Origin of the sequence: Mycolicibacter sinensis, assembly GCF_001667375.1 — a bacterium.
GTDB classification, from domain to species: domain Bacteria; phylum Actinomycetota; class Actinomycetes; order Mycobacteriales; family Mycobacteriaceae; genus Mycobacterium; species Mycobacterium sinense_A.
Genome location: NZ_LZIN01000036.1, coordinates 1 through 56,127, shown reverse-complemented (window position 1 = coordinate 56,127; position 56,127 = coordinate 1). Strand labels below are relative to the sequence as shown.

At 66.2% G+C, this 56,127-nt stretch carries 56 protein-coding genes and 1 pseudogene (1 of these 57 only partly in view); 17 read left to right on the top strand and 40 right to left on the bottom strand.

Annotated elements, in window-relative coordinates; all coding sequences use genetic code 11:
- A protein-coding gene (locus A5771_RS06990; protein ID WP_064854483.1) for an acyl-CoA dehydrogenase family protein crosses the window boundary here: on the top strand, positions 1-262 show its 3' end. It extends 878 nt beyond the left edge of the window; 262 of the gene's 1,140 nt are visible here — the last part of the coding sequence; its start codon lies off the left edge, out of view; the stop codon is at positions 260-262.
- Between the two features lie 46 nt (positions 263-308).
- On the opposite strand, the gene A5771_RS24285 is transcribed toward A5771_RS06990, so the two are convergent.
- Positions 309-1,727: a PGRS repeat-containing protein gene (locus tag A5771_RS24285; protein ID WP_064924529.1), complete on the bottom strand. Its 1,419-nt coding sequence runs from the start codon at positions 1,725-1,727 to the stop codon at positions 309-311.
- Positions 1,728-2,125: 398 nt separating this feature from the next.
- Between A5771_RS24285 and A5771_RS06980 the strand changes: the two genes are divergently transcribed.
- Both A5771_RS06980 and A5771_RS06975 read left to right on the top strand, forming a co-directional pair.
- Positions 2,126-2,887, top strand: coding sequence for an isocitrate lyase/PEP mutase family protein (locus tag A5771_RS06980; protein ID WP_064854481.1), 762 nt, complete (start codon positions 2,126-2,128; stop codon positions 2,885-2,887).
- A gap of 38 nt (positions 2,888-2,925) precedes the next feature.
- Positions 2,926-3,792: an SDR family oxidoreductase gene (locus tag A5771_RS06975; RefSeq protein ID WP_064854480.1), complete on the top strand. Its 867-nt coding sequence runs from the start codon at positions 2,926-2,928 to the stop codon at positions 3,790-3,792.
- Here the strand turns inward: A5771_RS06975 and A5771_RS06970 are convergent.
- Genes A5771_RS06970 through purT form a run of 3 tightly spaced genes read right to left on the bottom strand, consistent with a single transcriptional unit; the run spans position 3,777 to position 6,705 of the window.
- Positions 3,777-4,997, bottom strand: a complete 1,221-nt coding sequence (locus tag A5771_RS06970; protein ID WP_064854479.1) for an O-succinylhomoserine sulfhydrylase — start codon at positions 4,995-4,997, stop codon at positions 3,777-3,779. The genes A5771_RS06975 and A5771_RS06970 overlap by 16 nt on opposite strands.
- Entirely contained in the window at positions 4,994-5,398 is a 405-nt protein-coding gene (locus A5771_RS06965; protein WP_064854478.1) for a rhodanese-like domain-containing protein, read from the bottom strand. The genes A5771_RS06970 and A5771_RS06965 overlap by 4 nt, the downstream gene beginning before the upstream one ends.
- 47 nt (positions 5,399-5,445) lie before the next feature.
- Positions 5,446-6,705: a formate-dependent phosphoribosylglycinamide formyltransferase gene (gene purT, locus A5771_RS06960; RefSeq protein ID WP_064854477.1), complete on the bottom strand. Its 1,260-nt coding sequence runs from the start codon at positions 6,703-6,705 to the stop codon at positions 5,446-5,448.
- Positions 6,706-6,784: 79 nt separating this feature from the next.
- Between purT and A5771_RS06955 the strand changes: the two genes are divergently transcribed.
- Positions 6,785-8,383, top strand: coding sequence for a Na+/H+ antiporter (locus tag A5771_RS06955; RefSeq protein WP_064854476.1), 1,599 nt, complete (start codon positions 6,785-6,787; stop codon positions 8,381-8,383).
- A gap of 11 nt (positions 8,384-8,394) precedes the next feature.
- Positions 8,395-8,751 (top strand): DoxX family protein, encoded by a 357-nt coding sequence (locus A5771_RS06950; protein WP_064854475.1) that lies wholly within the window; start codon positions 8,395-8,397, stop codon positions 8,749-8,751.
- A gap of 46 nt (positions 8,752-8,797) precedes the next feature.
- Here the strand turns inward: A5771_RS06950 and A5771_RS06945 are convergent, their stop codons facing one another.
- Both A5771_RS06945 and A5771_RS06940 read right to left on the bottom strand, forming a co-directional pair.
- Positions 8,798-9,436 (bottom strand): PaaI family thioesterase, encoded by a 639-nt coding sequence (locus A5771_RS06945; protein ID WP_064854474.1) that lies wholly within the window; start codon positions 9,434-9,436, stop codon positions 8,798-8,800.
- Complete coding sequence (locus tag A5771_RS06940) at positions 9,433-10,731, bottom strand: adenylosuccinate synthase (protein ID WP_064854473.1); 1,299 nt, start codon at positions 10,729-10,731, stop codon at positions 9,433-9,435. The genes A5771_RS06945 and A5771_RS06940 overlap by 4 nt, the downstream gene beginning before the upstream one ends.
- Before the next feature lie 87 nt (positions 10,732-10,818).
- On the opposite strand from A5771_RS06940, the gene A5771_RS06935 reads away from it, so the two are divergent.
- The gene (locus A5771_RS06935; protein WP_064854509.1) at positions 10,819-11,424 is read left to right on the top strand and encodes a hypothetical protein; all 606 of its coding nucleotides are present in this window, start codon (positions 10,819-10,821) and stop codon (positions 11,422-11,424) included.
- A 9-nt stretch (positions 11,425-11,433) separates the two neighbouring features.
- The gene (locus A5771_RS06930; RefSeq protein WP_064854472.1) at positions 11,434-12,219 is read left to right on the top strand and encodes a site-2 protease family protein; all 786 of its coding nucleotides are present in this window, start codon (positions 11,434-11,436) and stop codon (positions 12,217-12,219) included.
- A gap of 7 nt (positions 12,220-12,226) precedes the next feature.
- On the opposite strand, the gene A5771_RS06925 is transcribed toward A5771_RS06930, so the two are convergent.
- Together A5771_RS06925 and A5771_RS06920 are read right to left on the bottom strand one after the other, a co-directional pair.
- A complete protein-coding gene (locus A5771_RS06925; protein ID WP_064854471.1) occupies positions 12,227-13,096 on the bottom strand; it encodes an alpha/beta fold hydrolase in 870 nt (289 codons plus the stop codon).
- Positions 13,097-13,360: 264 nt separating this feature from the next.
- Entirely contained in the window at positions 13,361-15,025 is a 1,665-nt protein-coding gene (locus A5771_RS06920; protein ID WP_064854508.1) for an FAD-binding protein, read from the bottom strand.
- A gap of 158 nt (positions 15,026-15,183) precedes the next feature.
- Between A5771_RS06920 and A5771_RS06915 the strand changes: the two genes are divergently transcribed.
- On the top strand, positions 15,184-15,459 hold the full coding sequence (locus tag A5771_RS06915; protein ID WP_064854470.1) for a hypothetical protein: 276 nt from the start codon (positions 15,184-15,186) through the stop codon (positions 15,457-15,459).
- A 60-nt stretch (positions 15,460-15,519) separates the two neighbouring features.
- Here the strand turns inward: A5771_RS06915 and A5771_RS06910 are convergent, their stop codons facing one another.
- Complete coding sequence (locus A5771_RS06910) at positions 15,520-16,788, bottom strand: phytanoyl-CoA dioxygenase family protein (RefSeq protein ID WP_165606123.1); 1,269 nt, start codon at positions 16,786-16,788, stop codon at positions 15,520-15,522.
- Between the two features lie 42 nt (positions 16,789-16,830).
- On the opposite strand from A5771_RS06910, the gene A5771_RS06905 reads away from it, so the two are divergent.
- Positions 16,831-17,745, top strand: coding sequence for a helix-turn-helix domain-containing protein (locus tag A5771_RS06905; RefSeq protein WP_082947092.1), 915 nt, complete (start codon positions 16,831-16,833; stop codon positions 17,743-17,745).
- 112 nt (positions 17,746-17,857) lie between these two features.
- Positions 17,858-19,108 (top strand): NADH:flavin oxidoreductase, encoded by a 1,251-nt coding sequence (locus tag A5771_RS06900; RefSeq protein WP_064854467.1) that lies wholly within the window; start codon positions 17,858-17,860, stop codon positions 19,106-19,108.
- Between the two features lie 60 nt (positions 19,109-19,168).
- Here the strand turns inward: A5771_RS06900 and A5771_RS06895 are convergent, their stop codons facing one another.
- From A5771_RS06895 to A5771_RS06840, 12 genes are all read right to left on the bottom strand, one after another.
- Entirely contained in the window at positions 19,169-19,354 is a 186-nt protein-coding gene (locus A5771_RS06895) for a hypothetical protein (protein ID WP_064854466.1), read from the bottom strand.
- Positions 19,355-19,611: 257 nt separating this feature from the next.
- Entirely contained in the window at positions 19,612-20,505 is an 894-nt protein-coding gene (locus A5771_RS06890; protein ID WP_064854465.1) for a helix-turn-helix domain-containing protein, read from the bottom strand.
- A 76-nt stretch (positions 20,506-20,581) separates the two neighbouring features.
- A complete protein-coding gene (locus A5771_RS06885) occupies positions 20,582-21,004 on the bottom strand; it encodes a hypothetical protein (RefSeq protein WP_064854507.1) in 423 nt (140 codons plus the stop codon).
- A gap of 95 nt (positions 21,005-21,099) precedes the next feature.
- On the bottom strand, positions 21,100-21,768 hold the full coding sequence (locus A5771_RS06880) for a hypothetical protein (protein ID WP_064854464.1): 669 nt from the start codon (positions 21,766-21,768) through the stop codon (positions 21,100-21,102).
- Positions 21,732-23,177, bottom strand: coding sequence for an MCE family protein (locus tag A5771_RS06875; protein WP_064854463.1), 1,446 nt, complete (start codon positions 23,175-23,177; stop codon positions 21,732-21,734). Before A5771_RS06875 ends, A5771_RS06880 begins: the two co-directional genes overlap by 37 nt.
- Positions 23,178-23,179: 2 nt before the next feature.
- On the bottom strand, positions 23,180-24,319 hold the full coding sequence (locus A5771_RS06870; RefSeq protein WP_064854462.1) for an MCE family protein: 1,140 nt from the start codon (positions 24,317-24,319) through the stop codon (positions 23,180-23,182).
- A complete protein-coding gene (locus A5771_RS06865; protein WP_064854461.1) occupies positions 24,316-25,611 on the bottom strand; it encodes an MCE family protein in 1,296 nt (431 codons plus the stop codon). Before A5771_RS06865 ends, A5771_RS06870 begins: the two co-directional genes overlap by 4 nt.
- The gene (locus A5771_RS06860; protein ID WP_064854460.1) at positions 25,608-26,915 is read right to left on the bottom strand and encodes an MCE family protein; all 1,308 of its coding nucleotides are present in this window, start codon (positions 26,913-26,915) and stop codon (positions 25,608-25,610) included. Before A5771_RS06860 ends, A5771_RS06865 begins: the two co-directional genes overlap by 4 nt.
- Complete coding sequence (locus tag A5771_RS06855; RefSeq protein ID WP_064854506.1) at positions 26,912-27,940, bottom strand: MCE family protein; 1,029 nt, start codon at positions 27,938-27,940, stop codon at positions 26,912-26,914. Before A5771_RS06855 ends, A5771_RS06860 begins: the two co-directional genes overlap by 4 nt.
- Positions 27,941-27,966: 26 nt before the next feature.
- Positions 27,967-29,370, bottom strand: coding sequence for an MCE family protein (locus A5771_RS06850; protein ID WP_082947091.1), 1,404 nt, complete (start codon positions 29,368-29,370; stop codon positions 27,967-27,969).
- A gap of 4 nt (positions 29,371-29,374) precedes the next feature.
- Positions 29,375-30,229 carry an ABC transporter permease gene (locus A5771_RS06845; protein WP_064854458.1) on the bottom strand — a complete coding sequence of 285 codons (855 nt, stop codon included), beginning with the start codon at positions 30,227-30,229 and terminating at the stop codon, positions 29,375-29,377.
- Positions 30,226-30,936, bottom strand: a complete 711-nt coding sequence (locus A5771_RS06840) for an MlaE family ABC transporter permease (protein ID WP_064854457.1) — start codon at positions 30,934-30,936, stop codon at positions 30,226-30,228. Before A5771_RS06840 ends, A5771_RS06845 begins: the two co-directional genes overlap by 4 nt.
- A gap of 384 nt (positions 30,937-31,320) precedes the next feature.
- On the opposite strand from A5771_RS06840, the gene A5771_RS06835 reads away from it, so the two are divergent.
- Both A5771_RS06835 and A5771_RS06830 read left to right on the top strand, forming a co-directional pair.
- A complete protein-coding gene (locus A5771_RS06835; RefSeq protein ID WP_234782979.1) occupies positions 31,321-31,758 on the top strand; it encodes a CAP domain-containing protein in 438 nt (145 codons plus the stop codon).
- Positions 31,759-32,170: 412 nt separating this feature from the next.
- Positions 32,171-32,557 (top strand): DUF732 domain-containing protein, encoded by a 387-nt coding sequence (locus A5771_RS06830; RefSeq protein ID WP_082947089.1) that lies wholly within the window; start codon positions 32,171-32,173, stop codon positions 32,555-32,557.
- 111 nt (positions 32,558-32,668) lie between these two features.
- On the opposite strand, the gene A5771_RS06825 is transcribed toward A5771_RS06830, so the two are convergent.
- The 6 genes from A5771_RS06825 to A5771_RS06800 all read right to left on the bottom strand — a co-directional run bounded on the left by A5771_RS06825 (position 32,669) and on the right by A5771_RS06800 (position 39,451).
- Positions 32,669-33,577, bottom strand: a complete 909-nt coding sequence (locus A5771_RS06825) for an alpha/beta hydrolase-fold protein (protein WP_064854455.1) — start codon at positions 33,575-33,577, stop codon at positions 32,669-32,671.
- A 35-nt stretch (positions 33,578-33,612) separates the two neighbouring features.
- Entirely contained in the window at positions 33,613-35,070 is a 1,458-nt protein-coding gene (locus A5771_RS06820; protein WP_064854504.1) for an FAD-dependent oxidoreductase, read from the bottom strand.
- Between the two features lie 11 nt (positions 35,071-35,081).
- On the bottom strand, positions 35,082-35,987 hold the full coding sequence (locus A5771_RS06815; RefSeq protein ID WP_064854454.1) for a VOC family protein: 906 nt from the start codon (positions 35,985-35,987) through the stop codon (positions 35,082-35,084).
- 3 nt (positions 35,988-35,990) lie between these two features.
- Complete coding sequence (locus A5771_RS06810) at positions 35,991-37,172, bottom strand: acyl-CoA dehydrogenase family protein (RefSeq protein WP_064854453.1); 1,182 nt, start codon at positions 37,170-37,172, stop codon at positions 35,991-35,993.
- A gap of 45 nt (positions 37,173-37,217) precedes the next feature.
- The gene (locus A5771_RS06805; RefSeq protein ID WP_064854452.1) at positions 37,218-38,378 is read right to left on the bottom strand and encodes a Rieske 2Fe-2S domain-containing protein; all 1,161 of its coding nucleotides are present in this window, start codon (positions 38,376-38,378) and stop codon (positions 37,218-37,220) included.
- 212 nt (positions 38,379-38,590) lie between these two features.
- Positions 38,591-39,451: an IclR family transcriptional regulator gene (locus A5771_RS06800; protein ID WP_064854451.1), complete on the bottom strand. Its 861-nt coding sequence runs from the start codon at positions 39,449-39,451 to the stop codon at positions 38,591-38,593.
- Positions 39,452-39,668: 217 nt separating this feature from the next.
- On the opposite strand from A5771_RS06800, the gene A5771_RS21790 reads away from it, so the two are divergent.
- Together A5771_RS21790 and A5771_RS06795 are read left to right on the top strand one after the other, a co-directional pair.
- A complete protein-coding gene (locus tag A5771_RS21790) occupies positions 39,669-40,145 on the top strand; it encodes an SDR family NAD(P)-dependent oxidoreductase (protein ID WP_207545399.1) in 477 nt (158 codons plus the stop codon).
- Positions 40,146-40,348: 203 nt separating this feature from the next.
- Complete coding sequence (locus tag A5771_RS06795) at positions 40,349-41,026, top strand: PadR family transcriptional regulator (protein ID WP_064854450.1); 678 nt, start codon at positions 40,349-40,351, stop codon at positions 41,024-41,026.
- A 143-nt stretch (positions 41,027-41,169) separates the two neighbouring features.
- On the opposite strand, the gene A5771_RS06790 is transcribed toward A5771_RS06795, so the two are convergent.
- Together A5771_RS06790 and A5771_RS06785 are read right to left on the bottom strand one after the other, a co-directional pair.
- A complete protein-coding gene (locus tag A5771_RS06790) occupies positions 41,170-41,364 on the bottom strand; it encodes a ferredoxin (protein ID WP_064854449.1) in 195 nt (64 codons plus the stop codon).
- 19 nt (positions 41,365-41,383) lie between these two features.
- Positions 41,384-42,607: a cytochrome P450 gene (locus tag A5771_RS06785; protein WP_064854503.1), complete on the bottom strand. Its 1,224-nt coding sequence runs from the start codon at positions 42,605-42,607 to the stop codon at positions 41,384-41,386.
- A gap of 185 nt (positions 42,608-42,792) precedes the next feature.
- On the opposite strand from A5771_RS06785, the gene A5771_RS06780 reads away from it, so the two are divergent.
- Positions 42,793-43,665, top strand: coding sequence for a cation diffusion facilitator family transporter (locus A5771_RS06780; RefSeq protein ID WP_064854448.1), 873 nt, complete (start codon positions 42,793-42,795; stop codon positions 43,663-43,665).
- Positions 43,666-43,671: 6 nt separating this feature from the next.
- Here the strand turns inward: A5771_RS06780 and A5771_RS06775 are convergent, their stop codons facing one another.
- The gene (locus tag A5771_RS06775; RefSeq protein WP_207545398.1) at positions 43,672-44,088 is read right to left on the bottom strand and encodes a DUF3151 domain-containing protein; all 417 of its coding nucleotides are present in this window, start codon (positions 44,086-44,088) and stop codon (positions 43,672-43,674) included.
- Positions 44,089-44,196: 108 nt separating this feature from the next.
- Between A5771_RS06775 and A5771_RS06770 the strand changes: the two genes are divergently transcribed.
- Positions 44,197-45,078 (top strand): hypothetical protein, encoded by an 882-nt coding sequence (locus tag A5771_RS06770; protein WP_064854446.1) that lies wholly within the window; start codon positions 44,197-44,199, stop codon positions 45,076-45,078.
- A 104-nt stretch (positions 45,079-45,182) separates the two neighbouring features.
- On the opposite strand, the gene fbaA is transcribed toward A5771_RS06770, so the two are convergent.
- Positions 45,183-46,214, bottom strand: a complete 1,032-nt coding sequence (fbaA, locus tag A5771_RS06765; protein ID WP_064854445.1) for a class II fructose-bisphosphate aldolase — start codon at positions 46,212-46,214, stop codon at positions 45,183-45,185.
- Between the two features lie 86 nt (positions 46,215-46,300).
- Here fbaA and A5771_RS06760 point away from each other — a divergent pair, with 86 nt between their 5' ends.
- The gene (locus A5771_RS06760) at positions 46,301-46,999 is read left to right on the top strand and encodes a DedA family protein (protein WP_064854444.1); all 699 of its coding nucleotides are present in this window, start codon (positions 46,301-46,303) and stop codon (positions 46,997-46,999) included.
- Here A5771_RS06760 and A5771_RS06755 read toward each other — a convergent pair.
- From A5771_RS06755 to A5771_RS06715, 9 genes and pseudogenes are all read right to left on the bottom strand, one after another.
- On the bottom strand, positions 46,977-48,125 hold the full coding sequence (locus A5771_RS06755) for a glycoside hydrolase family 76 protein (RefSeq protein WP_064854443.1): 1,149 nt from the start codon (positions 48,123-48,125) through the stop codon (positions 46,977-46,979). The genes A5771_RS06760 and A5771_RS06755 overlap by 23 nt on opposite strands.
- Positions 48,126-48,149: 24 nt before the next feature.
- Positions 48,150-49,391 carry an MFS transporter gene (locus A5771_RS06750; protein WP_064854442.1) on the bottom strand — a complete coding sequence of 414 codons (1,242 nt, stop codon included), beginning with the start codon at positions 49,389-49,391 and terminating at the stop codon, positions 48,150-48,152.
- A gap of 108 nt (positions 49,392-49,499) precedes the next feature.
- Positions 49,500-50,159, bottom strand: coding sequence for a TrmH family RNA methyltransferase (locus A5771_RS06745; protein ID WP_064854441.1), 660 nt, complete (start codon positions 50,157-50,159; stop codon positions 49,500-49,502).
- Positions 50,144-51,037 (bottom strand): hypothetical protein, encoded by an 894-nt coding sequence (locus A5771_RS06740; RefSeq protein ID WP_064854440.1) that lies wholly within the window; start codon positions 51,035-51,037, stop codon positions 50,144-50,146. The genes A5771_RS06745 and A5771_RS06740 overlap by 16 nt, the downstream gene beginning before the upstream one ends.
- 8 nt (positions 51,038-51,045) lie before the next feature.
- Entirely contained in the window at positions 51,046-51,594 is a 549-nt protein-coding gene (pyrE, locus tag A5771_RS06735; RefSeq protein ID WP_064854439.1) for an orotate phosphoribosyltransferase, read from the bottom strand.
- The gene (locus A5771_RS06730; RefSeq protein ID WP_064854438.1) at positions 51,581-52,357 is read right to left on the bottom strand and encodes an SDR family NAD(P)-dependent oxidoreductase; all 777 of its coding nucleotides are present in this window, start codon (positions 52,355-52,357) and stop codon (positions 51,581-51,583) included. Before A5771_RS06730 ends, pyrE begins: the two co-directional genes overlap by 14 nt.
- 35 nt (positions 52,358-52,392) lie before the next feature.
- Entirely contained in the window at positions 52,393-53,280 is an 888-nt protein-coding gene (gene ttfA / locus A5771_RS06725; protein ID WP_064854437.1) for a trehalose monomycolate transport factor TtfA, read from the bottom strand.
- An 86-nt stretch (positions 53,281-53,366) separates the two neighbouring features.
- Positions 53,367-54,587, bottom strand: a complete 1,221-nt coding sequence (locus tag A5771_RS06720) for a PecA family PE domain-processing aspartic protease (protein WP_234782978.1) — start codon at positions 54,585-54,587, stop codon at positions 53,367-53,369.
- A gap of 122 nt (positions 54,588-54,709) precedes the next feature.
- Positions 54,710-55,580: pseudogene (locus A5771_RS06715) on the bottom strand (PecA family PE domain-processing aspartic protease).
- Positions 55,581-56,127 lie beyond the last annotated feature (547 nt).

The following is a 56,127-nucleotide window of genomic DNA, read 5'->3' as shown; positions in this document are numbered from 1 at the left end:
CGTCGCCCGAACCTATCTCGACGACTGCATCGCAGCGCACTTGGACGGCAAGCTGACCGCGGCGCGGGCCGCCAAGCTCAAGTGGTGGAGCACCGACGTGCAGTTCCGCACCGCGCACCGCTGCCTGCAGCTCTATGGCGGATACGGCTACATGCGCGAGTACCCGGTGTCGCGGGCCTTCGTCGACGCCCGCATTCAGAGCATCTACGGCGGCACCAACGAAATCATGAAGACGATCATCGCCAAGGATCTGGGGCTCTGACTACGACGGCGCCACCGGCGGCGCCGTCGTGCGTTCAGTCGCGTGATCAGGTACCGCTGCCGGAACCGGCAGGCGGGCCGTCCGCACCGGGCTGACCGGCCTGACCGGGTGCGCCGGGCGTGCCGGTGCTGCCGTTGCCGTTGACGACGGGCGACCCGGGCGCACCGGGCTCACCACCCGGACCGCCGGCGGCGCCCACGCCACCGGGTCCGCCGTTGCCGCCGTCACCGCCGTCACCACCGGCCGCAAGACCGTCCGAGCCGGTGGCCCGGGCGCTGCCGCCATTGCCGCCGTTGCCGCCGGCCCCACCGTCGTTGCCGGCACCACCCTGACCACCGTTGCCGCCGTCACCGGCGTCACCACCGGTGGCGGTGCCACCCATGCCGTGCGAGAGCGCGTCGCCTCCGGCCCCACCGACACCGCCGTCACCGCCGACCGGCCCCGGGGTCGCCGGCGTGGCCACACCGGCGCCGTCACCGCCGTCGCCGCCGTCGCCGCCGACGGTGTTGCCACCCGAGCCGTTGGCCGTGGCCGCGCCGCCGGCCCCGCCGGCCCCGCCGTCGCCCATCACCTGACCGCCGACACCGCCGTCACCGCCATCACCGCCGTCCCCGCCGAAAGCGGTGCCATCCGACCCGTTGGAGGTGGCCTCGCCACCGGCGCCACCGACCCCGCCGTTACCACCGATGGTCGAGCCCTGGCCGCCGTTGCCGCCGGCCCCGCCGTTCCCGGCGGTCACGTCGCCACCTTGGCCATTCGCGACGCCCTCATATCCGGCGCCGCCGGTCCCGCCGACACCGCCCGTACCGAAGATCGTGCCCAACCCGGCGCCACCGTCGCCGCCGATGCCGCCGACGCCGCCGTCCACACCGGTGCCGCCGGTGCCACCGGCACCGCCGACGCCCATCAGCGTCCCGCCGGTGCCGCCCATACCGCCGGCGCCGCCGTCGGCTCCTTCACCGCCCATGCCGCCGTTACCGATCAAGCCGGCGTCACCGCCGACGCCGCCCACGCCGTCGGCGTCGGTGCCACCGGCGCCGCCGTCACCGAACCACAGCCCGCCGTTGCCGCCGGCCGCGTCGGCCAGCGTGCCGCCGTCCATACCGTCGGCACCATTGCCGATCAGGAACTGGCCAGAAAGCGTATTGATCGAGTTGTCGACGAACTGACCGAAGTCGCTGGTGATCCAATCCTGCTCCCAGGTGTGGATCATGGCGTAGGTGTTCGCGTCGACCGACAAGTTGCCGAACAGGCTCCCAAGCAGGCCGCCGAACCAGTCACCCTCGCTGCCGTCAGCCGCTCCCGCGCTCGCCGGGTCGAACAGCGCATCCCAACTGAAGGTGGTCGCCCCGGTGTCCGCGGCCGGAGCCGCCCAGTCGGTGGGGCTGAACAGGTCCAGAAGCCAGTCCAGCTCGTCGGCCTGAGCTTTGGGCGCCGCGCCCATTGGCGAGACGGTGAACGCCATGAACGCAGCCGCTGCCGCCCCCGCGCCCAGACTCCGAGTAATCCATTGACCGGTCATCTGTGCCACTTCCCTTACGTGCGAATCAAAGTCGGTTGCTTTCCTAAACGGCCTACGGCACTGCAAGCCTTATGCTGAATCACGGGGCCGTCTCATCCCCCACCCGGAATTCAGCGGGGCTATACCCACCGCCGATGCCAGCAAAACCCGCGATAACCCAAGAATCCCAACGCAGTTCGCTCCATGTTTTCGGACTTCAGTCGAACACCGTTGCAGTCCTTACCCGCCGGCGAAGCCGACCCGAAGGGAGTTGGAGACACTTCGTCCGCATTCCTCGACCATTCGCCACAAGCCCGGCCCCGCTGAGCGGCCGTCAAATACCACATGGAAGAGTTGTAAAAATGACGAGTCACGAGGTTCTTGGGCAGCGGGCGGCGGCATTCCTGGCAATGCACCAGCCGGGCAATCCGGTGATCCTGCCGACCGTGTGGGATGTGTGGTCAGCCAAGCTGGCAGTAGGTGCCGGATTCGCGGCGCTGACGATCGGCAGCAAGCCGGTGGCCGAATCGATGGGCCTGAGCGACGGCGAAGGGATGTCGTTCGCCGAGGTGCTGGGCCGGGTCCGCCAGATCACCGCCGCCGTCGACGTGCCGGTCTCCCTCGACATCGAGTCGGGCTATGCCGAATCCGCCGAGCGGCTGGTCGAAGGCCTGCTGGCGGCCGGGGTGGTCGGCTGCAACATCGAGGACTCGGTGCACAGCGAAGACAAGCGGCTGCGCTCGGCGTCGGAGCATGCCGAGTTCGTGGGCGCACTGCGCGCAGCCGCCGACGCCGCGGGCACGCACCTGGTGATCAACGCCCGCACCGATTTGTTCCTGCGCAAAGACGGCGACGACGCGGACCGCATCGACCGCGCCATCGCGCGGCTGACGCAGTGCGCCGAAGCCGGCGCGGACGTGCTCTACCCGGTCGGGCGCCACGATGCGGAGACACTGCGGGCCCTGGCCGCCGGGCTGCCCAAGCCGGTCAATGCGCTGGCCGCCCCCGACTCCGACGACCCGGCCTCGTTCGGCGAGCTCGGGATCGGCCGGGTCAGCTTCGGGCCGCTGTTGCAGGCCGCGCTGGGCAAGCACGCCGGGGAGATCCTGGCCCGCTGGTCCTGAGGCTTTCCCACGAACTTGACACCTGTTAAGTTCGTCGCGTGGACAACATTCGTGGCAAGACCATTGCCATCACAGGTGCCGCCCGCGGGATCGGGCTCGCGACGGCCGCCGCCCTGCTCGCTCGCGGCGCCCGGGTCGTCATCGGCGACCGCGACGTGAGTGTGCTCGACAAGGCGGTACAGCAGCTCGGCCCCGGGAACCCGGTCAGCGGCTACCCGCTCGACGTCACCGACCGTGAGTCCTTCTCGACGTTCCTGGACAAGGCCCGCACCGACGGTGCCGGCCATATCGATGTGCTGATCAATAATGCCGGGGTGATGCCGGTCGGGCCGTTCCTCGGCCAGAGCCAGGAGACCATCCGCTCGGCGACCGAGGTCAATTTCTACGGCGTGCTCAACGGCTGCCAGCTGGTGCTGCCCGAGATGGTCAGACGCCGCGCCGGCCACATCATCAACATCGCCTCGATGGCCGGGATCGTTGCCGTTCCGGGCCAAGTGCTTTACGCCGGAACCAAATTCGCGGTGGTCGGCCTGAGCACCGCGATGGCCGACGAGTTCGCGCCGCAGGGTGTGGCGATCAGCGCGGTGCTGCCGACCTTCACCAACACCGAACTGATCTCGGGCACGACGCCGTCGGCGGCACAGAAGCCGGTGCAGCCCGAGGACATCGCTGCCGCGGTGGTCAAGGTGCTCGACAAGCCGAAGACGCTGGTGTCGGTGCCGAGTTTCGGGCGTCGCACCGCGATCCTGGCGACCCTGCTGCCGGATCGGGCCCGCCGTTGGCTCAACAAGAAGACGCACAACGACACGGTGTTCCTGCAGTTGGACACCGCGGCCCGCAAGGCCTACGAAGACCGCGCCCAGCACGCCACCGGGGTCATCGAGAAGGATTACCCCAGCGCCTGATCCAGGTCGGCGATCAGGTCGTCGGTGCCTTCCAGCCCGACCGAGATCCGCACCACCCCGTCGCCGAGACCGATCGCGGCGCGCCCGTCGGGCCCCATCGCCCGGTGGGTGGTGGTCGCCGGGTGGGTGATCAGCGACTTGGCGTCCCCGAGGTTGTTGGAGATGTCGATCAGCTGCAACTTGTCCAGCAACTCGAACGCTCGCTGTTTGGCGGCGCTTTCGGGGGCGTCGAGTTCGAAGGTGATGACGGTTCCGCCTCCGGACATCTGCTTGCGCGCCAGGTCGTGCTGCGGATGCGACGCCAGAAACGGATAGCGCACCCAGCGCACCGCCGGATGCTGCTCGAGGAACTCCGCGATCCGCAGCGCCGCGGCGTTGGCGTAGTCGACCCGAACCGCGAGTGTTTCAAGGCCTTTCAGCAGCAACCAGGCGTTGAAAGCGCTCAGTGCCGGGCCGGTGTGCCGCATCAGCGTCTGGACCGGGCCGTCGATGTAGTCCTGGTCGCCCAGGATCGCCCCACCGAGTACCCGGCCCTGGCCGTCGAGGTGCTTGGTGCCCGAGTACACCACGACGTCCACCCCGAGCGGGAAGCCCTGCTGCAGCAGCGGAGTGGCGAACACGTTGTCCAGCACCACTTTCGCGCCGGCGGCATGGGCCAGCTCGGTGACCGCGGCGATGTCGACCAGCGACTGCATCGGGTTGGACGGCGTCTCGAAGAACACCGCTTTCGTGGGCACCGAGAGCGCCTGCTCCCACTGCGCCATGTCGTCGCCGTCGACGAACACCGTCTCGACCCCCCAACGGGGCAGGATCTCGTTGCAGACCACGAAGCACGACCCGAACAGACTGCGCGCGGCCACCAACCGGTCACCGGCGCCCAGCAACGCGCCGAGCGAGACGAACACCGCCGCCATGCCGCTGGCGGTGGCGAACGCCGCCGGGGCGCCCTCGACCAGTCGGAGCCGTTCCTCGAACATCGACACGGTCGGATTGCCGTAGCGCGAGTAGACGAACCGGTCGACCTCACCGGTGAATGCCTGCTCCGCGGCGGCCGCCGACTCATAGACATAACCCGAACTGAGGAACAGCGCCTCGGCGGTCTCGTCGAACTGCGAGCGCAGCAGGCCGCCGCGCACCCCCAAAGTGGCCTGACTGACCCCGTCCGGCAGCGGTTTGGGCGCGCATGAACCCGAGCGTTCGCTCACGACTGCTGCCAGGGCAATCCGACTGCGCGCCAACCGCTGCCGCCGCGGTGCGCGTGCTCGTCGAGCTGGCCTTCAAAACCGTCCAGCACGTTGTAGGACGGCGCGATGCCAGCCGCGGTGGCGGTCTCGGCGGCCGGAATGGAGCGGTTTCCGGAGCGGCACAGGAAAACCGCCGGCCCGGCCGACACCCGCGCGGCCAGCTCATGCGCGAAATTCACGTTGGGGCTGCCGTCGGAGTGGACCCACTCGATGCAGACCACCTCGCGGTCCAGACCGGATAAGTCCGGCAGTCCCACGAAGCGCCATTCGGCGTCGGTGCGCACGTCGATGAGCGTCGCCGTCGGGTTGTCGCGCAGTAGCGCCCAGGCCTGCTCGGGGGTGATGTCTCCTGCGTAGCTCACCTGCGGAAGTCTCGCACCCACGGCGGGCTCGTGCCAAAAGGCAACGGTCAAGGCCACAACTTGCCCAGAACGGCCGCGACCTGCTCGGCCCGGCCCCGGGCGACCGCCACGTCCGGACCGGTGGCCAGCGCCAACCCCAGCCGCCGGCGCGGGTGACCCTCGTGGTGCCCGAACACCACCACATCACTTTCGGTCACGCTGAGCGCATCGGCGACCACGGCCACGCTGTCGGCGGTGGCCTCGGCAGGGGCACCGCCCGGGGACGGCCGCCGCGAGTAGATCAACCGGGCGGCGCCGGGCGAGACCATGATGGCGTCGATCGCCAGCCCGAGGATCGCGCGTGCCTGCAATTCGAAACCGGAGAGCCGCTGGGTGCGCAACGTCAGCAGCGCGGCATCGTAGGGCCGCACGTTGACGCCGGTGAAGTACACCTCGTCGCCGTGTACCAGCAACTGCACCTCGAACAGGCCGCGACCGCCGAGTGCCCGCGCGATGCGCGCCGCAACCGATTTGGCCGCATCCAGCGCCACCTTGCTCATCGGGTAGGGCTGCCACAGCTCCACTGTCAGTTGCCCGTTCGGGTTCTCTTCGGTGCGGTGCCCGATCGGCGCACAGAAATCCAGTGCCGGGCCGTCCGCGCCGTCGCGATGCACGGCCAGCAGGGTGACCTCGCTGTCGAACTCGACCACCGTCTCGGCCAGCACCCGGGCCGGTGCGCCCGGACCGGCGGCCGACACCGCGCGTTGCCAGGCGGGTTCGATGTCGCTGTCGCGCACCATCACCGAGCGGCCCTCGCCCAGGGCGTCTCCCACCGGTTTGACCACCATCGGGAATCCGCCGTGCTTGGCCACCGCCCGCAGTTCCTCGACCGAACCGGCGAACCAGAACGGCGCGGTCGGCAAACCGAGCTCGTCGGCGGCCAGCCGCCGCAACCCTTCCGGGTCGCCGGTCAGCCGGGCACCGCGCAGGCCGGGCACCAGTTCGGTGAATCCGGTGTCGACAACGGCGGTCAGGGCGTCGGTGGCCACCACGTCGGAGGCGACCACCACGACTTTCGGCTGCAACCACCGGATCGCCGCGGCCAGCTCGTCGTTGTCGCTCAGATCCACCACCACCGAGCGGTCGGCGATCCCGTGCAACGCGGCGTCGGCGTAGCGGTCGATCGCGATCACCTCGGCGCCCAGGCGCTGCAGCGCCGTCACCAGTTCGCGGCTGAGCTCCCCGGAGCCGAGCAGTGCCACCCGGGTCCGACTGGGACCGTCGGCGGGCAACCGCTCGGTCGCGAACTCATCCCCCTCGCCGTCCACCGCCCTACCCTCCCGCGCCAAGGCAATGTTGCATGGTGCTCAAGGATAAGGGTGAACGCGGACGGAGGTGTGAACGACGGTGAACCCCACACTGTTGGGCGCCCTGGTGGCCGCAGTGCTGGTGGCGGCCATCGCCCGGCGCCACAAGTTGTCCGCGCCGCTGGTCTTGGTGATCGTTGGCCTGCTGGTCGGGCTGATCCCGGCGGTGCCCGACATCGCGCTGCGGCCCGACCTGGTGCTGTTCGTGATCCTGCCGCCGCTGCTGTGGTCGGCGGGGCTGGAGAGTTCCTATATCAACATGCGCCGCAACCGGCGCTCGATCATGCTGCTGGCGGTCGGCCTGCCGCTGGCCACCACCGTCGCTGTCGGTGTGGTGGCCTACTACACCGTGCCGGAGTTCACCGTGGCGGCCGCGCTGACCTTGGGCGCGATCGTCGCGCCGCCGGATGCGGTGTCGGCGACCGCGGTCGGCCGCCGGGTCGGCTTGCCGCGCCGGATCATGACCCTGCTGGGCGGGGAGAGCCTGCTCAACGACGCCACCGCGCTGACCGTCTACAAGATGGCGCTGGCCGCGGCGATCGGCGCCGCGACCGGCTGGGGCACCGGCCTGGCGACATTCGTGCTGTCGGCCGTCGGCGGCGTGGCGGTCGGGATGCTTTTCGGGGCCCTGATCGTGGTCATCCGGGCCAGGTTGACCGATCCGCTGATGGAAAGCGCCGTCGGGCTGGTGGCCCCCTTCGTCATCTACCTGGTGGCCGAGGAGGTGCACGGCTCCGGGGTGCTCGCGGTGGTGGTCGCCGCCTTGATCCTCGGACAGCGCTTCACCCGGGCCCACTACGCCACCCGGCTGCAGGACCAGGCGGTCTGGCGCGCGGTGCAGCTGGTGTTGGAATCGTTGGCGTTTCTGCTGATCGGCCTGCAACTGCCGACCGTGGTGAAGAACATGCAGGGCGTACGCTTCTCCACCCTGACCGTCGCGTCGCTGTTGGTGTTCGCGACGGTGCTGGCGGTGCGCGGCGTGTGGGTGCTGACGTTCTCCTACCTGCCGCGGAGGCTCTCGGCCGGGATCCGGCAACGCGAGCCCGCCCCCACCCCCGGACAGGTGTTCATCCTGGCGTGGGCCGGGATGCGCGGGGTGGTGTCGCTGGCGGCCGCCTTCGGTGTGCCGATGACGACGCTGGTCGGGGAACCGTTCCCGGGCCGCCCGCAGCTGGTGTTTCTGACCTTCGTGGTGGTCGTCGGCACGCTGCTGCTGCACGGGCTGACACTGCCGTGGCTGATCCGGCGGCTGGATGTTCGCACCGATCAGGACCGCAACGATGCGATCGCCGCGGCGGCCGCACAGGACAAGGCGGCCCTGGCGGCCGCCGAACGGCTCGATGAGGTGCTCGCCTCCAGCGAGCCGTCGCCGGCCAGCGAGCGCGCCGCCGACGCGCTGCGCACCTGGAACACCCGGCGGCGTAACGCGGCCCGGGAACGGCTGCGCCGCCTGGACCCGGACAACGACGACAGCGACGAGACCGCCGCCGCGGCCTTTCGCCGGCTGCGGCTGGAGATGCTGGCCGCCGAGCGGGCGGCGCTGGTCGCCGAACGCGACCTCGGCCGCATCGACGACCAGGTGCTGCGCAGCCTGCTGCACGGGCTGGATCTTGAAGAGGCGACGCTGAACCTGGACTAGCCTTGAGCGGCATGAGCGCACTGACATCGCCGAACGCCTACACGGGGCTGGCGGCCTTCCAAGTCGCCGACGCGGTGGCCTGCGCCATCCCGGTGCCGTTCATCGCCAAAGCACTCGACACCGTCCAGTGCTCCCAGCAGATCCGCCCGATCCTGCCGATCATCAAGGTCGCCTCGGCGGTCGGCCTGCTGTCGGTGCACCGGTTCCCGGTGCTGGCCCGGATCACCACCGCGGCGTTGACGCTGTATTTTGTGCTCGCGGTGGGTGCCCACATCCGAGTCCGCGACAGCATCCCCAACACCATCCCCGCCGCAACGTTTCTGGCCCTGTTCGCCGCAATGACCGTCAAGGGCCCGAGCTCAGCCTGATTGCGCCGACCCGCAGCGCCCGGCTCCGCCGCGCTCGCGGTCGACGCTAAGGCTGGCCCGGCAGTAACCGCACCATCAGGCCCTGCGCTTCGGCCAGCACGGTCCCGTCGGTGTCGGTGAGCTCGGCGCCGATGAACGCCTTACGCCCCTCGGCCTTCTCGATCCGGCCGTGCACCAGCAGTTTGGTGTCGATCGGGGTGACCTTGCGGTAGTCGACGTGCAAAAACGCCGTCCGGCTGATCGGGCGGTTCGCGGCGTGCACCACCATCCCGAACATCCAGTCGAACAGCAGCGGCAACACCCCGCCGTGCACCGCGGAGTTGCCGCCCACGTGGAACCGGCTGAACCACCCCGTCATCGAGACACCGTCGGGCTCGAAGCGGGTGATGCGCCACGGCGGCAGCATCAGGCTGCCCATGCCCGGCAGCGACGGCGCCCGCCCGGCCGGGGCGACCGCCTGCGACGCCGGGAACTTCTCCAGCAGACCGACTAGCTCCTCGACGCGGTCGGCGGCGTCGTCCCAGGTGGCGTCGTCAGGGGCGGTGGACACCGACAGGTCCTGCAGGCGCCGCATCGTGGTGACGAACCGGGCAAACCCCGGGCTCGGCACGACGACCGCAAAATCGGGGAACCCACCGTGGCTGGCGTAGTCGGGATCGAGCTGCTCGGGCCCGCCGTCGCTCACGCGTGGTTCCGCACGACGTCGCGGCGCACGATGGTCTGTTCCCGGCCGGGCCCGACGCCGATGCATGAAACCTGCGCTCCGGCAATCTCTTCCAGCCGCGACACGTAGTCGCGGGCGTTGGCGGGCAACTCCTCGAAGGTGCGGGCGCCGGAGATGTCCTCCCACCAGCCCGGCAGTTCTTCGTAAACCGGTACGGCGCGGGCGAATTCCTCCTGGGTCATCGGCAGCTCGTCGGTACGTTTGCCGTCGACCGTGTAGCCGACACAGACCGGCACGGTCTCCAACGACGACAGCACGTCGAGCTTGGTCAGGAAGTAGTCGGTGATCCCGTTGACCCGGGTGGCGTAGCGCGCGATCACCGCGTCGAACCAGCCGCAGCGCCGCTTCCGGCCGGTGGTCACCCCGACCTCACCGCCGGTCTTGGACAGGTATTCGCCGTGGGCGTCGAACAATTCGGTCGGGAACGGGCCCGAGCCGACCCGGGTGGTGTAGGCCTTCAGGATGCCCAGCACCGTGGTGATGCGGGTCGGGCCGACACCGGAGCCGACGGCCGCACCGCCCGCGGTGGGGTTGGAAGACGTCACGTAGGGGTAGGTGCCGTGGTCGACGTCGAGCAGGGTGCCCTGCGAACCTTCCAGCAGTACATTCTCGCCGCGGTCCAGCGCCGCACCGAGCACCAGCGCGGTGTCGGCGATGCGGTGCTTGAAGCCCTCGGCCTGGGTGAGCAGATCCTCGAGCACCTGCTGCGGTTCCAGCGCCTTGCGGTTGTAGATCTTGACCAGCACCTGGTTCTTGAACTCCAGGGCGGCCTCGATCTTCTGCGCGAGCGACTCCTCGTCGAGCACGTCGGCGACCCGGATCCCGATCCGGGCGATCTTGTCCTGGTAGCAGGGCCCGATGCCGCGGCCGGTGGTGCCGATCTTCTTGCTGCCCATGTATCGCTCGGTCACCTTGTCGATGGCGACGTGGTAGGGCATCAGCAGGTGTGCGTCGGCGGAGATCAGCAGTCGCGAGGTGTCCACGCCGCGGTTCTCCAGGCCGGCCAGCTCGTCGAGCAGCACCCCGGGATTGACCACCACACCGTTGCCGATGATGTTGGTGACGTGCGGCGTCAGCACCCCCGAGGGGATCAGGTGCAACGCGAAGTTCTCCCCGGTGGGCAACACCACGGTGTGGCCGGCGTTGTTGCCGCCCTGGTAGCGCACCACCCACTGCACTCGTTCGCCGAGTAGGTCGGTGGCTTTTCCTTTGCCCTCGTCGCCCCACTGAGCGCCGATGACGACGATTGCCGGCATGGATCCTCGCTAACTGTCTTGGCTTACTGTGGTCCAGCCGGTGACTGAGCTTATCTGAAGCGATTCTCAAGGAGCGCGTTGAACGCCATTACCGCCCCGGAAACCGTCGTCCTGCTGTTTGCCGGGCGGCCGCTGCCCCGCCCGCTGCGGGGGCTTACGACGCTGCCGGTCGCCGACGATGCGGCCACGGTGGACTCCGCGATCGAGCGGTTCCGCCGGCTGGTGGTGGTCGGCGGCGACGCCGAGCTGGCGCGGGTGCTGACCCGGCTGCTGCGCGCTGACCGGCTGGATGTCGAGGTCGGGTATGTCCCAAAGCGCCGCGCTGCTCGTCGTGCGGCCACCGGGACCGCGCGGCCGGTTCCGCTCATCCGGGACGAAACCGGGATGGTGCTGGTGGGTGCGGCGACCTGGCGCGGCGCCGACGGCCCGCTGCACGGCGAAGCGGTGGTCGACGACACGGTGTTATTCGACGGCGACGTGCCCGGTGTGCGGATTGAACCGGTCGGCACCGCACCCGGGCTGCGAGCCGGGGTGATGTCGCGGCGCGGACGGGTGCGCCGCTGGGCCACCGGTCGGGCGGCTCAGCTGGGCACGACCGGCGCGCTGGTGGTGCGCGACGGGCTAGCCGCTCCGCGAGCGGTGAAACGCTCGACCTTCTATCGGCACATCGAGGACTGGTTGTTGGTCCGATAGGTTCGTGCGGTGAATGTCAGCCCGCTGCGCGGCCAGGCGGTACGGCCCAGCCCGGTCTTCCTGGCGTTGTTGGCCGTGACCGGCCTCGGCGGTGTGCTGGCCTGGCGGGCGGCTGCCGACATCCGACCGCTGGCCTACGCCGGGGTGTTCGTGATGGTGGTCGCCGGCTGGCTGGTGTCGCTGTGCCTGCACGAGTTCGGCCACGCCGTCACCGCCTGGCGGTTCGGCGACCGCGACGTGGCGATGCGCGGCTATCTGACCCTCAACCCGCTGCGCTACACCCATCCGGGGCTGTCGCTGGTGCTGCCGATGCTGTTCATCGCGCTGGGCGGCATCGGCCTGCCGGGCGGAGCGGTGTACCTGCAGACGTCGTTCATGACCCCGCTGCGGCGCACCCTGGTCAGCCTCGCCGGGCCGGCGGCCAACCTGGTGCTGGCGGTGCTGCTGCTGGGCGCCAGCCGGGTGTTCTACGACCCCGCGCATCCGGTGTTCTGGTCTGGGGTGGCGTTCCTGGGTTTCCTGCAGGTCACCGCGGTGGTGCTGAACCTGCTGCCGGTGCCGGGATTGGACGGCTACGGCGCGGTGGAGCCGCACCTGAGCCCGGCGACCCGCCGCGCGGTGGCGCCGTTCAAACAGTGGGGTCTGCTGGCGCTACTGGTGCTGCTGATCTCGTCGCCGGTGCTGAACCAGAAGTTCTTCGGGGTGGTGCTGTGGTTCGTCGACCTGTTCGACGTGCCGCGCCTGCTGGTGTCGTGGGGGATGTCGCTGACCCAGTTCTGGAACGCCTGGCTCTGAGGCCGGCTCAAGAGGACGGCGGGTGGGCCTCCTTACGCAGCAGGAAGGCCAGGACCACGGCCTCGAACGCTTCTTTAGCCTCGATCATGGCCCAATGCCCGCAGTTGGGGAACACATGAAGCTCGGCACGGGGAATGGTGCGCATCGGGATCAACGCCATGTCCAATGGGCTGACCCGATCATCGCGGCCCCAGGTGATCAGTGTCGGGGCCGTGACCTGATGCATCGCCGCCCACGGTTGGGGCCCTTGTGCGGACTCCATCGCCTGGATCATCGCGGCAAAGGCTGCCCTGCTGTACATCCGTCGCGCCCCGGCGAGCGCCTCCGGGGCGGTGGCAAGCCGCCAGCGTTCTTCGATGAGTTGCTCGGTCACCATCGCCGGGTCGTAGACCATCGAGTGCAGCCAGCGGATCAGCCCCTCGCGAGTGGGACTTTCGGTGAACTCCTGCAGCAGTCGGATGCCTTCTGAGGGACCGGGACTCAAGATGCTGCGGCCGATACCGCCGATCGTCACCAACCGCTGTACCCGCTGGGGTTGTGCAATCGCATAGTTGATTGCCACGCCCCCACCCATCGAGTTCCCCACGATGTCGACGCGATCCAGACTCAATCCGTCCACCAGGGCACCCACCGCGTCGGATGCGGTATGCATCGGGTGACCGCCGAAGTCGTCGCTGACACCGAAACCGGGAAATTCGAGCACCAGGCAGCGGAAGTGTTGACTGAAGGTATCCAGTACGCCCCGGAAGTTCTGCCACCCGCTCACCCCAGGACCCGAACCGTGCAGCAGCAAAAGCGGTGGGCCGGCACCAGCTTCGTGATAACGCAGCACGCCCCGCTCGGTGCGAAGCTCCCGCAGCGTCTCTCGGTGACTCATTTCAGCCCCCTTCGTTCGGCTCGCAACGCTGACTGTCCACTGGTATTACCCCGGCATCGACTGCTCGATCGATCGAGTCGCGCAACGCCGGGCAGGTCGCTGTCCATCTACTGCACTCGCCGGCGGCGGCTCTCCGGGCGAACTCGGCGCAGGCAGACTTCGCATCGGTCAGCCATTGCACACTGGTGTGCGTCGGACTGTACTTTTCGACCAGCACCGGCGTGCCGCATCTGTCGCAGCGCAGTTCTTGCATGCCTTCTCGCCTCAGTGAACTCCGGCGGCATGCCGGGCCGCGATATAGCCGAACACCATTGCGGGCCCGATCGTCGCGCCTGCTCCGGCGTAATCATTTCCCATCACCGATGCCGACGCGTTGCCGGTGACATAGAGGCCCTCGACGAGGGTGCCATCAGGGCGACACACCTGCGCGTCGGCGTTATACGCCAGTCCGCCTTTGGTTCCCAGATCGCCGGCCCGCAGTCGCATCGCGTAGTAGGGCCCCCGGTCGATGGCATCCAGGGTGGGCTGCGGCAGGGTCGGATCACCATAGTAGTTGTCGTAGGAGCTTTCCCCGCGACCGAAATCGGCGTCCTTTCCGGCCCGCGCGAAGCCGTTGAACCGTTCCACGGTGTCGCGCAATGTCGCCGGCGGGACCCCGATCGCGGTGGCCAACTCCTCGACGGTGGCGGCACGGTGGATGAACCCGGGTGCCAGCCAGTCGGCGGGGAATTTCTGTCCGGGTAACACGCCGCCAATCTGATAGCGGCTCTTGGCTTTCGCGTCGAATACGAACCAGATCGGATCATGTCGCTCGGCAAGCTGACGGTGCACGAATGTCACATACGGCGCAGCTTCATTGGCGAACCGCTTGCCGTCCTGGTCGACGATAATCGAGCGAGGGATGGACCGTTCGGACACCAGGACGACCATGATGCCGTCGGGCCGTTGAAAGGACGGCATCCACCAGGCATCATTCATCAGGTCGGTCGCCCCGCCCACCGCCTGGCCCGCGACGATTCCGTCACCGGTGTTGTCGACCGAGCCCGCGCTGTAATCGTCTGTGCCACCTTCGCGAAGATAGTGTTTCCGCATCTCCGCGTTGTGCTCGAACCCTCCGCTGGCCAAGAGCACCCCCTTGCGGGCGCGTACAGCGATCACCGAGCCCTCATGCACGACGCGCACCCCGAGGACCTTCCCCGCCCCATCGGTGATCAGCGACTGCAGCGGCGTGTTGAGCCACAACGGAATGTCAGCCTCTTTGACAGCCAATCGCAGACGACCGATCAGCGCCTGCCCGAGTGTTGCCATGTGACGACGTAGCAGGCGCGCCTTGATTGCACGCCATCCCGTGCGCAGCGCAGCGCGCCGGCCCGCCCAGGTTCGCATCACCATGTTGAGGCGGGCGAATTCCTCCGAGGTCACATACAGCCCCGCCGGGGTGGCCAGCGTTGCCGGTCGCAGCAACGCCTCGTCTGCACCCAGCTTCTTCAGGTCGAACGGGAGCGGCTCGATGCTGCGTCCCCGGGCACGCCCACCCGGCGCTTCGGGGTGGTAGTCGGAATAACCGGCACACCACTGAAACCGCAGACGCGGGCTGGCCCGCTCGAGGAAGTCCATCGTTTCGGGGCCGTAGTCGATAAATGCATCGAGATTGCCTGACGGCACCCGGTATTCGACGATGGCGTCCAGATAACGGCGCACGTCAGCCCGACTGTCCGCCAACCCGGCCCGTATGAGGGTCGGGTTGTTGGGGATCCAGATATTGCCGCCGGACAGCGCGGTACTACCGCCGTACACGCCGGCCTTTTCGATGATCAAGGTGTCGAGCCCGCAAGCATTGGCGGTCAGCGCAGCAGTCAGACCACCGCAGCCGCTTCCTACGACGACGAAGTCAACCAGGCGCTCTGTGGGCTCTACGCTAGGCAGCATCTGCGCCTCTTTCTCGTCACTCGCCAATTGGATTGGCCCACACAATCACAGCGATTTCTCGGTTGGAGTGATTGGTCCCGCCCAGCGGGAAGAACGGCCCAGGAACGGGTTACGGGTGCCTCTTACGTCCGGTAAGCGCACGCACACGAAGAGCGTCGATGCGGCCCGCAAGCTCCACCGGCAGTCAGCAGTTCGGCTCGATCCTCAACGACGCGCTGTTTGACCCGAACACCAGCATCATCTCGGGCATCCTCAACGCCCGCGACGACCTGGCAACGTCGGTCATGACCGCCAACGGCGGATTCCCGACCGAACTGGGTTCGCTGGCCACCTGGGAGTGGGAGCACATGTCACAGTTGACCGATCTGAGCCTGGCCACGGCGTGGGCCGACCTCGGCTCACTATTCAATTCCGCCGATCTCCTCGGCGCCTGAGCTTGGCGGGGCCGGCCCAGTTTTACCGGGCCGGCCCCGAGCACACAGCTCCGAAAATCCTTAGACGACCGCCTGATCGGCGACGTCGAAGAAGCTGGGTTGATCTCCGGTGCCGTAGCCGGGCAGCACCTGCTCGAAGGCTTCGAACCGGCCGAGCAGTCGCAGCGTGTCGGGCCCGTAGAAGGGCAGGTAGACGGTGCGGCGAGTACCCTCACCTACTGGTGGCGGGCCGGCATGTGTGGTGCACGAGTAGTGGATGGTGACGTCACCGGGCTTTGTGTCCATCGGGATGGCATTGGGCTCGTCCACCGTGATCTTGCCGGGGCTGTGCGTGACCTTGCCGTTGGAGCCGGCCAGCGCCCAGAGCTGCGATCCGGTGGGCCCGGCACTGTCGAGATGGATTCCGATGTTGATCGACGGGCACATGATGGTGCATCCGCCGAGATCGCAGTCCCGGTGCCAGCCGAGGTTCGCCGCGATGCTGCCGCCGAGGTCGGCTCCGACGCCGAACGGCTTGAGCACGGTCAGTGGACCCTGCCCCCGGTCGTGCAACGGCACCAGGTCCCGTTTGGCCAGCGCGACAAGGGAAGCGACGGTCGGGTCGTCCTCGATGAGCGAGCGAATCAGCGCGGAATACTCCGACATGAACAGCAGCCGATAGGGAAAGCGTTTTCCGGTCGCCTGGTTGTCAACCCACCACGAGAACATCTCGCCCTCTTTCGCGGCGGCCGTGAGTCGGTCCACCTCGTCGGCGATCTCGTCGCGGCGATGGGCCATGGCGCCACGAACGACCACGTAGCCCGCGGTGCGCAGGAAGTGCGACAGGTCTTCATGGTCATCATCGAGGGTGAAGGACTGCCGCAGATCGAGCGGGTCCCCGTGGCGATCGGTGAAGGCCATCGCCGGGTCGTAGATGGGGCGCCCGGAGTACATGCACCTAATGGCCGGTGCCCAGGTGTCCCAGTCGTCGTAGCCGCCGCGAACGAAGCGCACGCTGTCGGCCAGCACCAGCGACGGCGGGTTGCGGAACTCGTGGACGTAGTCCTGCCAGGCGCGCTCCTGGAGTTCCACGATACCGACTGCGGCGTCGGAAACACCGGCATCCACTCGGACCGACCCGTCCTCACACACGTAGGTGTACGCGCGACCGTCGGGCAGCGCAATGGCGAGCGGCGCCGCGTTCGCCACATCCCACGCGACCTGCTCGTTGACACCTTCGCGTAGCCGTCGAGGCAGCTCGGTGCGGTGGAACTCGTCGAAGTCCCACCGTTGCAGCCCCCATGCCTCCAGGCTGCCGACGCTCGTATTGCGGCTCATTTGTTCTGTCATCACCTTGCTCCTTTTTCCGACTATTCGTGGTATGGTTCCGGTATGCCGGATAACCATAAGGCACCCTCACCGCCGACGGCAAGGGTGTTCGCGGTGTTGGAAGCACTTGCCGAGTCGTCGAGCAGTGGACTGTCGCTGTCTGAGGTCTCCCGCGAACTCGCGCTGAGCACCTCCACGACCGCGTCGATCCTCGCCACGATGGATGCATCCGGCTACGTCGAGCGGCTGCCCAACCGGGCATACCGGCTGGGGCCCGGCCTGATCAGACTCCTTGCGGGACTGCGGAGCCGGTATCCCCTACTGGGTGCGGCTGACGAGGAGCTTTCTCGGCTTTCAGCGGTGGCCGGCTGTGGTTGCACCCTCGCGCGCATCAACGCCGAAGACCTCGAGGTCGTCCTGACGGTGGGGACCGTCGACGAGTTCGACACCCGGGTCGGCCAGCGCATGCCGCTGCACCCTCCGCACGGCAGCATCGCCGTCGCGTGGCGATCGCCGGCCAAGATCGATGAGTGGCTGTCCGATGCGCCCGATCCGCTGGCGCCCAACGAGATCGCCGCCGTGCACAGCACTCTGGCCGAAATTCGGGAACGCGGCTATGCGGTCTACAACGTCAAGCGTGACGTTCAAACCATGGTGCACCAGATCCGTGACCTCCTCGGCCAGGCCGACGATCACGCCCCCACCGAGGTGCTGCGCCGCCTGCTGCTCAGTGCTGTCGTGGGAATCGGGATCTACAGCAGCGACGAACTCACCGACTGGCGTCGGCGCCCCGTCAGCTACGTGATCGCGCCGGTTTTCGGACCTGATGAGCAACCGCGCTACCTGGTGTCGCTGCACATCATGCGGGACGCCGTGTCGGTCGCTGATCTCAACCTCTACATCGAGGCGCTCGTGCAGACCGCCACGACCTTGACCAAGGTTGGGGGTGGCAGCTGGCCGAACCGGCCGCTGACGTGAATGGCTGTTTCGCAGAGATATTTCCGCTGACTGGGAAGGGGCACTTGACTGCCACGGCGGCTGACGCAAAGGTCTGCCAGGCGCATCCCCTCGGAGAAGGAGCCCCGAAACGATGACAACCAACGCCGCGCCGAACCAGCCGCTGCCCGATCCGTTCTCCCCGGTGATGCTGGGGCCGGTGCAGTTGCGGAATCGCATCATCAAGGCGGCCACCTCGGAAGGACGGTCACCGGATGGGTTGGTGACCGACGACCTGATCGCATTCCATCGCCGTTTCGCCGACGGCGGGGTCGGAATGACGACCGTCGCCTATTGTTGCGTTTCCCGAGAAGGCGCCAGCGCGCCAGGGCAGATCGTCATGGATCAGCGGGCCGTCCCCGGGTTACGCCAGTTGGCCGACAACGTTCACGATGCCGGCGCCGCGATCTCAGCGCAGCTTGGGCATGCCGGCGTGGTGGCGTCAAAATCGATAACCGGCGTACGCGCGGTAGCGCCGAGCAGGTTCGTCAATCCGTCATCGTTGCAGTACTGCCGGAAAATTAGGCCCCGCGAGATCACGCAGGTCATCGACCAGTTCGGATCCGCAGCCGAAGTCGCGATAGCGGCGGGCTTCGACGCGATCGAACTGCATTTCGGCCACCTGTACCTGCCGAGCTCGTTCCTGAGCCCGCTGCTCAACCGGCGCAAGGACGAATACGGCGGTGGCATCGACAACCGTTCTCGATTCGTCCGTGAGATCGCCCAACGGGTCCGAGAGGTGGTCGGCGACCGGATCGCGGTGATCGCCAAACTCAGCATGGACGACGGCATTCGTGGAAGCATCTGGTTGGACGAATCACTGCGCACCGCCCAACTACTCGACCAAGACCGCAATCTAGACGCCATCGAGCTCACCCAGGGTTCATCGGTGTACAAGCCGATGTACCTGTTCCGCGGAGACGTCCCCGTCGCGGAATTCGCCGCGGCGATGAATCAGCCTGCCAGAACCGGCATCCGCCTGCTCGGCAAGAAAGTCATGGGGGACTACCCGTACCGCGACTTGTACATGCTTGACTCAGCGCGCCAGTTCATCTCGGTCGCCAAAAACACCCGGCTGATCCTGCTGGGGGGCATCAGCGCCCGTGAGCACATGGTCACCGGCCTACAGGAGGGATTCGACTTCCTCGCCATGGGCCGAGCGCTGCTACGCGAACCAGACCTGCTGAATCGGATGATGAACGATCCCACGGTCCGAAGCCGCTGCAATCACAACAACAAATGCATGGTCACCGTGTTCGGCCGCACGCACTGCGTACTGGACCCTGCAGAGCGGTACGGGGCAGTCCCTGACCCACAACCCGCCACCCCGCCGACCGTCCAGTAGCCCGCGTTCCAACGGCCCGACGACAGCCAGACCCGCTCTGCTCTCGACGCTCACACCAACTCAGCCGCTGAATAGTGAGCCGAGGTCGGCCCACGCCGTGGCCAGGCTCAGATCGGTCAACTGTGACATGTGCTCCCACTCCCAGGTGGCCAGCGAACCCAGTTCGGTCGGGAATCCGCCGTTGGCGGTCATGACCGACGTTGCCAGGTCGTCGCGGGCGTTGAGTCCCCGCCGCGCGAACAGCATCAGCAGGCACGATGCCTCGGTTATGAATTGCCTTGCAGCGCATCATCTTAGTCGATATCTGAACCCCTCCGATGCGTCAGGCTGTTATTTACCAAGACGGACACGGCATACGGTAATGAAGGCGTGCTAGGTGAACCGGGGGCTCAGTTCCACTGAACGGGAGACTGATACGCCGGGTATCCAGCGCCTCACGGTGCCGAACAGGTCACCATTGCACTGCCCCCGTCCGGTCGAGCTTCAGATGCTGCGGTGAATCTTCACAGCGCGCTCAAATACGCAGCGGTAGCCTTGATTTCATTCATGTAGTGTTCGCGCCCGGCCGCGCTCACCGCTGCGCTCAGCGGACCGAGTTGCAGCTCGTAGGTAGCATGCCCCTGCTCGTCGAATACCGGTACGGCGAGGTAACTAACCGAGAGATCCCCGGACGTTGCGAGCTGGGTAGCAGTGTACGGATGACCGCTCAAGCTGAACAGCATCTCGAACACGCGTTGGCGAAGGGTTGCCCGGCGAGGGTGCTCGGCGAGGAGCTCAGCCACTTCGGCCAGCGTATTGAGCGCCTGCGGGTCGGAGTTCCCCATGCCGAATACCGCCACTCCGCTCTGTCGTACCTGCGACAGCAGGTCGGCAAGTCCCGAGCGGTTCGCCCCGGCCGACTGCAGCCAGTCACGCTGAGTCCCTGAGTCCCGGTGCGCCACTACAGTCGCTCCGACAGGCGCCATCAGCGGAAGCCGGACACCTACACCGACACCGGCCGGAAACCGCTCTCGCGCGGCGGCGACGCTGAGGAAGGTCAGGTCGGTCGCACCGGCGAACGCCAGCGTTGCACCGCAGTTCGCCCGTCGCGCCAACTCCTCGACGGCACTGGCGTATTGGCCGCCAAGCGGCAACGCTGCCCGAACCGCTTCGGCAACCCCGATCAGGCCGACCCCCAACGTGTAGCGGCGATCGGACTGCCGCGAAGCCCAGCCGGCCCTTTCCAACGCCCCCAAAATAGCGGTCGCCGTGGACCGATTGATCTCGAGCCGGGAAACGATCGAAGCTACCGAAATGGGCTCAGACAGCGTCGCGAGCAGTTCCACGACGGCCACCACGCGGTCGGTCGGCGGCGATCCCGCCCGTTCATCGCGGTCCTGAGATCGGGCCCGTGACATCGTGTTTCCCTGCCGATCTGCGGACAACCGTTGACTAACGAAGCACCGCCAGCGTATATCCTCAGCTGACCGTCGGCTAGATCGGATCGAATGCCGACATCAGCCACCGGCCGTTCACCTTCTCGAGGCTGACCCGAACGCTGGAAGCCAGGTTGGTCGGAGATTCCGCGCCCACGGTCGTCGTCTGGTTTACGAACACCAAAACGACTGCATGGTTGCTGCCCGCGGACACTGAAGCCGCGGCGGGCACGGTGGCGACCGCTGAGATCTTTTTCTCTTTCGCCCCGGGCATGACTACGTCGTGCGTGAACGAACCGTAGGAGTCCCACAGGGCTCCGGTCATCAGATCGCGGGCGGCGTCAAGCTCTTGCTCGACCGTATCGGGTCGGTAGGTGAGCATCTTTATGGTTCCCTGGCTGGCAGCTTGCACTGACTCAACCCGGGAGACCTCCGCACTCCGTGCGCTGGCATCACGAAACTTCAGAAATCCACTGCCCATCGCCAGCAGCAGGGCCACACCGGGTAACAGGCCATATACCAACACCCGGATCCAGGAGCTGGGCCGCCGGCTCGACTGGTTCAGGTCCTTTTCGCTCACGGCACGAACCCCACATTCGACACCTTCAGTGCGCCGTCCACCTTCTGGACCTCGATCCGCATCCGCCAGTTCCGAGGTTGCTGTTCAGCAGCCCCGGCATTCGAGGTCTGTACCGAAACCGCCACCAGGGCCTGCGCCGAGGCACCGGCCACCGACTCCAAACCGGCCTCGGTGATCGTGCCTACTGTCTTTGACTGAGCCTGCTTGACGACCTGGATGAATGCCGGTGCCCGCTGCTGGAAGTCCTCGTAGAAAATGCCCGTGGCCGAACCCAGGATGCGCTGGATGTCAGCTTCGACGTCGGCGTGGTCAATCGTGGTCAGGTTCAATGCTCCCTGCCGTGCTACCTGCAAATAGAGTTTCTCCTGCTGCTCAGACTGGCCGGACTCGTAGGCACCGAACCCGAACACCCCGGCAAGCCCGGCCAATATCAGGACCACCACCACACCGAGCGCCATTGCCGACCGGGTCTCCGGCCCCGGTTCGTCTCCACCCACCTCGTCATCGACGTGGTCGGCCCCAGCAACCGCTTCGGTGGCGGCTTGATCGTCGACCTCAGGCACGTCGCCCGCCTCCCCGCTGTGTTCAGGTGCTACGGCGGTGTCACCGTCGGACGGGGGAGGGGTTTTCAGTTCCCCGCGGGGGGCATCATCATGGTCTGCCATGTCGGCTCCTGCAAGGTGGACTGGGCTAGGTCGGACTGGGTGTACACGTGTCCGTCGGGACCGATATAGGTTCCGGTGGTGGGGTCATATGCGGTGGCTGCAATCGGCGACCCTGGCCCGGCCGGCGGAGAATCCGGTCGCAACTGCGGGATGTCCTGGCCAGTGTAGGTAGCGTTCGGATCACCCTTCCAGTTAAAGCCCTCATTGAGCGGAACGTACTCCTCGTCGCTTTCACACATTGCCGCGGTCGGAGCACGCTTGCCCGGCTTCGTCGCGCACGGGATGTTGCGTGCACCCCGCACGTACCACGGCGAATCCTGGGGTATCCGGCAGTATAAGTCGCCGTCCGGCCGGTCCGGGTAGTCCTCGAAATTCGCCGACCGCATCTGACGGGCCGGCAGGTAGCCGGTCGTGCAGGGCGGCGGCAGGCCAAAGTTGATGTTGAAGTCCAGGAAGCCGCTACCGTGGACAAGGCCCTTGACGTTGCGGTTCGCCACCGAGATCGCCTGCATCATGGCAGCCCCCTGCGGCAGGAGCACGAGTAGCTGTTCGATGCCGTCGTGGTAGGCGACGGCCACCGGCGCGACACTGGCGAGATTGGCCAACACGATCGGTAGCGTCGGTTTCAGCCGTTCAATCAGGTTCCGTGCCTCATCTGCTGCTGGGCCGCCCTGCTCCAAGACACCGACTGCGGCGTGGTCTTCGGTCCGTACCTGATCGGTGATTGCGCGTAGGTGAGCGGCCCAGGCCTGGATCGCATCCGCAGTATCAATCTGGGTATCCATTATCGGCGCAGACTGGTCGATCAGCGCGGTCAACGAATCGAGGTTCTTGCGGGCATCAATGGCAAGCTTGGTGGAACCTCGGACCATGCGGGAGATCTCCGGGCCAAGACCACCGACGGCAGTGTAGCTCTCGTCGATGACCGTTTTGACATTGTCGTGTGGAATCGCCTGCAGGCCACGGTTTGTGGCATCCAGCAGTTCGGTGATGTCAGGGGGCACCGAGGTACGGCTCCGCGGTATGACGTCACCGCCTCGCAGTGGCCTCGCCTCCGCGGTACGCGGCAACAGGGTCACGAACTGCTCCCCGATCGGTGTCTGGCTATGCACCTGGGCATCCAGATCTGACGGAATGGCCAAATCCGACCGCAACGACAGCACAGCCTCCACGCCGGTATCGGTCACGTGGACTCCCTTGACACGGCCCACCTCAACGCCCCGGAAGGTAACGTTTCCGTTGTGGTAGAGCCCACCGGCTTGGGGCAGTTCCATCCGCACGGTGTAATACCCGACCCCGAACAGCACCCTCGGCAGCTGCATGTAGGCGAAGACCATGACTCCACCGGCGACCAGGGTGATGACCGTGAAAATAATCAGTTGGATCTTGATCCGTCTGCTCAACACCATGGCTATGACCCTTGGTCCAAGTGGTACGGAACGGTCAGTGGGTTTGTGGCGGTGTAGGGGCTGGGTAGTTGTCCGATCGTGCGGCCCCACTGCATCTCGAGTTGGGTGAGGTTGCCTTCGTAGCGGGTGCCCGTGAAAAATGACGAGTCGAGGCGGCTCAGCGTCAAGTCGATGACCGCCGTCAGGTTGGCGTAATCGCCCCGTACCCAGTTGGTGAGCGTCTCTTTCGACCATGGAAACGTGGCCAACAGGCTCAGCGAGCGGGTCAGCGACGGCCCGGCGTCGCCCAGCGACTCGAAGACGGGGCCCAAATTCCTGAGTTCTTGAACCACGGCATCTTTGGTCTGGTTGACCGATTCCGCAGCCAGGGAGCTGAACTCGCCCACCTGACCTAGTGCGTCACCGAGGGTGACTCGCTGCTCTTTGAGCACCCTCAGCGCATCCGGGATGACCCGCAGCGCCCGATCCATCACGTCCTTCTGATCCGCGAACTGACCGACCAGCTTGTTCAGGCTGTCGGTGGCCGCAATGATATCGGGGGTCTGGTTACTGACCTGACCCATATAGATATCCAGTTGCCGGATAAGGCTTTTCAGGTCTTCCACACGCCCGGCGTTGGCAGTGCTGAACGCCTCGGTGATGTCTTGGAGCTGGCCGACCCCACCGCCGTTGAGCAACAGCGACACCGCCGCCAATGTCTGCTCTGTGGTGGGTTGCTCGCCGGCTCGGGCCAGCGGGATCAGGGCGCCATCGTGCAGCCTACCTTCAGACGGCACATCTTTGGGGGACACCAATTCGATGTGCAGGGATCCCAGCAGGCTGGTCTGACCCACTTTGACGATCACGTTGGCCGGTAGTTCGACGTCCCCGTCGAGCCGTATGGTCAGCAGCGCATGCCAACCCTGGCGTTCGATCTTGGTGACGTTGCCGACCGTCACATCGCCGATCCGGACACGGGAGTTCTGTTGGATGTTCGTCACATCATGTAGCTGCGCCTGAATGGTATACGCGCCGGGACCACGACCGGCAGTACCCGGCAACGGCAGCGAGTTCAATCCGTGCCAATCACCACAACCGGGCAGCGCGGCAACGGCGAGTGCCACCACCGCGCCGGCAGCGCTGCGGCGCAACGTCCACGTCACGATCCCCCCCCTGGCGGCAGCATCATTCCCGGCAACCCGGTCGCGGGATTGGCCGGAACCGAGACGGGCGCGGGATGCCCGGCCGGATTGGGTGTATCGACAGGTGGTTGCGCTTGCGGCGGAATGTAATCCGGGCGCATCCAGTTTTCGCTGTAGTCGATCTCGTTGGGGCGAGCCATCGCGCCGACGAAGAGGTTCTCTCCGATCGGGGCGAAGTTCCAGGCCCGGTTCTTGGCGATGGGCGCCATGTACTGCACGCACAGTTTCGCCGCTTGGTCGGCGCCGAGCCTTGACGCCGCTTGGATCGCACCGCAGATGAAGCCGACCGGGTCCGCGAAGTTGTTGATGACCAGCTGACCGGTCAGCGCGTTCTGAGCGGGCTGGTAGATGTTCGAGAAGTTGGCGAATGCGTTAGGCGCAATATGCAGTAACTGCTTGATTTCCGGAACACTGTCGTTGGCGGCCTGGCTGATTGTGGACAGCCGGTCCACCCCCGTGCCCAACGCCTCCCGATTGTCCTCGATGAAGCCGCGTACGTCGCCGATCGCGGTGTGCAGATCCCGGAGCGCGTTGCCGACCTCGTTGGGGTCGTTGGCCAGTACTGCAGTGGCCGCTGCGAGGTTGCGGTTCAGCTGTCGCATCGAGCCGGTGCTGGTTTGTAGCGCCGACACCAAAGTCGACACGTTTCGTACCGATGTGAAGATGTCGTCGCTATGGTCTCCCAGGGTGGAAAACGCCTGGGAAAGCTCGATAACAGCATCACGGATATTCACACCCTGGCCGCGCAGGTTGTCCGCTGCGGTATTGGTGAACTCGCCCAGCGTGCTGACGCCGCCCGGACGGGTCGGCTGCAGCATCTCGGTGAGCTTCTGCAGCTGGTCGCGCAAGTCGTCGTATTCGACCGGCACTGCGGTGCGATTCTCGGGGATCACCGCGCCGTCCGGCAAGGTCGGGCCACCGGTGTAGGCCGGTGTCAGTTGGATGGTGCGCGGTGTCACCAGAGATGGCGACAAGACCGCAGCGCTCGCGTCGGCGGGCACCTTGTACTTGTCGTCGAACCAGAACGAGATCTTGACCCGGGTGGGTTGTGCCTCGATCTTGTCAATCTTGCCGACCGTCACGCCCAGGATGCGGACATCGTCGCCGACGAAGATCCCGTTGCTGTTCTCGAAGTAGCCCACGACGTTGACGCGGTTGGCTTCCTCGATGCTGCGTACCGCCACCAGCAGGCCGGTGATCAAGCACAGCGCAGTGACGGCGGCCAGTCCGATTCTGGCGTTACGGCGCGTCATCGATGTCCACCGTTCGACGTCGGCGCTTCACCCGGGGCCGGCACGTACGCCGGCGCCGGAGTCGGCTGTGGTACCGAATCACCGGGCGGCAGGGGCATCGGCAGACCAGGGGGCGGACCACCCGGCGCACCCGGCGGCAACGGCTCTCGGTACGGATAACGCGGATCGCCCGGGTTACCCGTGATCGCATCCGACACCGACATCGGCGGATCGCCGCCGCGGCCGGTGCGCGGAAACGGCATCGGCAGCGGCGGAGTACCCGGCTGACCGGTCGGTGGATCCGTGCGATCAGACGGCAGCAAGGTGTGGGGGTCCAGGCCGAGGTCGCCGAACGCGACATCGATGTAGGGCTGCAGGAACTGGCCGGGGATCAAGTTGACGATATAGGCGTTGAAAAACGGCCCCGCAGATACTGATTCACCAAGCGACAGCGCGTAGGCATTGAGGGGTTTCAGCGCCTTCTGCACGCGTTCCTTGCGATTGTCGACGATCGTCAACACCCCGTTGAGCTTGTCCAATGCGGGCCGGAGTTCGGCGCGGTTCTCGGCGACGAAGGCCGACAGTTGTCGAGAGAGCGCTGAAATATGAGTGGAGATGCGGTCTAGAGCCATGCTCTCGGTTCGCAGTTGGGCCAGCAGTGCGTTGCTGTCCGCGATCAGGCTCACTACCTGTTCGCTTCGCTGCGCGAGGACGGCGGTTGACTTGTTGGCGTTGGCCAGCAGCTTGCGCAGCTCACCATCGCGCTGGTTCAACACCTCCGAGAACCGCGCGACCCCGTTGACCGCTTCTCGCAGATCGGCCGGAGTGTCGTGAAACGTCTGGGCCAGCGTGGATAGCGCGTCAGAGACCTGCCCGGTGTCCAGGCCACTGATGGTAGTGGCCAGATCGCCCAGGGCGTCGGGCAACTGGTAGGGCGATGTGGTGCGCTGCAGCGGTATTGGCTGGCTCAATTCACCATCTCCGCGGGAGGTCACTTCGAGAATCTTCGAGCCCAGCAGGTTCTTGGTCTTGATCGCCGCCTCGGTGTCGGCCCCGAGGTGGATATTTTTCGAGATGGTGAACTTCACCAGTACTTGCGGGCCGTCCAACGCGGTGCTGGAAACCTTCCCGACCTGGTATCCCGACGCGTGTACGGCCGCCCCCGGGACGAGCCCGCCGGCCTCGGCGAAGTATGCCGAATAGCTATTCCCGCCGGCGATGAACGGCAGCTTGTCGTACCCAAGGGCGCCTAATACCGCGCCAGTCGTCACAACGATGCCGACCATTCCGACAGCCAGCGGATTCCGTTCACTGAAGAGCTTCATTTAGGCGCGCACCGCCCGGTGTCCTGGCCGACTACCTTGGCGTACAGCGGTTGACCACCTCTGCCGTTGAGCTTCAGTACGACGTCGCACAAGTAGAAGCTGAAGTACGCCCCGGTGAGCGCCTGGCGGGCAAGCGCCTGATAGGGGATCGGCAACGTGTTGAGGAAGTTGTCGAAGTACTCATGGTCAGCGAGCACGTTCGTGGCTGTGCGGTCCGATTCGTGGACTGTCTTGGCGAACGGCTGACGCGACTGGCTGAGCAGGTCGGCGAACGACCCGGCGGCCGCGTCTCCGCCGGCGACCGCTTTGGCGATGTCAGTCTTGCGATTTGACAATGTCTTCACCAGTTCCGACAGCGAATCGACTGCCTTTTCAAACTGGCCGCTCTGGTCGCCCAGCGAGCCCAGCGTGGTGCTCAGGTTGGTGATGACTTGGCCGATCAGCTGATCACGGTCGGCAAGAGTGTTGGTCAGCGCGGCGGTCTGGGCGAAGAACGATCCGATGGTCGCTCCCTGCCCCTGCAGCGCGGCGATCAGTTGGCTACTGAGCGCGTTGACTTGCTCCGGGTCAAGCGCGCGAAACAGTGGACGGAATCCGCCGATCAGCGCATCGAGATCCAGGGCGGGTTGAGTGCGGTCGACGGGGATGGTGTCGCCGGGTACGAGTTGCTTGACTTCCCCGGCGCCCTCCTCGAGCGCGAGGTAGCGGTCACCGATCAGGTTGTCGTAGCGGATCGCCGCCCTGGTTCCTGCGGTGAGCATGACCGATAGGTCGGCGGAGAAGTCCACCGCCACAGCGCTGTCCGGCAAGACCGTGATGCGCTTGACCTTGCCGACCTCGACTCCGGCGATGCGGACGAAATCGCCGTTGGCCAGGCCCGTCACGTTGGTGAACAGCGCCTGATACGTATTTTCAGCCCGGAAGCGCAGAGCACCGAAAGTAATGAACAGGAGGCCGATTCCAAGCGCGCAAACGACCATGAAAACGACAAGGCGCCACCCGGCGCCTACCAGAGCCTGTTTCATGGTGTGGTTCCTCTGCTGCTCAGCGGTCACTGGCTTGGTCGGAGCGGCGGTGCCGGCTCACTCGGTTGGGACGGCTCATCGGGCCACAGCGGCGTACCGAATATCCCTTCGTAGATCGGTGTTCCAGGTGCGGCTGGATAGGCCGGGGTGCCGTCTGGCGTGTACAGCGGGGCTCCATAGGGTGGCGAGTTGGGCGGTCCGGGAGCCGGCGGCCCCGGATAGCGCACGGTCGGTTCTTCCGGTACTGCGCGGGTGTAGGGGAAGAAATCGACCCAGCCCGGCACGCCCACCCCGGGGTTGGGGCGTACATCGATGCCAGTGCCCCAGCCGGTGTTGGTCACCAGATAGGGCACGGGGAAGTTGTCGTCCACGAGAGGCAACTTCCCGCAACCGGGTTCGCCGCCGGGACCGCCCTTGGCCGCGATGATCGGCAGGTTATCGGGATAACGGTACGGGTCCTTCCCGAACAGAAGGCCGTCGTCCAATACCGCTGACCTGCCGTTGCCTCCAGCCATGTAGTAGCCGGAACGCTCGACATAGAACTGTGCGCCGACGAGCGTACATGTGTAGACCGGGTTGTACTTCATCAGCAGATCGGTCGTCGGTTTCAGGGCATTGACTGCCCGAACAAGGTTGTCCTGGCTCGGTTCGAGCAAGCTGACCCCGCTGCTAGAGAGCCCGATTGTGCTGAGCAGTAACGTATTCAGTTCGCCGGCGTGATCGATCACTGTGGCGCTTGTCGTGCTGGCCGCGTCCATGATCGACGTGATGTCCGCTGCAGCGGAGCTGTAGGTGTCACTGAACTCCTTCAGCGCGCGCCAGTCCCGACTGATGGTCGGATGCCGTGTATTCAGCGCCACCAGAATCTCGTTGGTGGCGGTGGTCGCTTCGCCGATTCGGCTCCCCTGTCCGCGCACACCATCAGCCACTGCGGTTAATACGGCATTCAACTTGGCCGGGTCGATCTGATGCAGCACATCCATCAGGTTCTGGAAGACGTTGTCCACCTCGGTCGCCACATCACGGGTGGGCACCATCGCGCCCGCGGCCAGCCGCTTCGGGCTGGGCGAATCAGGGTAGACGAGATCGACGTACTTGGCCCCGAACGCGGTGGTGGCCCGAATCCGCGCTTCCACATTGGCCGGGATTTGCTTGAGTTGGTCGCGGTTGAGGTGCAGTTTCAGGGTCACCGATTCTTTCCCGACGCTGACTGACTCGACCCGGCCGACCTGGACGCCGCGTAATTTGACCTTCCCGCCGGGTTCCATCACCAGTCCGGCCCGGTCGGCACTCACCGTCACTGGAATGGTGCTCGTGAAGGACCGGGAGAACAGGGCCATCGACATATACAGCCCGATGATGACGACGACGATCAGGCCCGACGTCCACCACCCTGGGTGGGTTACCCGTATTCCAGTTTCGTCTGACATGTCGCTAACCCGACAGATTGAAGTTGCCGGATTGGCCGTAGATGGCCAAGGTGCCTAACACAGTCACCGATACCACCACGATCAGCGAGGCGCGCACCGAACGCCCCACTGCTTCACCGACTCCGGCCGGACCGCCACGAGCCGTGAAGCCATAGTAGGTGTGAATCAACATCACGACGATCGCCGCCATGATCGCCTCGAGGAACGACCAGATCAGATCCGTGGGGTTCAAAAACGTATTGAAGTAGTGGTCATACACCCCGCTGGCCTGCCCGTAGTACACCGTGGTTCCCACCCGAGTAGCCCAAAACGATGCCAACACCGCGACGCAATAGAGGGGTATTACGACGATGACACCGGCCACCAACCGAGTGGAGGCGAGGTAGGCGATCGAGCGGATGCCCATCACTTCCAACGCGTCGATCTCTTCGGCGATTCGCATCGCTCCAAGCTGCGCGGTCGCGCCTGCCCCGATGGTGGCTGCTAACCCGACGCCGGCCACCAAAGGCGCGATCAGCCTCGTATTGAGAAACGCTGAGGTGAACCCCGCGAGCGCCTCCACGCCGACATCGGCCAACTGGTCATAGCCCTGCACCGCCAACAGTGCACCCCCGGACAGCGTCAACAGACTCACGATCGAGATCGTGCCGCCGATCATGAGCAGCGCTCCGGCACCGAGGCCCATCTGCGCGATCTGTCGAACAATCTCGGTTCTGTAGTGCGCGAACGCCTCACCGACCGATGTCACGGTCTTGCTGTAGAAATACGCTTGGGCGCCGAGCCGGTTCCATCCGTCGACCGATCGACGAAAGCTGCGGTAGAGCCGCGGGTAGAGCGGGCTCACGACACTGGCGCTCATCCTTTGACCTTGACCCCGACGGCGGTCGCGATCACATCGATGACAAACAGCGCGACGAATGAGAACACGACGGTTTCGTTGACGGCGTTGCCGACACCAGCCGGCCCCCCACCGACCGAAATCCCCTTGTAGCAAGCAATCAGGCCGGCTGCCAGCCCGAACAACGTCGCCTTCACCAAGGAGATCACCACATCGACTGTCCCGGTCAGCAAGGTCAGCCCAGCAACGAAGGCTCCCGGCGTCACATGCTGAAAGAACACCGAGAACACGAAGCCACCGACGAGGCCGACCATGGTCACAAGTGAGGACAGTGCCAGTGCGACAACCGTTGCCGCGATGACGCGCGGTACCACAAGCGCCTGAATCGGCTGGATTCCCATTACCCGCAGGGCGTCGAGCTCTTCACGGATGGTGCGGGCACCGAGGTCTGCACACATCGCGGTGGCAGCCGCACCGGAGATCACCAACACAGTCGCCATCGGGCCGATCTGGGTGACGGCGCCCACGGCGGCGCCGGTACCGGAAAAGTCAGCCGCGCCGAGTTCGATCAGCAGGATGTTGATGATGAAGGTGGTGATGACGGTGAACGGGACCGCCAACAGCAGTGTCGGAACGATCGAAACCCGCGCGACGAACCAGGTCTGCAGCACCAACTCCCGCCAGGCAAACGGTCGCCTGAACATCAGGACCAGGGTGTCGAGCGCCATCGCGAAAAACCCCCCGAGGGCGCGGATCGGCTGAGAAGCAACACCGGCCCACTGAGGATCGAACCCGGCGGTAATCGCCCGCGGTACTCGACGCGCATTGCGGAGCAACACACCCGCCACTAGGTCTTCCCCTTCCCCCTGCGATTCGAACCCTTGGTTTGACGCGACCGGCATAGGTTATGAGCGCTCAACGCGCTGAGGACGGCCCGTTCCCACTCACCGGGAATACGTTGCCGTCGTCGACCAGTCGCCCGCGACAATGTGGTCGGTTCAAGGCATCGTCGGGCGCCGGCCCGTCACGCCGAAGGAGGAACAATGGCGGCCAGTCCTAGCAGAGCCCGCCTGGCGGTCGCTGTATGTGGGTCACTCGTAATGGTCGCGGCCATGCTGTTCACCGCCGCGGGGGCAACCGCCGACAACCTCCGGCTCAACAAGAGCGTGCTGAACGACATTCTCATTGCACAGGCGAACAACGGTTGCCCGGTGCAGTCTCGGATGGATCCGCGGTTGACCGATGCTGCACGCCGGCACAGCTTCGACGTGCGAGACAACCAGATCGATGGGCACATCGGCTCCGACGGATCGACAACCGCGGACCGGGCTCGCGACAGCGGGTTCATCGGCAGGAGCGCCGAAACGATAGCGATAGCCCCGTCGGTGGCTATCAGCGGGATCGCAATCGTCAACCAGTGGTGGAACGATCCGGAGTCGCGCGCCATCATGCAGGACTGCAGCAACACCGCCATCGGCGTCTGGTCGGAGAATAGCCCCTTCCGCACGGCGTTGGTCGCGGTATACGGCCAACCCGGGATGCCGCAATGATCCGCCCACTGCACGTCTTAGTTGCGCTGTCTACCTTGGGGCTTCAGCTGGTATTGCCAGTAGCACCGGCTCGAGCGCACAGCGTCGAGAACTGCTTGTTCGAGCTGTTCCCCCCGCAGCGCACCACGTTGCCGGGCGGAGCCACCGGTGTCACCGCGACAGCTCAGGCGACCAAGTGCAAGGGCACGGCCCAACCGGTGAAGGTCACAGTCTGCGTCGCGTCACCTGCGGACCCCCCGGTTTGTGACACCAAGTACGCGTGGGTGCCAGCGAAGGCCTTCCTCGGTTCGACGCAACCGGGTGTGAAACTCACCGTAACCGGCAGCGGTTGTTCCATCAGCCCCTCCAACGATGCCGATTCGGACGCCAGCCAGGGCAGCTGTCAGTCACTCGGTCCACTGGAGACCACAACATGAGCGGCCGCAAGAAATCGTGGGCCGGACCGGTATTGACTGTGGCGGGCATGCTGAGCTTCTCGGTAATCGATGCTCCAGCTACCCGGGCCTGGGACGAGACCGCGTATCTGTTGAACGTGTTCATACGGCCCGGCTACAACTTTGGCAATGCCGACGAGGCGCTTGGCTACGGATACGGCATCTGCCACAAGATCGAGCAGGGTGGCAGTTACGCCCTGCTCGTCGCCGGGGTCAAGGCCGACTTCCAAACGGTGGACGAGTTCCAGTCGTCTTATCTGATCAGCCAGGCAGCCAACGAGCTGTGTCCGAATCTTATCTGGCAGCTGAGGAATTCGGCCGCCAACTACACGCCGGCGTCGAGTTTGGAGGTGTTCCATGGATGAAGAGGATTACGACCTCAGCGATGAGCTTGTATATGCGAACAACTGGTGGGCCTGGATACTGAAGGGCGTCTATCCGCCACCGGGGTTCCCGCAGGTCTGAGCTCGAGGAGACTAGCCGCGGATGGTGCTGACGATGTCCCCGGACATCGCCGACAGTTGCGGGGCCCATGACGACCAGCCGTGGTCGCCGCTGACCGGGAAATCGAAGTGACCGAATTGGCCGCCGACAGCCCGGTACTGCGTGAAGAACATCCGGTTGGTGGCCTGGATCTGATCGGGGTAGCCGAGCAGGGCGGCCGGGTTTTCGGCAGTCAGTGTTGCCGGGCTGAAAACCCATATCCGGGTGGTGTTGTCGGCGAGTCGAGACGCATGATGCCAGGGGTCATGCCACTTCCACCGGCCGGCTTGGGGCGGCCCCCACATCTCGTAGGCGTCGGCGCCGCCGAACTGTTGCAGACCGGTGATGAGCGCACCGCTCATCGTGGTTTCCGAGGGATAGAGCAATCCGGACATGGAACCCGCGTAACGGAAGCGGCCGGGATGGAACTCTGCCAGCGTCATCGCCGCGTATCCGCCCTGTGCGGCGCCCACGACGGCGTGACCGCCCGGCGCGAGGCCCTTGTTGGCCGCCAGCCAGTCCGGCAATTCGCTGGTCAGAAACGTCTCCCACTGTCTGCTGCGGTCGCGTTCCCAGTCGGTGTACATGCTGTAGGCGCCACCAGCCGGCGCAACCACCGAAATCCCCTTGCCCGCCAGGGTATTCATAGCATTTCCGGCAGTCACCCAATTGCTGACGTCGGGGGCGGCGTCAAAAGCATCAAGCAGATACACCGAGTGCGGTCCGCCGGCCAGGAAGGCGACCGGGATATCGCGGCCCATTGCCGGCGACGGCACCATCAGGGATTCGTATGCCGCCGCCCGAGCCACGCCGGGGGGTCCCACGGTTGCGCCGCTGCCCCACAGTCCCAGCGCCAAGACCGCGGCGCACACCATCCGCAGGATCATCGATAGAGCCCTCATGCACACCTCACTGAATAGGTTGTGTTCGTTCTGTTCTAGGCTGCCGCCCGGCGACCGGCTCGTCGCCCGTAGAAGCTTCCGTCACCCAGGGAAACACCGCGGGCGTATCCCCAGGCGGCCAGTCCGGACGTCGCCCGTCCCGCGGCGAACAGCCCCGGGATCGGTTCGCCGCTGACGTGCAGCACCTGGCTGTGCAGAGTGGTGGACAGGCCGCCGAGAGTGAATCCTCCGGTGCTGCCGCGTAGGTCGATGGCACCGACCGGGGTTCCGATCGGCTTGAGCCACTGCGCTTTCTTGTGCAACACCGTATCTCCACCGGCCTCCGCCGCCTGGTTGTAGGCGGCGACGGTGGCTTGCAGCGTGCCGATCGGCAATCCGATCTCCTGCTCCAGATCGGCCACACTCTCACAGACCCACGTCGGTGGACGCAACAACTCTGGAGTCGCTGATCGGGCCGCCATCGCCTGTTCGTGGGCGTCGGCGTCAATCACCAGATAGGCCTTGTCGTCTTGGTGATACAAGGTGAGCTGCCCGATTCGGCCCGGGTAGGTGTCTTCGGCAACGTAACGCTGGCCGCGACCATTGATCAGGATGCCGCGCACCAGCAGCTGCGGGTCGGCGAAGAAGGCTACTTCGGTGGCGTCCATGTGGGCCAGGTCCGCGCCTACAGCCTGCGCCATCCGGATGGCCACCCCGTCGTGCTCCTCGATGGAGGCGGCTGGGCGTCCGGCCAGGCGAGGAGCATATCGGGTGACCATCGAATCGTTGTATGCAAAGCTGCCGCTTGCCAGCACGACGCCGCGACGGGCCCGCATGGCCACGGTCTTGCCGAATTGTCGCGCCCTTACGCCCACGACGCGTCCGTCGGCGGCAACGATGAGGTTGCGGACCCGCATGTTGTAGGACGCGCGGACGCCGAGCGCAGTCGCGGTGTCCACCAACGGTTTCATCAACATGTAGCCGCCGCCGCGTTCGCCGGTTCGCTTGTTGTCCATCTGTGGCACGTGACCGCGGGGCGCTGGGACGGCGACCTCGTTGAACGGATGGGCGTTTTCACCGCCTGTGTACATCAGGCCGTCATCTCTTGGCGGTTCCCAGCCCGGCTCGGCATAGAAGCTCGGCTTGAAGCGAACCCCGCAACCGACCAGCCACTCGAAGTGCGCGACGCTGCCCGCGCAGTAGTCCGCGATGCGCGTTTCGTCGGCTCCCGGTCCCATCGCCGCGCACAGGTAGGCGGCCATGTTCTCCGCTGAATCTTCGAAGCCGCACACCTGCTGGATCGCGGTCCCGCCGCCGAGATAGATGAATCCGCCGGCCAACGAGGCCGCGCCTCCCCACCCGCCGGTCCGTTCCAGCACCAACACGTCGGCCCCGGCGCGACCGGCCTCCACCGCAGCCGATACACCGGCGATGCCGTAGCCGACGACGACGACGTCAGCGGTCTCGTCCCATCGCACAATGCTGCGTGCCGGCACCGGCCAGACATCGGTCATCTCGGTCGTGTTCACATCGCCGCCAGCGGTTGGCTGCCGGACCAGTCATGTCCCCAGTAGCTGTCCGCGGTGATCTCCTCCGCGGTATAGACGGATTCGTCGACCTTCATTCCCTCGGTACCGAACTCGATGTCCCAACCGCCGGGCGCCCGCACATAGAAGGAGACCATCTTGTCGTTGGTATGCCTGCCGAGGGTCGAAGACAGCGACAATCCTGCGTTTTTCACACGATCCAACGCTTGGCCTACAGCGTCGAGCGAGTCGACTTCCACCATGATGTGGATCAGTCCCGGAGCGCCCCCATGCGGTGTAGGGCACAGGGCCAGGCTGTGGTGACGCTGGTTGATCCCGAGGAACCGGATCCGCATTGGGCCCAACTCCGGCGGCGCCGGCAGGCGCATTGCCCCGCGAGGAAGAAAGCCCAGCACCTCGGTGTAGAACGTGAATGCACCGCCCACATCGGTGGTGGGCAGGACCACGTGACCGAGACCTTGACTCCCGGTGATGAACTTCGCGCCATGCGGGGTGATCACCGGGCTGTGGTCCAGTATCGGCCCGCAGAAGGCCTCCAGGGGGGCTCCAGTCGGATCGGTGAATGAGATCGCATCCTCAACGCGACGCGAGTCAGCATCTTTCAGGGACAGCGGCGTCACCGCAACTCCGGCGGCTTCCAGACATTCACGCAGCCGCCGCAATGCCGGGCCGTCGCGAACCTCCCAGCCGATATTGACCACTTGGTCGATCTCACCGGGCAGTACCACGATGCGTGCGGCCCGCTCGTCCATTCGCAAGTACAACGCATCCGGGTTCGGGCCGTGCCCCTCAGCGAACCCGAGTACGTCCAGAGCCAAGCTGCGCCAGCCAACCATATTTGGGGTTCGGATGGTGATGTAGCCCAGGTTCTTGACCTCGCTCATAACTCAGATCATCTTCCGCAGCGGTTCGGCAGGTTCGAGACCCAGCGATGCCAGCGCGGTGCCATGAAACACGGTGCTCGGCACATGGATCGCGTGGTTGAGCCCGGCATGCGCGTCACGCCAGAATCGCTGCAGCGGGCTGTCGAGGCGCAACGCGTTACCTCCGGATCGCGCGAAAATCTGGTCTACCGCCATCACCGCCCGCCACGCGGCGCGTACCTGGGTACGCCGACCGACCGCGCGCCGCTCGAACGACACCTCGTTACCGGAGTCGACGATGTCCCAGATTGCGTCGGCGTTGGCCAGCAGCTCCTGCCGTGCGGCATTGATATCGGCGGCTGCCTCGCTGATCGCATACAGCACGTAAGGGTCATCCTTGATCGCAGTGCCCTGCGCACCGACGCGGTCGCGCTGGTAGTCGAGGTGCGCGGCCAGCGCACCCTCGGCGATACCGATCACCGCCGAAGTAATGCCCAGTGGGAACATGTGCGACCATGGGAGGCGGTACAACGTCTCGCTGACCCCCGCCTCCTTTTGGGTGGTTCCGTCGATCACCTGGTCGCCATTCATCACCCGGTAGGAGGGCACGAAGACATCGCGCACAATGATGTCCTTGGACCCGGTTCCCTTCAATCCGACAACGTTCCACGAGTCTTCGACGATCTGGTAATCGTCGCGCGGCAGGATCATGTGCAGCATGGTCGGCGGGTTCGCGATGCCGCCGTCCGCGTTTCCGAGCATGGCGCCCAGAAAGATCCAGTCGCAATGATCGGTGCCGGAGCTGAATTGCCAGCGACCGTTGAACACGTAGCCGCTATCGGTCGGCACCGCAATACCGGTGGGCGCATACGGTGAAGCCATCCAGGTGTTGTTGTCTTCTCCCAGCACCTCCTCTTGCACCTTGGGATCGGCGAACGCCAACTGCCACGGATGCACCCCAACAACTCCCGAGATCCATCCGGAGGCACCGTCCGATGCGGCAATTGCCATCACGGTCTCGGCGAAGTCGCGGGGGTGCGCCTCGTAGCCGCCGTAGCGTTTCGACTGCAGTAGCTTGATCGGACCGGCTGCTTTCAGCAGCTTCGCGGTCTCATCCGGCAGGCGGCCGAGTCGTTCGGCCTCGGCGGCCTGCCCGCGGATCTCGTCTGCGATCCGCATGATGTTGTCGAGGACTTGGTTTGCCATGGTCTTCCTTTTCGCGTGCAGGGATCGATTGGGTGAAGAAGCGCTTCAGGCGTTTGCTTCCGCTGCCTTCGTCAGGTTCGCGGCAACCTCGGCCTTCCAGCTCGTGACGGCACGTTCGGTGTCGACCTCGAACTCGAAGCGGTTGACCATGTCTTGGGCTACGTCCTCGACATCGACATAGAACTGCTCGTACCAGCGCCGCAACTGATACACCGGGCCGTCCTCTTCAGTGAGGAGTGGATTGTCGATCCGGGTCTTGTGTTTCCAGATCTCGATGTCCTGCTTGAATCCGAGCTCGACTCCCTCGGCGAACTGCGCTGCCATCTGGCCCGCGGCTTCATCGCTGACGGCCTCCGGCTTCTTGACCATGGCCCCGTACTGCAACACGAATGAGTTCGGGGTCACCGGGTAGTGACAGTTGATCAGCACCGTCTCTACGACGCCGCCGTGGGCCTCGATCCAAAGCTTGTCGATCATGTATGACGGTCCGTAATAGGAGGCGTCCGACCGAAGCGTCGAGTTCGGATCACCGTAGTTGGTCCCCGTCACGATGTCTTCGCGTGCAGTCGATTCCATGTACTGGGTGGCCACGTGGCCTTCGAAGACGTTCTTGAAGTACCGCGGAAACGAATAGTGCACATAGAAGAAGTGCGCCATGTCCACGACGTTGTCGACTATCTCCCGGCAGTTCGCGTTCTCGACCAGCAGGGAGTTCCAGGTCCAGTCGGTCCACTCCGGTGTGCCGTACCCCTCGATGGCCGGGATCGTCACGTCGCCAGTTGGCTTGCTGCCCTGCGGGTCGTGCCAGATGAACAGCTGTCCGTTACGTTCCAGGGTCGGCCACGATTGGGTACGGGCTACCCGAGGAACTCGACGCGCGTATGGGATCTCGGTGCATTTGCCGTCGCCACCCCAGCGCCAATCATGAAAGGGGCAGGCAATGGAATCGTCCTTGATGGTTCCCCTGGTGAGGTTGCCGCCCATGTGCCGGCAGTACCCGTCGAGCACGTGGAGTTCGCCGTCGGACTGGGACGCGAAGACGACCAGGGTGGCCCCGAACGCATCGACTCGGTGCGGCTTGCCGTCCCGGAAGGCATTCGCCAAGCCGAGACAGTGCCAGCCCCTAGCGAATCGTGTCGGCGCATTATCCGCTTCGATACCTCTGAATGTTGTTGAGTCATCACGTGACTCATCGATCGAGTTCATCGCAAACTTTCCATCCGTGACCTCTGACGTTGGTGATGTCCACTAGGGTGCCCCCGTTGGGTCCGGGGTGTCGATGGCTGCTCCCGGTCAGTGGGAGCAGCGACACACTCCTGGACAGGGCGGCAGTCATACTGTTCCCGTGCGGGTATCGGCTCCGAGGGGCGAACGCGCGCCCCGGGGCCTGTCGTCGATCACGCGGATTATTGCTGCTGTCAGGCGTATTGAAGGGCGTCCCGCTGAGTCTTGCACTCTGACCGCGGCGCCAGTGGTTGGGCCTGCCCGCCGTAGACCGACTGCCGTTGCAGCGTCGGGCGGACACCACTGTCGTCCAAGTTGTGCCAGATACGTACGGCCGTCATCCGCACCGGCGTCGCCAGCCGATGGTCGAACCGGATCCGATCCACCGGGCCGCAGACTGACACCGCTGCGACGGTCTTCTCCGTGTCGCCGATCGGGACTGCGACACAACCGAATCCAGGCACCGATTCCTCACGTTCAAACGCGTACCCGCGGGCACGCACCTTGGTCAGCTCATCGCAAAGCTGTGTCCTGGTAGAGATGGAATAGTTGGTCTGCCGCCTCAGCGGGTCGGTGCCGAAATCGGCGAGACCACTCTGGCCGGCGTTGGCCAGCAGGGCTTTACCTACGGCGGTGCAGTGCGCCGGACGGCGACCGCCGATCCGGCTCGGCAGCACTGCGGCCAGCCGATCCCCAACCTTGTCGAGGTACACGACGTCGACGCCATCGAGAATCGCCAAATGCACGACCAGGCCGGTAACCCGGTACAGATCCCATAGGAACGGAGCCGCTGCGCGGCGTACCTGGTCCTGATGGACCGCAAGATGGCCGAGTTCGATCAAGCGCATCCCAAGTTCGTAGTGCCGACCGCGACGGCCCAGGAAGCGCAGCTGCACCAACCGCTCAAGCATTCGATGCGCGGAGGAGCGCGGCAGATTCGTGTGACTGACGATCTGGGCCAGCGTCAGACAACCCCGTTCGTCGAACGCGTCGAGTATGAGTGCCACGCGATCGATCATCGCGCTGGGCGTACCAGCGTCCGCCTGGGTCGACATCGCCCCTCCATCGTCCTAACCGAGCTATTCCAGTTTGGAATAGTCCTATTTATAGCATCCCGTCGTGAGGATTGTCACGGTAATCAGGAACCGGCGGCCGGCCCTATGGACGGCCGGCCGCCGGTTCCGGCCGCGCCTCAGCCGCCAGGAGCGAGGCCAACGCTGCGACCTCTCCCGATCAGCGGGCATACCAGGTGATTCCCATCCCCTGACCCGGTTGACCCCCAAAGAGACGGGAGGCTTCTCCGCGGTGGAGCATGCCACCATCACGGAAACGGACCCGACGATGACGAAACCCCTCGCCGGAAAAGTCGCTCTCACCACCGACGCCGGGGGCGGCGTGGGCCTGGGTATTGCGGCCGAGCTGGTCGACAGAGGTGCCCACGTCGCATCGGTCGGCAGGACCGCAGCAACACTTGAGTCAGCCGCTGCGGCAAGCAACAACGCCGGCACGGAGCCCAACGGTCCCGCCACGGTTTTCGTCTGCGACGTGAAGGACGCGGCAGCGATCACCGCAACGGTATATGGCGTCGTCGCAACGCTCGAACGGATCGACATCTTGGTCAGGCCGAGGCGTTCCAGAAGGACATCCCACTCCGGCGGGTGGATAGTTTCCGCCACGACACCGGTGCTGCGGTCGCGCCTTGACCGGGCCCGACTTCAACTACCTCACCGTTGCAATCATTCCGCTTGACGGAGGCCAAGCAAACGTCACCGACCGCCGCACAAGACTGCCCGAAGAAACCGCCGAATCGTCTTCTGGCAGAAGATCAGCCACCGGCCGACCAGCCGGAACAACGACGCACCGGGTGTTTCGGCCCCTGCGCCGTACCGAGGCGTCGTCCCACTGAGCGGACCACTTTCCCTGTCAGTGCTCAGAATGACTACGATGAGCCCATGACGGCGCCCCAGCCACCAAATGATGAGCTGCCGAACTTGCGAACAACAAGTTGGACGGTTCTCGGCATGCTGGCCTTCAACGAAGAGCTATCCGGCTACGACATCGATAAGTGGGCGGATTGGACGGTTCGGCATTTCTACTGGAGCCCATCCACCAGTCAGATCTACTCAGAGTTGAAGCGGCTTGAGTCGTTGGGCTACGTCGTGTCGCGAGTACAACACGATCACGAGGTGCGGGGGCGACGGATCTACCAGATCAGCGAGTTAGGAAGGGACGCGCTGAGCAGGTGGTGCGGAGAGGGAACGGTCGATCCACCTATGCTCAAACACGGTGTCCTGTTGCGGGTTTGGCTGGGACACCTCAGCGATCCCGACCGCCTCAAAAAGATTGTGCAGGAACACATCGCCTATGTCGATCGGATGCGCCAACGCGTGGCACTCGACGAGCAGGGCGCTGCACTGGAGCCGGGCTGGGCATTTTCGAGAGTGGCGATGCGCTGGTCTCAGCGCTATTACGAGGCCGAACGCGAACTCGCACTTCAGTTGATCAAAGATATCGACGAGGCGACCGAAGAGTTCGTGCATGCCCAGCGTGCTGCGGATGGTGAAGTCCCAATGCCTGCGCCTGGGCGGTGGCGTGAAGTTGAAAGATGGGTGCAGTCGCACAATGCCTAGTCAGTAGTGGGCGCTTTCAGACCGAAGGGGCCTCGGGCTGAAAGTTGATCGCTCCCCACCGCTGCGGCCTTGGATCAACGATCAACCCGATGCTGAATCGGTTGCAGCCCAAAATGATCGCGATCCCGGGCGCTCGCCACCATTTACGATTCGTTGACGAGCCGCAAGGCCTGGGCGGGGCAGCTCTTGACCGCATAACACACCAGATCGTGGTCTTCCTCGCGGATCTTGGCATTGTGCACGATGACCACACCGTCGTCGCCGACCTCGAATACAGACGGGTGTATCCCTTCGCAGATCCCGTTGCCGACGCAGTTCTCGTTGGCTTCTACCTTCATGACGACTTTCCTTGGAATTTTAGGCCTCAGGGACGAACGGGATACTGATCGGCCTCCGGGTGAACATGCCCTTGGCGTACTTGATGGCATCGCAGTCGACGCTGAAGTTCGGGCACCGCGCGAGCAACTCTTCGATAGCCACCCGCGACTCCATCCGTGCCGCGGCGTTGCCGATGCAGTGGTGGTTGCCTTGACCGAAGGTCAGGATCCCTTTTGGCTTGCGCAGCACGTCGAGTTCCTCGGCATCCGGTCCATACTGGCGCCAGTCGCGGTTCGCCGAGCCGTACAGCAATAGCGTCTTGCGCCCGGCGGGGATCGTCACGCCATTTATCTGTACGTCACGAGTTGTGGTGCGGGCCAATCCCTGCACCGGCGACGTCAGACGCAACAACTCCTCCACAGCTTCGCCGATCCGGCTTGGGTCCTCGATCAACTTCGCCCGCTGATCGGGATGCTCGGTGAGCAACGGGGCGCTCCCGCCGAGCATCCCGGTTACGGTGTCATTACCCCCCGTGACCATGGTGAATGTCCAGCCCATGATCTTCTGCAAGCCACTGACATCGCCGGCAGCACCGAGGCCAGCCGCAACCATATGGGAAATCGTGTCATCGCCCGGGTCAGCCTTGCGTCTTTCGACCAACTCGGCGAAGTACCCGAACATTTCCATAGCGGCGTCCATCGCCGCCTGCGACTGGCCCTCGGCTACGGCGCCGGAAACGATAGCGTCGGTCCACACGTCGAACTGCCCCTGATCCCCTTCGGGGACACCGAGGTAGTGCGCGACCACCATAGAGGGCAGAGGTTTGAACAACTCGGTGACGATGTCGCCGCCGCCATTGGCGCGCAACCGCTCGATACGCTCGACGACGAATTTGCGAACCGCGGGCTCGACCTTGACCATCTGCTTCGGGGTGAATCCCTTGTGCACCAGACGGCGCAACTCGGTGTGTTCCGGGGGGTCTAGAAACACCAGCGGACGATTGTCGGCGAGGCCCAGCCTCTCGACCTCGCCATAGTCGACGGTCAACCCGTGATAGGACGAGAACGTCTCCCAGTCACGAACCGCATCCACCACATCGGCATAGCGGGACAGCACCCAATAATCCTTGTCCGGAGCGTGGTCCGGAATTACGTGGTGCACGGGGTCGTGTTCACGCAACGCGGCATACATCGGCCACGGACTGCGCCAGGACTCACCCGAGCGCGGTGAGAACGTCACTGCCTCGTCCTGCATCGTCGTCATGAGGCTCCTCCATCTCACGTGCTGCGGCGGCTCAAATGACACTGCGTAAATGTCGATTATTCGTCATCTAATTACCGAATAGTCGTACAATAATAGTTGTGTGCGAGGACACCTGCAAGCCCAGTTCGGGGTTGGGCCACATCCGGTCGGCTCCTGCGGACCGGCAACGGATTAGATTCGTCGGCATGCACAGTCACCCCGACGCCCGACTGTCCCGGATGGTCCTGTCGGCGGTGATCCTGGCTGCGTTCTTCGTCGTCGAACTGACCACGGCGATGATGATCGGCTCGATTGCTCTGTTGGCCGACGCCGGGCATCTGCTCACCGACCTGGCCGCCCTGTTCATGGGCGTGGCCGCGGTGATGCTGGCCCGGCGCGGCAGCACCTCGCCGTCGCGCACCTACGGCTGGCACCGCGCCGAGGTGTTCACCGCGGTGGCCAACGCGGTGCTGCTGATCGGGATGGCGACGTTCATCCTCACCGAGGCGATCCGCCGGATCGGCACCGCACCGGATGTGCCCGGTGTGCCGATGATCGTCGTCGCCGTCGCCGGCATGGCCGTCAACACCGGGGTGGCCCTGCTGTTGCGCTCGCACGCGACGGACAGCCTCGCGGTGCGCGGCGCCTACATGGAGGTGGTCGCCGACACCGTCGGCAGCGTGGGGGTGTTGATCGCCGGTGTCGTCACGGTGACCACCAGCTGGCCCTACGCCGACGTGGTCGTCGCCGTGTTCGTCGCGTTGTGGGTGCTGCCGCGGGCGTTCGCGTTGGCCGGCGCCGCGCTGCGGATCCTGTCGGAGGCATCGCCGAGCCACATCGACGTCAACGAACTGCGGGCGGCGCTGGCCGCCGTCGACGGGGTCACCGATGTCCACGACCTCCACGTCTGGACGCTGGTTCCGGGCCAGGACATGGCCACCGCTCACCTGCGCGCCGACACCGACCCCGGCCGGGTGCTCGGCCGGGCGCGTGCGGTGCTGGCCGCTCGCGGACTGACCCATGCCACCGTCCAGGTGGAGCCGCCCGGACAGGGCGGCGACTGCCCCATCGGATGCTGAAGAAGATCAGCTCAGCCCCAGCGCGGAGCGGGCACCGGGGTCGCAGTCGTCGAGCAGAGCCAGGCAGCGCGCCTGCTCGTCGGTCTCCCCGATGGTGGCGGCGGCACGCGCCAGCGCGGCCACACACCGCAGGAAGCCCCGGTTGGGTTCATGCGCGTACGGCACCGGACCGTGGCCCTTCCACCCGTTGCGGCGCAGCTGGTCCAGGCCCCGGTGGTAACCGGTGCGCGCGTAGGCGTAGGCGGTGACCGATTTGTTCTCGGCCAATGCCGCTTCGGCCAGCGCCGCCCACGCCACCGAGGCCGCCGGATGCGCGGCCGCGACTATCTCGGGGTTCTGGTTGGCCCGCAGGCCGGCCTCGGCGTCGGGGTCGCCGGGCAACAAGATCGGATCAGGGCTGAGGAGATCACCGGTGAGTGTCACATCGTTCATTCTGCCGCGCCGTCCATTGCCAGCCACTCCGGCAACCCGCCGACTCGCTCAGTAAGCTGGCGCCCAGCAGATTCGCTAGCGGGAGGACAGCACTAGCCCATGCCGAACCCATCCGGCCCCGACCGCGACGACGTCCCCACCTCACCCGCATCCGATCCCGGTTCCCAGGCCGACGAAGCCGCCACCGAGCAGCCCGACGGCGACGACCAGGCCACTGAGGTTCACCCCATCGTCTCGGCGGACGACGACACCGCGACCACGGTGATTACCGAATCCGCTCCGCAATCCGACGACGACGGCGAGGCCGTCACCGAGGTGATCACCACCGAAGCCCCCTCCGGCCCCTCGGCCGCCGGCCCCACCGGGCCGCCGGAGCGCCGGTTCACCGCGCCGGGCTTCGACGCCGGACAGACCGAGGTCATTCCGTCGGTGGGCGACGCCGACACCGAGTTGTTCGCCCGGCACGGCGGGGAGGCCGGAAAGGCCAGCCCGCAACAGATTCCGCCGCGGCTGGGCGGCAAACTGCCCGTCACCGTCTCACGCAGCTGGGGCTGGGTGATGGCGCTGATCCTGATCATCTTGGCGCTGGCTGTCGTCGCGGTGCTCGGCACGTTGTGGCTGACGCGCGACGAGCGGCAAGCCGCCTCGCAGGAGGAGAAGGTGCGAGGCACCATCTCGAATTTCGACGTCGCCATGCAGAACGGCGACCTGGCCGCACTGCGCAGCCTGACCTGCGGCGACATTCGCGACCGCTACGTCAACTACGACCAGAAGGCCTGGGACGACACCTACCGCCGGATCGCGGCGGCCAAGCAGTATCCGGTGGTGGCCAGCATCGACGAGGTCGTGGTCAATGAGGGGCACGCCGAAGCCAACGTCACCGCGTTCATGGCCTATGAGCCGCGGGTCCGCTCAACCCGCAGCTTCGACCTGCAGTTCCGCGACGACCAGTGGAAGATCTGCCAGTCCCACGCCGGGTAGCCTGCCCCGGCCACCAGTCCCCCGCAAGCGGGAGGTGCCCCCAGCGAAAGCCCCCAAATCGCGGCGGATTTGGGGGCTTTCACGACTGCTCGGCGTAAGAGGGGTCAGCTCAGGCTCTTGCCGGCGCTGTGCAGGTCGTTGCACGCCTCGATGACCCGCTCGGTCATGGCGGCCTCGGCCTTCTTGAGATAGCTGCGCGGGTCGTAGACCTTCTTGTTGCCGACCTCGCCGTCGATCTTGAACACGCCGTCGTAGTTGGTGAACATGTGCCCGGCGATCGGGCGGGTGAAGGCATACTGGGTGTCGGTGTCGACGTTCATCTTCACCACCCCGTGCTGCAACGCCTCCTCGATCTCGGACTTCAGCGATCCCGAGCCACCGTGGAAGACGAAGTTGAACGGCTTGGAGCCGGCCGCCAGACCCAACTTGGCGGCCGCCACCTTCTGGCCCTCACCGAGGATGTCGGGGCGCAGCTTGACGTTGCCGGGCTTGTAGACGCCGTGCACGTTGCCGAAGGTAGCGGCCAGCAGGTACTCGCCGTGGTCGCCGAGGCCGAGGACGTCGATGGTCTGCTCGAAGTCCTCCGGGGTGGTGTAGAGCTTCTCGTTGATCTCGGCTTCCACGCCATCCTCTTCGCCGCCGACCACGCCGATCTCGATCTCCAGGATGATCTTGGCGGCCGCGGCCTTGACCAGCAGCTCGTCGGCGATCTGCAGGTTCTCCTTGATCGGCACGGCCGAGCCGTCCCACATGTGCGATTGGAACAACGGGTGGCGGCCGGCATCGACGCGCTCTTGGGAGATCGCCAGCAGTGGACGCACGAAGCTATCCAGCTTGTCCTTGGGACAGTGGTCGGTGTGCAGCGCCACGTTGATCGGATACTTGGCCGCGATCACATGGGCGAACTCGGCCAGCGCCACCGCGCCGGTCACCATGTCCTTGACGCCCAGACCGGAGCCGAACTCGGCGCCGCCGGTGGAGAACTGGATGATGCCGTCACTGCCGGCGTCGGCGAAGCCCTTGATCGCGGCATTGATGGTCTCCGATGACGTGCAGTTGATCGCCGGGAACGCGTACGCATTCTCCTTGGCGCGGCCCAGCATCTCGGCGTAGACCTCGGGGGTGGCGATGGGCATGGAACACTCTCCTCTTGGCTGACCGAACCTGCCCTCGAGTATCTCAGCAACGGTTTCGCAGGAAGCCACGGGTATGTTGGTGCGTCATGAGCACGACGGTGGCGGCGATGCCCCACATATTGGACCCGATGTACTGGATCGGGCAGGGCGGGGTCTTCGAGCACGCAGTACTGCCGGCGATCCTGGTGATCGTCTTCATCGAAACGGGTCTGCTTTTTCCGCTGTTACCGGGCGAATCGCTGTTGGTCACCGGTGGCCTGCTGGCCGCGGCCGGCAACCCCGACATCTGGGTGCTGGCGCCGGCGGTGACGGTCGTGGCGATCCTCGGCGATCAGACCGGCTACTTCATCGGCCGGCGGCTCGGGCCGGCGCTGTTCAAGAAAGAGGATTCCCGCTTCTTCAAGAAGCACTATGTGACCGACTCGCATGCCTTCTTCGAGAAATACGGCCCGGTGGCGATCATCCTGGCGCGCTTCGTGCCGTTCGCACGCACGTTCGTCCCGGCGATCGCCGGCGTGTCCTACATGCGCTACCCGGTCTATTTGGCCTTCGACATCGTCGGCGGGATCCTGTGGGGAGCCGGGATGACGCTGACGGGCTATCTGCTGGGGACCAAGGTGCCGGGCATCACCGACCACCTGGAATTGATCATCATCGGGATCCTGTTCGTCTCGCTGCTGCCGGCGATCTTCTCGGGGACCAAGGCCTACCTGTCGCGCCGGCGCAATCGCGCGGCCGAGACGCCGGACGACGAGTCCGCGCTCAGCCTGCGGAATCCCGACTAAGCGCGCTCGGGCGGGCCGCTGCCACCGTGTGGGCGGCCTCCATCAGCATCCACCCCGACAGCTGTACCGACAGGTCGCGTTCGGGCACCTCGGACTCGTTGACGGCACCGCCGACGGAGGTGGCCACCGCGCCCTCGGCCCGCGGCAGGTCGGCGGCGCGGTCCCAGAACGCCCCGAACAACGGCAGCCCGTTTACCGACTGGCGGTAGTCCCACGCCGATTTCGCCGACGTCAGCACCAACTCGGCGGCGGTGTCGCGGGCCTCGGTGTCGGCGGCGGAATCACCCGGAAGGTCGGTGGCGACCAACGCCAGATACCGGGCGGTGATCCCGGCGAACAGCCCGCCGTCGCCCCCGCCGGCGCCCTTGAGCACCCCGCCGGGGGCCATCTGCTTGTGCACCGCGGCCACCAGCCGGTGCACGCGTTGCGCATGCCGCGCGCTGTCCTGCGCCCCCGTGCGCACCGCCAACTCGGTCTCCAGCCCCAGCACCACGCCCTGGCAGTAGGTGTACTGGGCCCGCACCAGCGACCCGCCCCTGATGCCGTCGAACACCAGGTGCGTGTCCGGGTCGATCAGGGTGTCGTCGATCCAGTCGCCCATCTCCCTCGCGCGCTCGAGCCACTCGGGTTCGCGAGCCAGGAAGATCCCGGCCGGCCCGTTGGCGGGGGCGTTAAAGAACGGCTCGGTGAACTGTTCGTCCTTGCGCCAGGGGATGCCGCCGCCGGCCTCGGGCATCCAGGAGTCGGTCAGTTGGCGGGTCAGGGTGCCCAGCGCGCGATGCCGGTCGATGCCGGTGACGGCGCAGGCCCGCTGGATCGCCAGCGCCAGCCACGCCATGTCGTCGTAGTAGGCGTTGGTCCAACGGAACACGTTGCGCAGCCGGTGCGTGCGGATCTGCCGCTTGATCCGGGTCGCCCGTTCGGCCTGCGGGTCCCGCAGTTGCGCGTCGACGAGGCAGTCCAGCAGGTGCGCCTGCCACCAGTAGTGCCAATGCGGGGCGCGCCGGATCGGCGGCCAGGCCACCACACCCAGCTGGGTGCCCGGGAGATGCCAGAGCGGTTTGAGGTGCCTCGCGGTGACAGCAGCTTCGGCACTTTCGGCCCGATTCGCCCAGAGCAGATCCATAGCCAAAGATCCTGCCCTACCAGCTCAGGTCGCACGGCCACAACCGTCCCGAGCTGCCCGCCCCGGACGCCTCACCAGGTAGGCCAGCGCGACGACCGTCGCGGCGAGCCCGGACAGCGCGGCGACACCCAGCGCCCAGCGCGGGCTGAACGCGTCGGCGATCCAGCCGATAAGGGGCGCACCGATCGGTGTGGTGCCCACCGCGATGGCCAGCCGCAGCGCCATCACCCGCCCGCGCATCACCGGGTCGGTGGTCAGTTGCATCAGACTGTTCGTGGCATTGGTGAACGTCAGCGTGCAGACCCCGATCACCGCGAGCGCGATGCCGAACAGCCAGACACCGGGCGCCACGGCGGCGAATGCGAAGCCGATGCCCAAGACCGCCGCGCTGATGAGCAGTGACTGGAAGCGGGGCCGTTCCCAGCCCGCGGCGAGCAGTGCCCCAGCGAGCGTGCCGACCGCCATCACCGAGGACAGCAGCCCGTATTGGTTTGCGCCGCCGTGGAAGACCGTCACCGACATGGTCGAGATGAAGATCGGGAAATTGAGTCCGAAAGTACCGATCAGAAACAGCATCCACAGGATCGCCTTGAGGTCCGGACGCGCCCAGACGTAGCGCAAGCCTTCCATGAGGTTGCCCCGGGCCGGTCCGATCGCACGAGGGTTGGGATGGAGTTCGCGCACCCGCAGCAGCCCCAGCGAGGCGAGCACGGCACCGAAGGACGCCGCATTGATCAGAAACGCCCATCCGGTGCCGACGGCCGCGATCAGCACACCGGCGACGGCCGGGCCGATCATCCGCGCGGCATTGATGGACGCCGAATTCAGCGCCACCGCATTGGAGAGATCGTCGTCTTCCACCAGATCCGAGACAAACGTTTGGCGCGCCGGCATATCGACCGCGCTGACGCAGCCGGACAGCAAGGCCAAGAGGTAGACGTGCCACAGCTCGATCAGGCCGGTGACGGTCAGGATGCCGAGGACGAGCGCCAGGATTCCCAACGCGGCCTGGGTGGCGATCAGGAGTCTGCGCCGGTCGAAACGGTCGGCCGCGTAACCGGTCCAGGGCAGCAGGACCAGCTGCGGCCCGAATTGCAGGCCCATGACGACCCCGACCGCGGTTCCGCTGCGGGCGGTGAGTTCGGTCAGCACCAGCCAGTCCTGGGCGGTGCGCTGCATCCAGATTCCGATATTGGAGACCAGCGCCCCGCCCGCCCAGAGCCGATAGTTGAAGACCTTCAGTGACCTGAATGTGCTTCTGGGCATACCCGGCTACCTGTTTGATTCACCGTCAGCGCACGTGCTCGACCAAGGTGCCGCCGTCGCCGAAGAGCGTGCTCTGCCACAGTCGCACCACGCCTCCAATGCTCGCTGCTACCAGGCGTTTTCCAGGTTGCCATGCCGGGCGATCCAGGCGTGCATGACGATACCGGCGGCCACCCCGACGTTGATGCTGCGGGTCGAGCCGAACTGGGCGATCGACACCAGCACATCGGCGCCCGCGCGCATCTCGTCGCTGATACCGGGGCCTTCCCGGCCGAACACCAGCAGGCAGTCGGCCGGCAGCGCGGTCTGCTCCAGGCGCACCGCCCCGGCGACGTTGTCGGCCGCGACGACGGTCAGGCCGTGCTGCGCGGCGAAATCCAGCAGTCCGGCCACGTCGTCGTGGTGCCGTAGCCGCTGGTAGCGGTCGGTGACCATGGCGCCGCGCCGGTTCCAGCGCCGCCGCCCGACGATGTGCACGGTGTGCACGGCGAACGCGTTGGCGGTGCGCACCACTGAGCCGATGTTGGCGTCATGCCCGAAGTTCTCGATCGCCACATGCAGCCGGTGCCGCCGCCGGTCAATGTCGGCGACGATCGCCTCGCGGCTCCAGTAGCGGTATGCGTCGACGACGTTGCGGTGGTCGCCTTCGCGCAGCAGTTCCGGGTCGTAGCGCGGGTCGGCCGGCGGCTCGCCCGGCCACGGCCCGACACCGTTGGCCGGCGGGAACCACTCGGTGGGGCCGGGGGCGTCGGTCACGTCGTGGTCCATACCGCGGCGTGGGTGCCCACCACCGACACCGAGGCGTAGAGCAGCGCAGCGTTGATCTCTCCGTGTGTGCACAGCGACGTCGGCACGTGCACCGAGTTCAGCGACGCCTCCGGCAGGATCAGCACAGACGACCCGGAGGCCAGGCAGTCCGGTCCCAGCCCGCGGATCGGCGTCGACGGGCCGGCGATCAGCATCAACGGCCCCCCGCGCGCCTGCGCGTCGTCCCGGTACTGACCGGCGAGCGCATCGGCGGTCAGGGTGATCACCATATATCCGTTGCCGGAGAACGCTTTCGGGTCACCGAGGGCGGCCGGCGCCAGCGGCACACCGTCGGCCCGGTAGGCCGCCACGCCCTGCGCGGTGAGCACCAGCCCAGTGTCATAGGGGTTGACCGGTGGCAGCCCCACCGGGAACGCCGCGCCGTAGGCCACCGTGGTGTCCTTGATCCGGTCGGCCGGCGAGTAGGCGTAGATCCCGCGCACCGCGCTGCGTTCCTTCAACGGGCCCAGGCACACGGTGCCGTCCAGCCGATCCGGTTCGCGGTTCGACAGCGGCGTCGGCGTCAGCTCCCCCAGCGCATCGCAGCTGCCCAGTCCGGTGGCCTCGATCGTGCGCGCCGGGGTGCCGTACACCCCGAATCGCAGCTCGTTGGCCGCGGCGTGCGGAGCGTCCGAGTCGGCCAGGCGCCCCTTGACGTCGATCAGTAGGTGGTCGACTTCCCAGCGCAGGTCGGTCAGCGTCATCTCCCAGCCCAGCAGGGTCAGCGCCTCACCCAGCCGGGCGCCCTGGGCGCCGTACGGGCCGGTCGGGCGCGGGCTGGAGCAGCCCGCCACGCACGCGACGGCCAGCGCCAGCCACGCCGCGATCAGTGTCCGCACAACCGGGCTCAGCCCAGTCCGAGCTCGGCCAGGCCGAGCACGCTGCGATAGGGCACGCCCTCGGCCTCGATGGCCTCGGCTGCTCCGGTGGCGCGGTCCACCACGGTGGCCACGCCGACGACCTGCCCGCCGGCGTCGCGCACCGCACGCACCGCGGTCAGCGCCGACCCGCCGGTGGTGCTGGTGTCCTCGACCACCAGGACCGGTTGCCCGCTCACGTCGGCGCCTTCGATAAGGCGTTGCATGCCATGGGCTTTCACCGATTTGCGGACTACGAAGGCGTCGATCGGCCGGCCCGGGGCGTGCATGACGGCGGTCGCCACCGGATCCGCACCCAGGGTCAGACCGCCCACCGCGACGTAGTCCCAGTCATCGGTGAGCTGGCGGACCAGCCGGCCGATCAGGGCGCCGGCCCGGTGGTGCAGGGTGGAGCGGCGCAGGTCGACGTAGTAGTCGGCCTCGGCGCCCGAGGACAGTGTCACGCGGCCGTGCACGACCGACAGTTCGCGCACCAGCGCGGCCAGTTCGTCGCGCTCGTTGCCGTTAAGTGCGCCCACGGCCCCGCCCGAAGGTGTTGGTCAGCGTCCGCGACAGCCCCCGCGGAATCAGCCGGCTGGCGGTGGTCAATGCCTTGTACTGCAGACCCGGGACGCTGATGACGTCGCCGCGGGCGATGTCGGCCAGGCTGGCCGCGACGACGTCGTCGACCTCCATCCACAGAAACGACGGGAGGGTGGCCATGTCGATGCCGGCGCGTTCGTGGAATTCGGTGTGCACGTAGCCCGGGCAGACCACGTGGATGCCGACACCGGTGCCGGCCAGCCCGCCGGCCAGGCCCTCGGTGAACGACACCACCCAGGCTTTGGACGCCGAGTACGTCGAGCCGCGCCCGGACAGCAGGCCCGCGACGCTGGCCACATTGACCACGGTGCCGGCGCCCGCCTCGAGCATTGCGGGCAGGGCGGCCCGGGTCAGCTGCATCACCGCGGTGACGTTGACGTCCAGCTGCGATTGCAGCAGCGCGGGGTCAGCGGTCCAGAACTCACCGGAGGTGCCGAAGCCGGCGTTGTTGACCAGCACCCGCACGCCGGCGCACAGCCGCTCGGCCACCGTGGCGCGGCCGTCGGCGTCGGCCAGGTCGGCGGGCAGCACTTCGACATCGCAACCGTGACTGCCCCGCAGTTCGGCCGCCAGCGCCTCGAGTCGTTCGGCGTCGCGGGCGACCAGAACCAGGTCATAGCCGTCGGCGGCGTAGCGGCGCGCGTAGCCGGCGCCCAACCCGGAGGTAGGCCCGGTGACCAAGGCCGTGGGTCGTGACATGACGGACAGCCTAACGGGTGGACCGGCGCGGACTGTCAGCGCTGATAGTGCGCGGTCTGCCGGCCGTTGCGGCCCGGAGCCGGGGCGTGCAGCATGCCCTCATCGCGGGCCGTCCGGCGCCGTGGCCGTTCGACGGCAGCGGCGGCGTTGCCCAACGGCGGAGTGGCCGCCCGCGACGGAGCCGGCGCCTGCCCGGCCGCGGCGTCCTCCGCAGATTCCGTCGCAGCGCCGGAACCCAGCGGGCGGCTGGGCTGCCCGTTGCGGCGGGCCGTCGGCTTGGCCGATCCGGCCGCGGCTTCGACCGGCTGACGCAGTGGCGTCGGCGGCAGCACCCGCAGCAGGTCGTTGAACTGGCGAACGCTGCGCAGGCCCTCGTCCCACTGAGCGCGGGTGCTGGTGACCGGCATGCTGACCAGGGTCCAATTCGCCTCGTTCCACATGATCTCCGCGCAGTCCGGCGCGGTGTGGGCGAAGGTGACCATCCGCCGGTCGCAGGCGCGGCGCGCCGCGTCGAGGTTGGTGGAGTAGACCATCCGCGGGCCGATCGCCCCGAGCAGCCAAATGTCGTTCTCGCGTGGCTCCTTGAGACCTTTGAGCCGCACGTCGACGACGACGTTGGTGCTGACCTTGCGGTGCAAGGCGATCACCGTGGCGACCTCGTCCAGGTCGAAGATGTAGACCGCCTCGCCCCGGATCTGGCCGAGCACCACGTTGCGGACCGGCGCGTCGCCGACGGTCGAGATCACGCCGCGTTTCCAGCGTCGCAGGATCTCGGTGGACTCCGGTTCGAAGTCGAAGCCGTGCGAGCGGGCCCAGGACTTGCGGCGCCGGCTGCGGCCGCGGCGCTGGTCGAGGTCCACGTACAGCAAGACGCCCGCGCCGACGAAACACAGCGCGGACAGCGTGAACCAAAGCGGGACCATTACGCCTAGCGTATCTGCTATCGGGCCGGAAGCGAGAACGCTTGCCGGTCACAACCGCGTATCAGCACGATTCCAAGAGGTCAACGTCACAGTTCCAGGGCGTTGGAGCCACCGAAGATGGTGGTGCCGGTGCCGCTCGGGCTGTAGGAGATGTAGATCGGCTGCTGGGCGAACGGGAAGTTGCCGGTGTTCATGGTGTCGCCGGAGGTCACGGTCGGAGAGTTGAAGGCCCCGTTCGAATTGTGGACGGTGTACTGGTACAGCAGGTTGTTGGTGCCGTGTTGGTAAACGGCGATGGTCGTCCCGTCGGGTAGGCCGCCGTTGCTCTCCGGGGTGATGCCGTTGAGCGCCGAGGACGGCATGGTGCCGTACACCCCGCCGGAGTCGACGACCGCGCTGACGGCCTGGTGTGTACCGCCGTTGATGCTGAGATCCAGTTGGGCATAGGGCGACCCGGCAACCGAGGTCCCGTCGGTCAACGGGTTGGCGCCGAAGACCATCTCCTTGTTCGCCTGGTCGATCAGCAGGCCCTGACCGAGATCCCCGGGCAGCGCCGCCGTCGGAATGCTGTCCGGTGTCGGCCCGAGCGCGTTGGGTCCGACCCCGAGCACGCCGACGACGTTGGCGGGGCCCAGGTAGTCCTGGATGGACCACGGGCCGAACAGGTTGAGGTTCGCCGGGAAGGCGAACAGCACGGCATCGACCGTGCTGTCGGCGGTGACGTGGTCGCCGGCGGCGTCGGTGAAGGTGACCGTGGTGGGCAGCTCCACATAGAAGTAGTCCAGGGAACCGCCGAACTGGCCGATGTTGAAGCCGGTGGGCAGACCGGTGATGCCGGTCCACGGGACGTCCCAGATCGGCATGACCAGCCCGGCGGCACCGGTGTCGACCAGCAGGGGTTCCGCCGCGCCGCCGCCCACCGAGACGTTCACCACCGGTTCGGTGGTGGCGTTGACCGTCAGCGGGACGGTGAAGGTATCCGGGGTGACGGCGTCCGGGCTGGACGCGACGGCGCTGCCGGCCGTGCTCGCGTCGGCGGCCCCGCCGAACAGCCACTGCTCGAGGTCGTGGATCGGGGTGGTGACCAGGTTCTGGTACCAGCCGTCGAAGAGGCTGTCCAAGGAGGCCAGCGCCGAGCCGGGGTCGGTATCGGCGGCGATACCGGGGTCGACCGAACTGAGCGCATCGATGATCGGCTGGAACAGATCGTCGACGTCGGCCTGGGCCGCCGGCGCGGCCCCGAACGCCAGGAACGCCCCGGCCGTGACGGTCGCACCGAGCACCTGGCGTCGACGAGTTGCTGACATACCCGGAACCTCCCCCGGTCACGGACAGCCGCGACCACCAGCGGTTACGTTAAACCCGGCAGGGGCGTAGAGCACCAGGGGATTTACCCAAGAAACAGCCAAAAAAACGGAGCTGTGGGCGGTCAGCTTCCGGCCTGAATGAGGGTGCCACCCACGATGGTCTGCCCACCCTCTACGCCGTAGTTGATGTAGACCGGCTCCTGGCCGAACAGCCAGTTCCCGGTGTTCATGCTGTTGCCGCTGATCACTGTCGGGCTGCGCACCTCACCCGGCTGGGAGCCCACCGTGTAGTTGTACAGCGGCGTTCCGTCCTTGGCGAAAACCTCAATGGTCGTCCCGTTGGGCAGGGATCCGTTGACCGGCGTTACGCCGGAGCCTGCCAGCGCCGCGCTCGGCATGGTGCCGTAGACCCCGCCGGAGTCGATCACCGCCTTGACGTTGGTGAGCGCCGTCATTGATGCTCACCTTCAGGTCGGCCCAGGGCGACCCGGCAATCACGGTGCCGCCGTCGTACGGGTTGTCGCCGAAGATCAACTGCTTGTTCGCCTGGTCGATCAGCACGCCGTTGCCGAGGTTGCCGGGCAGATCGGCGGTCGGAATGTGGTCGGGAGTGGGGCCGAGCGCGTTGGGTCCGATCCCCAAAACCCCGGTGGAGGAGCCGGCCAGATAGTCATAGATGGACCAGGAGCCAAAGGGATTGAGGTCTGCCGGGAACGCGAACAGCACGGCATCCACCGTCGTGTCGGCGGTGACGGTGTCCCCATCCACGCCGGTGAACGTGACCGTGGTGGGCAGCTCCATATAGAAGTAGTTCAGCGCCCCGCCGAACTGGCCGATGTTGAAGCCGGTGGGCAGTCCGGTGATGCCGAAGGGGTTGATATTCCAGATCGGCACGACCAACCCGGCCGCACCGGTGTCGACGAGCACCTCGGTCTGCGCACCGCCGCCGATCGAAACGTTGATCACCGGTTGGGTGCCGAGGTTGACGTCCATCGGAACGGTGAAGCTGTCCGGGAGGTTGGCGCTGTCCGGGCCGTACGCGACCGCACTGCCGGGCAGATCCGCACCGAACAGCCACGGTGCGATGCCGTGCAGCGGGGTGTAGACGAGGTCCTGGTACCAGCCCTCGAACAGGGCGTCCAAGGAGGATAGGGCGGAGCCCGGGTCGGTGTCGGCGGCGATGCCGGGGTCGACGATGGTGAAGGCGTCGAGGATGGGCTGGAACAGGTCGTCCCAGTCGGCGTGGGCCGCCGGCGCGGGTGCGCTCAGCGCCAGGAACGCCCCTGCCGCACTGACGGCGCCGACCAGGCGATGACGACGACCTGACATGGCGTGCCCCTCCGAATTAACGACGAAATTGTAAAACCCCGGACTTTCTCAGCATCGTTAGGGTAACCGATCAGCTTCGTCATCGCATCCGCAAGCAAGAGGGGCAGTGAAGAGGTGGCCCCCCCCCCCGGGGGGGGGGGGGGGGGGGGGGGGGGGGGGGGGGGGGGGGGGGGGATGAAAAAAAAAACCCCCCCCCCCCCCCCCCGGGCGC

Excerpts from the sequence above, each read along its gene's own strand:
- A5771_RS24285 (WP_064924529.1), bottom strand. The coding sequence starts at position 1,727 with ATGGCGTTCACCGTCTCGCCAATGGGCGCGGCGCCCAAAGCTCAGGCC.
- A5771_RS06980 (WP_064854481.1), top strand. The coding sequence starts at position 2,126 with ATGACGAGTCACGAGGTTCTTGGGCAGCGGGCGGCGGCATTCCTGGCA.
- A5771_RS06950 (WP_064854475.1), top strand. The coding sequence starts at position 8,395 with ATGAGCGCACTGACATCGCCGAACGCCTACACGGGGCTGGCGGCCTTC.
- A5771_RS06940 (WP_064854473.1), bottom strand. The coding sequence starts at position 10,731 with ATGCCGGCAATCGTCGTCATCGGCGCTCAGTGGGGCGACGAGGGCAAA.
- A5771_RS06925 (WP_064854471.1), bottom strand. The coding sequence starts at position 13,096 with ATGAGTCACCGAGAGACGCTGCGGGAGCTTCGCACCGAGCGGGGCGTG.
- A5771_RS06920 (WP_064854508.1), bottom strand. The coding sequence starts at position 15,025 with ATGCTGCCTAGCGTAGAGCCCACAGAGCGCCTGGTTGACTTCGTCGTC.
- A5771_RS06915 (WP_064854470.1), top strand. The coding sequence starts at position 15,184 with ATGCGGCCCGCAAGCTCCACCGGCAGTCAGCAGTTCGGCTCGATCCTC.
- A5771_RS06910 (WP_165606123.1), bottom strand. The coding sequence starts at position 16,788 with ATGACAGAACAAATGAGCCGCAATACGAGCGTCGGCAGCCTGGAGGCA.
- A5771_RS06905 (WP_082947092.1), top strand. The coding sequence starts at position 16,831 with ATGCCGGATAACCATAAGGCACCCTCACCGCCGACGGCAAGGGTGTTC.
- A5771_RS06900 (WP_064854467.1), top strand. The coding sequence starts at position 17,858 with ATGACAACCAACGCCGCGCCGAACCAGCCGCTGCCCGATCCGTTCTCC.
- A5771_RS06895 (WP_064854466.1), bottom strand. The coding sequence starts at position 19,354 with ATGCTGTTCGCGCGGCGGGGACTCAACGCCCGCGACGACCTGGCAACG.
- A5771_RS06890 (WP_064854465.1), bottom strand. The coding sequence starts at position 20,505 with ATGTCACGGGCCCGATCTCAGGACCGCGATGAACGGGCGGGATCGCCG.
- A5771_RS06885 (WP_064854507.1), bottom strand. The coding sequence starts at position 21,004 with ATGGGCAGTGGATTTCTGAAGTTTCGTGATGCCAGCGCACGGAGTGCG.
- A5771_RS06880 (WP_064854464.1), bottom strand. The coding sequence starts at position 21,768 with ATGGCAGACCATGATGATGCCCCCCGCGGGGAACTGAAAACCCCTCCC.
- A5771_RS06875 (WP_064854463.1), bottom strand. The coding sequence starts at position 23,177 with ATGGTGTTGAGCAGACGGATCAAGATCCAACTGATTATTTTCACGGTC.
- A5771_RS06865 (WP_064854461.1), bottom strand. The coding sequence starts at position 25,611 with ATGACGCGCCGTAACGCCAGAATCGGACTGGCCGCCGTCACTGCGCTG.
- A5771_RS06860 (WP_064854460.1), bottom strand. The coding sequence starts at position 26,915 with ATGAAGCTCTTCAGTGAACGGAATCCGCTGGCTGTCGGAATGGTCGGC.
- A5771_RS06855 (WP_064854506.1), bottom strand. The coding sequence starts at position 27,940 with ATGAAACAGGCTCTGGTAGGCGCCGGGTGGCGCCTTGTCGTTTTCATG.
- A5771_RS06850 (WP_082947091.1), bottom strand. The coding sequence starts at position 29,370 with ATGTCAGACGAAACTGGAATACGGGTAACCCACCCAGGGTGGTGGACG.
- A5771_RS06845 (WP_064854458.1), bottom strand. The coding sequence starts at position 30,229 with ATGAGCGCCAGTGTCGTGAGCCCGCTCTACCCGCGGCTCTACCGCAGC.
- A5771_RS06840 (WP_064854457.1), bottom strand. The coding sequence starts at position 30,936 with ATGGCGCTCGACACCCTGGTCCTGATGTTCAGGCGACCGTTTGCCTGG.
- A5771_RS06835 (WP_234782979.1), top strand. The coding sequence starts at position 31,321 with ATGCTGTTCACCGCCGCGGGGGCAACCGCCGACAACCTCCGGCTCAAC.
- A5771_RS06830 (WP_082947089.1), top strand. The coding sequence starts at position 32,171 with ATGAGCGGCCGCAAGAAATCGTGGGCCGGACCGGTATTGACTGTGGCG.
- A5771_RS06825 (WP_064854455.1), bottom strand. The coding sequence starts at position 33,577 with ATGAGGGCTCTATCGATGATCCTGCGGATGGTGTGCGCCGCGGTCTTG.
- A5771_RS06820 (WP_064854504.1), bottom strand. The coding sequence starts at position 35,070 with ATGACCGATGTCTGGCCGGTGCCGGCACGCAGCATTGTGCGATGGGAC.
- A5771_RS06815 (WP_064854454.1), bottom strand. The coding sequence starts at position 35,987 with ATGAGCGAGGTCAAGAACCTGGGCTACATCACCATCCGAACCCCAAAT.
- A5771_RS06810 (WP_064854453.1), bottom strand. The coding sequence starts at position 37,172 with ATGGCAAACCAAGTCCTCGACAACATCATGCGGATCGCAGACGAGATC.
- A5771_RS06805 (WP_064854452.1), bottom strand. The coding sequence starts at position 38,378 with ATGAACTCGATCGATGAGTCACGTGATGACTCAACAACATTCAGAGGT.
- A5771_RS06800 (WP_064854451.1), bottom strand. The coding sequence starts at position 39,451 with ATGTCGACCCAGGCGGACGCTGGTACGCCCAGCGCGATGATCGATCGC.
- A5771_RS06795 (WP_064854450.1), top strand. The coding sequence starts at position 40,349 with ATGACGGCGCCCCAGCCACCAAATGATGAGCTGCCGAACTTGCGAACA.
- A5771_RS06790 (WP_064854449.1), bottom strand. The coding sequence starts at position 41,364 with ATGAAGGTAGAAGCCAACGAGAACTGCGTCGGCAACGGGATCTGCGAA.
- A5771_RS06785 (WP_064854503.1), bottom strand. The coding sequence starts at position 42,607 with ATGACGACGATGCAGGACGAGGCAGTGACGTTCTCACCGCGCTCGGGT.
- A5771_RS06780 (WP_064854448.1), top strand. The coding sequence starts at position 42,793 with ATGCACAGTCACCCCGACGCCCGACTGTCCCGGATGGTCCTGTCGGCG.
- A5771_RS06770 (WP_064854446.1), top strand. The coding sequence starts at position 44,197 with ATGCCGAACCCATCCGGCCCCGACCGCGACGACGTCCCCACCTCACCC.
- fbaA (WP_064854445.1), bottom strand. The coding sequence starts at position 46,214 with ATGCCCATCGCCACCCCCGAGGTCTACGCCGAGATGCTGGGCCGCGCC.
- A5771_RS06760 (WP_064854444.1), top strand. The coding sequence starts at position 46,301 with ATGAGCACGACGGTGGCGGCGATGCCCCACATATTGGACCCGATGTAC.
- A5771_RS06755 (WP_064854443.1), bottom strand. The coding sequence starts at position 48,125 with ATGGATCTGCTCTGGGCGAATCGGGCCGAAAGTGCCGAAGCTGCTGTC.
- A5771_RS06750 (WP_064854442.1), bottom strand. The coding sequence starts at position 49,391 with ATGCCCAGAAGCACATTCAGGTCACTGAAGGTCTTCAACTATCGGCTC.
- A5771_RS06745 (WP_064854441.1), bottom strand. The coding sequence starts at position 50,159 with ATGGACCACGACGTGACCGACGCCCCCGGCCCCACCGAGTGGTTCCCG.
- A5771_RS06730 (WP_064854438.1), bottom strand. The coding sequence starts at position 52,357 with ATGTCACGACCCACGGCCTTGGTCACCGGGCCTACCTCCGGGTTGGGC.
- ttfA (WP_064854437.1), bottom strand. The coding sequence starts at position 53,280 with ATGGTCCCGCTTTGGTTCACGCTGTCCGCGCTGTGTTTCGTCGGCGCG.
- A5771_RS06720 (WP_234782978.1), bottom strand. The coding sequence starts at position 54,587 with ATGTCAGCAACTCGTCGACGCCAGGTGCTCGGTGCGACCGTCACGGCC.